The 56797-nt window shown below is 65.8% G+C and carries 57 protein-coding genes, 1 tRNA gene and 4 pseudogenes (1 of these 62 cut by a window edge); 28 read left to right on the top strand and 34 right to left on the bottom strand.

Features of this window, described 5'->3' with window-relative positions; genetic code table 11:
* Together pafA and VJV41_RS20425 are read right to left on the bottom strand one after the other, a co-directional pair.
* Positions 1-966, bottom strand: partial view of a Pup--protein ligase gene (pafA, locus tag VJV41_RS20430; RefSeq protein ID WP_325336841.1) — the 5' portion only. It extends 393 nt beyond the left edge of the window; only the first 966 of its 1359 coding nucleotides appear in the window; its start codon is at positions 964-966; the stop codon falls past the left edge of the window.
* A gap of 176 nt (positions 967-1142) precedes the next feature.
* Positions 1143-1844 (bottom strand): TetR/AcrR family transcriptional regulator, encoded by a 702-nt coding sequence (locus VJV41_RS20425; protein WP_325336840.1) that lies wholly within the window; start codon positions 1842-1844, stop codon positions 1143-1145.
* 86 nt (positions 1845-1930) lie between these two features.
* Here VJV41_RS20425 and VJV41_RS20420 point away from each other — a divergent pair, with 86 nt between their 5' ends.
* From VJV41_RS20420 to VJV41_RS20405, 4 genes are read left to right on the top strand one after another with little or no spacing between them, the layout of a single operon-like run.
* Positions 1931-2410, top strand: coding sequence for a hypothetical protein (locus VJV41_RS20420; RefSeq protein ID WP_325336839.1), 480 nt, complete (start codon positions 1931-1933; stop codon positions 2408-2410).
* Positions 2411-2463: 53 nt separating this feature from the next.
* Entirely contained in the window at positions 2464-2739 is a 276-nt protein-coding gene (locus VJV41_RS20415; RefSeq protein ID WP_325336838.1) for a DUF7162 family protein, read from the top strand.
* Positions 2736-4346, top strand: coding sequence for an alpha/beta hydrolase (locus VJV41_RS20410; RefSeq protein WP_325336837.1), 1611 nt, complete (start codon positions 2736-2738; stop codon positions 4344-4346). Before VJV41_RS20415 ends, VJV41_RS20410 begins: the two co-directional genes overlap by 4 nt.
* 20 nt (positions 4347-4366) lie before the next feature.
* Positions 4367-5239, top strand: coding sequence for an alpha/beta hydrolase (locus VJV41_RS20405; RefSeq protein ID WP_325336836.1), 873 nt, complete (start codon positions 4367-4369; stop codon positions 5237-5239).
* Positions 5240-5328: 89 nt separating this feature from the next.
* Here the strand turns inward: VJV41_RS20405 and VJV41_RS20400 are convergent, their stop codons facing one another.
* The 5 genes from VJV41_RS20400 to dop form a co-directional block, all read right to left on the bottom strand.
* Positions 5329-6048, bottom strand: coding sequence for a DUF2071 domain-containing protein (locus VJV41_RS20400; RefSeq protein ID WP_325336835.1), 720 nt, complete (start codon positions 6046-6048; stop codon positions 5329-5331).
* A gap of 9 nt (positions 6049-6057) precedes the next feature.
* Complete coding sequence (gene prcA, locus VJV41_RS20395) at positions 6058-6804, bottom strand: proteasome subunit alpha (RefSeq protein WP_325336834.1); 747 nt, start codon at positions 6802-6804, stop codon at positions 6058-6060.
* Complete coding sequence (prcB, locus tag VJV41_RS20390; protein WP_325336833.1) at positions 6801-7706, bottom strand: proteasome subunit beta; 906 nt, start codon at positions 7704-7706, stop codon at positions 6801-6803. The genes prcA and prcB overlap by 4 nt, the downstream gene beginning before the upstream one ends.
* Entirely contained in the window at positions 7703-7897 is a 195-nt protein-coding gene (locus VJV41_RS20385; protein WP_003887572.1) for a ubiquitin-like protein Pup, read from the bottom strand. Before VJV41_RS20385 ends, prcB begins: the two co-directional genes overlap by 4 nt.
* Positions 7898-8012: 115 nt before the next feature.
* Positions 8013-9509: a pup deamidase/depupylase gene (dop, locus tag VJV41_RS20380; RefSeq protein WP_325336832.1), complete on the bottom strand. Its 1497-nt coding sequence runs from the start codon at positions 9507-9509 to the stop codon at positions 8013-8015.
* A gap of 101 nt (positions 9510-9610) precedes the next feature.
* On the opposite strand from dop, the gene VJV41_RS20375 reads away from it, so the two are divergent.
* The 3 genes from VJV41_RS20375 to VJV41_RS20365 all read left to right on the top strand — a co-directional run bounded on the left by VJV41_RS20375 (position 9611) and on the right by VJV41_RS20365 (position 12663).
* Entirely contained in the window at positions 9611-10753 is a 1143-nt protein-coding gene (locus tag VJV41_RS20375; RefSeq protein ID WP_325336831.1) for a hypothetical protein, read from the top strand.
* Between the two features lie 28 nt (positions 10754-10781).
* Positions 10782-11945, top strand: coding sequence for a hypothetical protein (locus VJV41_RS20370; protein ID WP_325336830.1), 1164 nt, complete (start codon positions 10782-10784; stop codon positions 11943-11945).
* Between the two features lie 91 nt (positions 11946-12036).
* Positions 12037-12663, top strand: a complete 627-nt coding sequence (locus VJV41_RS20365) for a hypothetical protein (protein WP_325336829.1) — start codon at positions 12037-12039, stop codon at positions 12661-12663.
* A 6-nt stretch (positions 12664-12669) separates the two neighbouring features.
* Here the strand turns inward: VJV41_RS20365 and arc are convergent, their stop codons facing one another.
* Complete coding sequence (arc, locus tag VJV41_RS20360) at positions 12670-14502, bottom strand: proteasome ATPase (protein ID WP_325336828.1); 1833 nt, start codon at positions 14500-14502, stop codon at positions 12670-12672.
* A gap of 145 nt (positions 14503-14647) precedes the next feature.
* Here arc and VJV41_RS20355 point away from each other — a divergent pair, with 145 nt between their 5' ends.
* Genes VJV41_RS20355 through VJV41_RS20345 form a run of 3 tightly spaced genes read left to right on the top strand, consistent with a single transcriptional unit; the run spans position 14648 to position 16000 of the window.
* Positions 14648-15139, top strand: a complete 492-nt coding sequence (locus VJV41_RS20355) for a hypothetical protein (protein ID WP_325336827.1) — start codon at positions 14648-14650, stop codon at positions 15137-15139.
* Between the two features lie 8 nt (positions 15140-15147).
* A complete protein-coding gene (locus VJV41_RS20350; protein WP_325336826.1) occupies positions 15148-15693 on the top strand; it encodes a hypothetical protein in 546 nt (181 codons plus the stop codon).
* Positions 15694-15703: 10 nt separating this feature from the next.
* Positions 15704-16000 (top strand): DUF503 domain-containing protein, encoded by a 297-nt coding sequence (locus VJV41_RS20345; protein WP_325336825.1) that lies wholly within the window; start codon positions 15704-15706, stop codon positions 15998-16000.
* Positions 16001-16051: 51 nt separating this feature from the next.
* Here VJV41_RS20345 and VJV41_RS20340 read toward each other — a convergent pair whose 3' ends face one another.
* Positions 16052-16891, bottom strand: coding sequence for a tRNA (adenine-N1)-methyltransferase (locus tag VJV41_RS20340; RefSeq protein ID WP_325336824.1), 840 nt, complete (start codon positions 16889-16891; stop codon positions 16052-16054).
* Between the two features lie 74 nt (positions 16892-16965).
* Between VJV41_RS20340 and VJV41_RS20335 the strand changes: the two genes are divergently transcribed.
* From VJV41_RS20335 to VJV41_RS20315, 5 genes are read left to right on the top strand one after another with little or no spacing between them, the layout of a single operon-like run.
* Positions 16966-17853, top strand: coding sequence for a RecB family exonuclease (locus VJV41_RS20335; protein ID WP_325336823.1), 888 nt, complete (start codon positions 16966-16968; stop codon positions 17851-17853).
* Positions 17850-18647, top strand: coding sequence for a thioesterase family protein (locus tag VJV41_RS20330; protein WP_325336822.1), 798 nt, complete (start codon positions 17850-17852; stop codon positions 18645-18647). The genes VJV41_RS20335 and VJV41_RS20330 overlap by 4 nt, the downstream gene beginning before the upstream one ends.
* A 59-nt stretch (positions 18648-18706) precedes the next feature.
* The gene (locus tag VJV41_RS20325; RefSeq protein ID WP_325336821.1) at positions 18707-19024 is read left to right on the top strand and encodes a metalloregulator ArsR/SmtB family transcription factor; all 318 of its coding nucleotides are present in this window, start codon (positions 18707-18709) and stop codon (positions 19022-19024) included.
* On the top strand, positions 19021-19521 hold the full coding sequence (locus VJV41_RS20320) for an SRPBCC family protein (protein WP_325336820.1): 501 nt from the start codon (positions 19021-19023) through the stop codon (positions 19519-19521). The genes VJV41_RS20325 and VJV41_RS20320 overlap by 4 nt, the downstream gene beginning before the upstream one ends.
* A 1-nt stretch (position 19522) precedes the next feature.
* Positions 19523-20170 carry a flavodoxin family protein gene (locus VJV41_RS20315; protein ID WP_325336819.1) on the top strand — a complete coding sequence of 216 codons (648 nt, stop codon included), beginning with the start codon at positions 19523-19525 and terminating at the stop codon, positions 20168-20170.
* Here the strand turns inward: VJV41_RS20315 and VJV41_RS20310 are convergent.
* The 6 genes from VJV41_RS20310 to VJV41_RS20285 all read right to left on the bottom strand — a co-directional run bounded on the left by VJV41_RS20310 (position 20121) and on the right by VJV41_RS20285 (position 25437).
* A complete protein-coding gene (locus VJV41_RS20310; RefSeq protein ID WP_325336818.1) occupies positions 20121-21491 on the bottom strand; it encodes an FAD-containing oxidoreductase in 1371 nt (456 codons plus the stop codon). The two genes, VJV41_RS20315 and VJV41_RS20310, sit on opposite strands and share 50 nt — an antisense overlap.
* 10 nt (positions 21492-21501) lie before the next feature.
* Positions 21502-21984, bottom strand: coding sequence for a DUF4126 family protein (locus VJV41_RS20305; protein ID WP_325336817.1), 483 nt, complete (start codon positions 21982-21984; stop codon positions 21502-21504).
* 68 nt (positions 21985-22052) lie between these two features.
* Positions 22053-22913 (bottom strand): ATP phosphoribosyltransferase, encoded by an 861-nt coding sequence (gene hisG, locus VJV41_RS20300; RefSeq protein WP_325336816.1) that lies wholly within the window; start codon positions 22911-22913, stop codon positions 22053-22055.
* On the bottom strand, positions 22910-23191 hold the full coding sequence (locus VJV41_RS20295) for a phosphoribosyl-ATP diphosphatase (RefSeq protein WP_325336815.1): 282 nt from the start codon (positions 23189-23191) through the stop codon (positions 22910-22912). The genes hisG and VJV41_RS20295 overlap by 4 nt, the downstream gene beginning before the upstream one ends.
* A gap of 40 nt (positions 23192-23231) precedes the next feature.
* Entirely contained in the window at positions 23232-24695 is a 1464-nt protein-coding gene (locus VJV41_RS20290; RefSeq protein ID WP_325336814.1) for a sugar porter family MFS transporter, read from the bottom strand.
* Positions 24696-24753: 58 nt separating this feature from the next.
* Positions 24754-25437, bottom strand: a complete 684-nt coding sequence (locus VJV41_RS20285; RefSeq protein ID WP_325336813.1) for an HAD family phosphatase — start codon at positions 25435-25437, stop codon at positions 24754-24756.
* A 38-nt stretch (positions 25438-25475) separates the two neighbouring features.
* On the opposite strand from VJV41_RS20285, the gene VJV41_RS20280 reads away from it, so the two are divergent.
* The gene (locus tag VJV41_RS20280) at positions 25476-26279 is read left to right on the top strand and encodes an SDR family oxidoreductase (RefSeq protein ID WP_325336812.1); all 804 of its coding nucleotides are present in this window, start codon (positions 25476-25478) and stop codon (positions 26277-26279) included.
* Position 26280: 1 nt separating this feature from the next.
* On the opposite strand, the gene metH is transcribed toward VJV41_RS20280, so the two are convergent.
* On the bottom strand, positions 26281-29793 hold the full coding sequence (metH, locus tag VJV41_RS20275; RefSeq protein ID WP_414685012.1) for a methionine synthase: 3513 nt from the start codon (positions 29791-29793) through the stop codon (positions 26281-26283).
* Between the two features lie 142 nt (positions 29794-29935).
* Between metH and VJV41_RS20270 the strand changes: the two genes are divergently transcribed.
* Positions 29936-30829, top strand: coding sequence for a PAC2 family protein (locus VJV41_RS20270; RefSeq protein ID WP_325336810.1), 894 nt, complete (start codon positions 29936-29938; stop codon positions 30827-30829).
* Here the strand turns inward: VJV41_RS20270 and VJV41_RS20265 are convergent.
* The 9 genes from VJV41_RS20265 to VJV41_RS20225 form a co-directional block, all read right to left on the bottom strand.
* Positions 30826-32256, bottom strand: coding sequence for a DUF1254 domain-containing protein (locus VJV41_RS20265; RefSeq protein ID WP_325336809.1), 1431 nt, complete (start codon positions 32254-32256; stop codon positions 30826-30828). The two genes, VJV41_RS20270 and VJV41_RS20265, sit on opposite strands and share 4 nt — an antisense overlap.
* Positions 32253-33131 (bottom strand): SDR family oxidoreductase, encoded by an 879-nt coding sequence (locus VJV41_RS20260; protein ID WP_325336808.1) that lies wholly within the window; start codon positions 33129-33131, stop codon positions 32253-32255. The genes VJV41_RS20265 and VJV41_RS20260 overlap by 4 nt, the downstream gene beginning before the upstream one ends.
* Positions 33132-33196: 65 nt before the next feature.
* Entirely contained in the window at positions 33197-34435 is a 1239-nt protein-coding gene (gene mshC / locus VJV41_RS20255; protein WP_325336807.1) for a cysteine--1-D-myo-inosityl 2-amino-2-deoxy-alpha-D-glucopyranoside ligase, read from the bottom strand.
* A gap of 93 nt (positions 34436-34528) precedes the next feature.
* The gene (locus tag VJV41_RS20250; RefSeq protein ID WP_325336806.1) at positions 34529-35299 is read right to left on the bottom strand and encodes a 3'(2'),5'-bisphosphate nucleotidase CysQ; all 771 of its coding nucleotides are present in this window, start codon (positions 35297-35299) and stop codon (positions 34529-34531) included.
* On the bottom strand, positions 35299-36135 hold the full coding sequence (locus VJV41_RS20245) for an SCO1664 family protein (protein ID WP_325336805.1): 837 nt from the start codon (positions 36133-36135) through the stop codon (positions 35299-35301). Before VJV41_RS20245 ends, VJV41_RS20250 begins: the two co-directional genes overlap by 1 nt.
* Positions 36119-36706: a DUF3090 domain-containing protein gene (locus tag VJV41_RS20240; protein WP_325336804.1), complete on the bottom strand. Its 588-nt coding sequence runs from the start codon at positions 36704-36706 to the stop codon at positions 36119-36121. The genes VJV41_RS20245 and VJV41_RS20240 overlap by 17 nt, the downstream gene beginning before the upstream one ends.
* A 56-nt stretch (positions 36707-36762) precedes the next feature.
* The gene (locus VJV41_RS20235; RefSeq protein ID WP_325336803.1) at positions 36763-37479 is read right to left on the bottom strand and encodes a histidine phosphatase family protein; all 717 of its coding nucleotides are present in this window, start codon (positions 37477-37479) and stop codon (positions 36763-36765) included.
* Positions 37476-38306 (bottom strand): undecaprenyl-diphosphate phosphatase, encoded by an 831-nt coding sequence (locus VJV41_RS20230; protein ID WP_325336851.1) that lies wholly within the window; start codon positions 38304-38306, stop codon positions 37476-37478. The genes VJV41_RS20235 and VJV41_RS20230 overlap by 4 nt, the downstream gene beginning before the upstream one ends.
* Positions 38307-38351: 45 nt before the next feature.
* Positions 38352-38663 carry a hypothetical protein gene (locus tag VJV41_RS20225; protein WP_325336802.1) on the bottom strand — a complete coding sequence of 104 codons (312 nt, stop codon included), beginning with the start codon at positions 38661-38663 and terminating at the stop codon, positions 38352-38354.
* A 114-nt stretch (positions 38664-38777) separates the two neighbouring features.
* Between VJV41_RS20225 and VJV41_RS20220 the strand changes: the two genes are divergently transcribed.
* From VJV41_RS20220 to VJV41_RS20210, 3 genes are read left to right on the top strand one after another with little or no spacing between them, the layout of a single operon-like run.
* Complete coding sequence (locus VJV41_RS20220) at positions 38778-39806, top strand: YncE family protein (RefSeq protein WP_414685011.1); 1029 nt, start codon at positions 38778-38780, stop codon at positions 39804-39806.
* On the top strand, positions 39803-40057 hold the full coding sequence (locus VJV41_RS20215; RefSeq protein WP_325336800.1) for a DUF5703 family protein: 255 nt from the start codon (positions 39803-39805) through the stop codon (positions 40055-40057). Before VJV41_RS20220 ends, VJV41_RS20215 begins: the two co-directional genes overlap by 4 nt.
* Complete coding sequence (locus VJV41_RS20210; RefSeq protein ID WP_325336799.1) at positions 40057-41130, top strand: quinone-dependent dihydroorotate dehydrogenase; 1074 nt, start codon at positions 40057-40059, stop codon at positions 41128-41130. Before VJV41_RS20215 ends, VJV41_RS20210 begins: the two co-directional genes overlap by 1 nt.
* A 56-nt stretch (positions 41131-41186) precedes the next feature.
* On the opposite strand, the gene VJV41_RS20205 is transcribed toward VJV41_RS20210, so the two are convergent.
* On the bottom strand, positions 41187-41723 hold the full coding sequence (locus VJV41_RS20205) for a YbhB/YbcL family Raf kinase inhibitor-like protein (RefSeq protein ID WP_325336798.1): 537 nt from the start codon (positions 41721-41723) through the stop codon (positions 41187-41189).
* A gap of 31 nt (positions 41724-41754) precedes the next feature.
* Positions 41755-43098 carry a M20/M25/M40 family metallo-hydrolase gene (locus tag VJV41_RS20200; RefSeq protein ID WP_325336797.1) on the bottom strand — a complete coding sequence of 448 codons (1344 nt, stop codon included), beginning with the start codon at positions 43096-43098 and terminating at the stop codon, positions 41755-41757.
* 72 nt (positions 43099-43170) lie between these two features.
* On the opposite strand from VJV41_RS20200, the gene VJV41_RS20195 reads away from it, so the two are divergent.
* The 3 genes from VJV41_RS20195 (at position 43171) to VJV41_RS20185 (ending at position 44610) form a co-directional block, all read left to right on the top strand.
* Positions 43171-43259 (top strand) — tRNA-Leu (locus VJV41_RS20195).
* A gap of 38 nt (positions 43260-43297) precedes the next feature.
* On the top strand, positions 43298-43615 hold the full coding sequence (locus VJV41_RS20190; protein ID WP_325336796.1) for a MauE/DoxX family redox-associated membrane protein: 318 nt from the start codon (positions 43298-43300) through the stop codon (positions 43613-43615).
* A gap of 29 nt (positions 43616-43644) precedes the next feature.
* Complete coding sequence (locus VJV41_RS20185) at positions 43645-44610, top strand: TlpA disulfide reductase family protein (protein ID WP_325336795.1); 966 nt, start codon at positions 43645-43647, stop codon at positions 44608-44610.
* A 6-nt stretch (positions 44611-44616) separates the two neighbouring features.
* On the opposite strand, the gene VJV41_RS20180 is transcribed toward VJV41_RS20185, so the two are convergent.
* Together VJV41_RS20180 and VJV41_RS20175 are read right to left on the bottom strand one after the other, a co-directional pair.
* A complete protein-coding gene (locus VJV41_RS20180) occupies positions 44617-48639 on the bottom strand; it encodes a bifunctional nitrate reductase/sulfite reductase flavoprotein subunit alpha (protein ID WP_325336794.1) in 4023 nt (1340 codons plus the stop codon).
* Between the two features lie 110 nt (positions 48640-48749).
* The gene (locus tag VJV41_RS20175) at positions 48750-50189 is read right to left on the bottom strand and encodes a nitrate/nitrite transporter (protein WP_325336793.1); all 1440 of its coding nucleotides are present in this window, start codon (positions 50187-50189) and stop codon (positions 48750-48752) included.
* Positions 50190-50374: 185 nt separating this feature from the next.
* On the opposite strand from VJV41_RS20175, the gene VJV41_RS20170 reads away from it, so the two are divergent.
* The 3 genes from VJV41_RS20170 to VJV41_RS20160 are packed head-to-tail and all read left to right on the top strand — an operon-like array spanning position 50375 to position 53504.
* Positions 50375-50728 (top strand): molybdopterin oxidoreductase, encoded by a 354-nt coding sequence (locus VJV41_RS20170; protein WP_325336792.1) that lies wholly within the window; start codon positions 50375-50377, stop codon positions 50726-50728.
* The gene (gene nirB, locus VJV41_RS20165) at positions 50728-53202 is read left to right on the top strand and encodes a nitrite reductase large subunit NirB (protein ID WP_325336791.1); all 2475 of its coding nucleotides are present in this window, start codon (positions 50728-50730) and stop codon (positions 53200-53202) included. The genes VJV41_RS20170 and nirB overlap by 1 nt, the downstream gene beginning before the upstream one ends.
* On the top strand, positions 53199-53504 hold the full coding sequence (locus tag VJV41_RS20160) for a Rieske (2Fe-2S) protein (RefSeq protein WP_325336790.1): 306 nt from the start codon (positions 53199-53201) through the stop codon (positions 53502-53504). The genes nirB and VJV41_RS20160 overlap by 4 nt, the downstream gene beginning before the upstream one ends.
* Here VJV41_RS20160 and cax read toward each other — a convergent pair.
* The 3 genes and pseudogenes from cax to VJV41_RS20145 form a co-directional block, all read right to left on the bottom strand.
* Positions 53492-54628, bottom strand: a complete 1137-nt coding sequence (cax, locus tag VJV41_RS20155; protein WP_325336789.1) for a calcium/proton exchanger — start codon at positions 54626-54628, stop codon at positions 53492-53494. The genes VJV41_RS20160 and cax overlap by 13 nt on opposite strands.
* A gap of 9 nt (positions 54629-54637) precedes the next feature.
* A pseudogene (locus VJV41_RS20150) lies at positions 54638-54739 on the bottom strand (universal stress protein); the annotation flags it as partial.
* 35 nt (positions 54740-54774) lie between these two features.
* Positions 54775-55074, bottom strand: a pseudogene (locus tag VJV41_RS20145) (tripartite tricarboxylate transporter permease); the annotation flags it as partial.
* Between VJV41_RS20145 and VJV41_RS20140 the strand changes: the two are divergent.
* Together VJV41_RS20140 and VJV41_RS20135 are read left to right on the top strand one after the other, a co-directional pair.
* Positions 55075-55298 (top strand): annotated as a pseudogene (locus VJV41_RS20140) (ATPase); the annotation flags it as partial.
* Entirely contained in the window at positions 55284-55805 is a 522-nt protein-coding gene (locus tag VJV41_RS20135; protein WP_414685010.1) for a response regulator, read from the top strand. The pseudogene VJV41_RS20140 and the gene VJV41_RS20135, both read left to right, overlap by 15 nt.
* On the opposite strand, the gene VJV41_RS20130 is transcribed toward VJV41_RS20135, so the two are convergent.
* Both VJV41_RS20130 and VJV41_RS20125 read right to left on the bottom strand, forming a co-directional pair.
* On the bottom strand, positions 55802-56161 hold the full coding sequence (locus VJV41_RS20130; RefSeq protein WP_325336788.1) for a hypothetical protein: 360 nt from the start codon (positions 56159-56161) through the stop codon (positions 55802-55804). The two genes, VJV41_RS20135 and VJV41_RS20130, sit on opposite strands and share 4 nt — an antisense overlap.
* Positions 56162-56330: 169 nt before the next feature.
* A pseudogene (locus VJV41_RS20125) lies at positions 56331-56797 on the bottom strand (HNH endonuclease); the annotation flags it as partial.

Raw genomic sequence — 56797 nt, 5'->3', positions numbered from 1 at the left:
GTCGACCTTGGCGAAGTCCTGGCTCTCGACCGCGTCCAGCTGGCGGCCCCACAGGTCGACGACCTGCTCGATCTGCGAGTTCGGCTCCCGGGTCTGCAGATACTCGACCGCGCGGCTGAAGTACTCGCGCTGAATGTCCAGCGCGCTCGCCTGCCTGCCACCGGCCAACCGCACCGGGCGCCTTCCGGTCAGGTCGTGGCTGACCTCGCGGATCGCGCGGATCGGGTTATCCAGAGAAAAGTCGCGGAACGCGACACCGGCCTCGATCATCTCCAGCACCAGCGACGCGGTGCCGACCTTGAGCATCGTCGTGGATTCGCACATGTTCGAGTCGCCGACGATCACGTGCAGCCGACGGTACTTCTCGGCGTCCGCGTGCGGCTCGTCGCGGGTGTTGATGATCGGACGGCTTCGCGTGGTGGCGCTCGACACGCCCTCCCAGATGTGCTCGGCGCGCTGCGAAAGGCAGAACGTCGCGGCCTTCGGCGTCTGCAGCACCTTGCCCGCGCCGCAGATGAGCTGGCGGGTGACCAGGAACGGCAACAGCACATCGGAGATCCGGGAGAACTCGCCGGCCCGCACGATCAGGTAGTTCTCGTGGCACCCGTAGGAGTTGCCCGCCGAGTCGGTGTTGTTCTTGAACAGGTAGATGTCGCCGCCGATGCCTTCGTCGGCCAGCCGCTGCTCGGCGTCGATCAGAAGATCCTCGAGCACCCGCTCGCCGGCGCGGTCATGGGTGACCAGCTGGGTGAGGTTGTCGCATTCGGCGGTGGCGTACTCGGGGTGGCTACCCACGTCGAGATACAACCGCGCGCCGTTGCGCAAGAAAACATTCGAACTGCGGCCCCACGACACCACGCGCCGGAACAAGTAGCGGGCAACTTCGTCGGGGCTCAGCCGACGATGGCCGTGGAACGTGCAGGTGACACCGAATTCCGTCTCGATGCCCATGATTCGTCGCTGCACGTCATCGAGACTACTGGTTGCTGCCCGACCACGGCGGGCAAGCCGCGCCGAAGGCCGCGGTCAACTGTGGAGGGAGCGTCCGGCAAGCTCGGCAGGTGAGCGCCGAGACAGGGCGATCGCCGACGATCTGGGATTGGCGTTCGTCGTCGCTGCGGTTGTTGCAGGCGTGTTCTGGGCTATGCGCGGCGGTTTGCAATCCCCTGCGGTGCAAGCTGTTCAGCCCACGATGCGAGTGAGCCCGTCGGTGCCCCCAAGGTGCGTTCGAACGCCTGGAAGTACGCGGCGAGGACGCCTTGGATGTTCGGCCCGCTTATGTCCGCGCCGACCGCCCCGTCCGCTTCGATTGCGTCGATGAAAGCGTCGGCCAGGTGCAGGCCCATTCCGGTGATGATCACCGCCGCCTCGTGCGGATAGTCGGTGTCGAAAACGCCTTCATCGCAACCCTGGCGGATGATCGCCTCGAGCATTGGCGCCGTGGTCCGTATCGACTCCTGGGACAGCTTCTGCCGCAGCAGAGCGTTGTTATCGTCGCGTCGCATCCGCATGACCGCAGACACCGCGGTGACGTTCTCGGTTTTCCAGGCGTGTTCCGTCCGGAAGTACGCGTGCATCTTCTCGATTGCGCCGAGGTTCGGGTCACCGACGACGCCTTGTAACTCTCGCACCGCACGCTCTCCGATCGCCTCGACGACGCCCTCCAACAAGGCGTACTTGGACCGGAAGTAGTGGTACAGCGCGCCTTTGGACATTCCCGTCTTCGCCAGGACGTCCTCGATCGTCATCCGTTCGTAGCCCTTGTGGTGCATGAGCTCCAGCACCGCGTCGAGAATTTCGCGCCGTCGCGCGGTGTACTCGTCTGGCTTGACGTGACGCGCCAAGGTCTCGATCCTCCTTCCGTTGACGTCGGTCTGTGGTCAAGCCTATTGTATTAATAGACCGTCCGTCGGTTTATTAAAGGAGACAGATGCCTGAGTCCACGCCAGAGTCGATCTACCGGACCAGGGCATTCGCACGGGTGATCGGCCCGTTCGTCGCGCTGGCCACACTGATCATCACGATCCGCCTTCCCGGCCTCACCGGTCTGCTCGACGACTTGTTCGGCAACTCCGTGCTGCCCTGGATCCTCGGCGCGATGATGCTTCTCGCAGGGCTGATCATCATCGCGTTCCATCAGTACTGGCGCAGTGTGAGCGCGGTTCTGATCTCGTTCTTCGGGTGGTTCGTCGCATTGCGCGGTCTAGCGATGATGGCCTTCCCGACCGCGATAGAAGCCGGTGCCGGGCAGACCATCGCAAGTCCCGGCCTGGTCCTCGCCGCTCGAATCTTCTTCGGGTTGCTGACGGCGATGGGCCTGTGGCTGACTTACGTCGGATGGTTCGCGCCGTCGACGAAACCGGTTGCCGATCCGGAGCATCTGGCCGGTAGGCCTTCCAGCGCTGCCTAGTACGCCTGTGGATAACTTCAGCGGCGGAAGCGGCAAATCTGCCAGCATGAGGCATGGGGGGACGAACCAAAGTCGATCTGACACAGCTGCGAAGTGTCGCCAACCGCGTGACGCAGGCCGCGGATGCCATCGCCGATATGCGTTGGCCCGCAATGGATCCCGACGAACTGCAGGGTTCGGCGGTCGGAAATATCGCCGCCCCTGACCTTGTCGCCGCCAGGCTCGCCGATGTGGTCGCCAATATGCGGGGATGGGCAGTGGCCGCGCACATGTCGGCCGATGCCATGGAGCGGGCCGATCGTCGCAACGGCCAACGATTCGGACGGTGAGACCGAGCATCTCGCAAGCCGAGGCCTGGTGCCCGCCGGCGCTGGCCCGATTGGCCGACGGCTGGGACGAAGGTGCGCGCCGATTGTCGGCCTATGTCGATGCCGTCATCGACGACATCCGTCGCAGCCGTGCCTACTGGACCGGTGCCGCCGCCGATGGCGCGCGAGGTGACGCGGCATTCATCGCGGCAGCCGGTGATTCTGCGGCGCGGGCGTTGGTCACGGCATCGGTCACCGCGCGCGACGGCGCCGAGCAGATCGCGGCGGCACGCGCCGACGTGCAGGCGCGCACCGCCAAGGCGCACGACGAAGGGTTCGCGGTCGGCGACGACGGGACGGTGTCGGTGCGAGCCGGTCCGGCGCCCCTGCTGGTCGCACTGTCAGGCGGCGACACCAGGGTGGCCCACGACATGCTCGGGCTACGAGCCTCGGAGTTGACGGAGCAGGTCGTCGCCGCACTGGACCGGCTGGACGCCGCCGATGCCGATGCCGCGCATGACATCAGGGAGGCGCTTGCGTCAACGCCGCTCCCCCGGCCCGCCGCGACGCTTCCGGCCGGCGCGTGGCCCGTGCGAGCCGGTGACGTCGTGTCAGGTTGGCCGGCGATGAGCCAGGACCGAATCTCCGATCAGTTTGCCGCGATGACCGTCGAGCAGCGCGAGCGACTCGTCACCGAATTCGCGCGGCAGGTCGGCAACACCGACGGCGTCCCGTGGGATATGCGCGTCGCGGCGAATCGCCTCAACATCGCGCAGGCGATCGTCGACGAGCCCGATGACAGCCCGGAGTCGTTGCAGCGCAAAGCGTTCTACCGCAGCCTGCTCAGTGAGGTCGACGATCCGGCCGGTACGGGCCGTCGCATCGACCGGCAGATCCTGGCGTTCGACCCCGACCGCGGCTCACTGGTGGAACTCAACGGAAGCCTGGCTACCGCGCAGAGTGTCGCCGTCCTGGTTCCTGGGCTGAACACCACAATCGAAGGGTCGGCCGCAGATACGCAGACCGCCAGGCGGTTCGTCTCGGCGATGCACGGGGACGTTGCCGTCATCACGTATCTGGGCGGCCCCTTCCCGCATGGGAGCAACGTGGCCACGGCGCTCGTCGATGCCGCCGATCCGCGATACGCGCTGGACATGGCACCGCCGCTGGTGGCCTTTTCCGAAGACGTCGACCGCACCGTCGATGCGATCGGGCGACCAGTGCCCGTGACATACATCGGCCATTCGTACGGCGCGTCCATCGTCGGCACCGCGGAGGCGCTGGGTCTCACCTCGGATCGGACTGTGTTTGTCGCGGCGGCCGGTGCGGGTGTGGGCGTCGATGATCCCGGTGATTGGCACAACCGCAACCCAGACGTGCTGCGTTTCTCGATGACGGCGCCGGGCGACCTCATCGAGGCGGTGCAAGGCATTCCCGGCGGGCCGCACGGTGCCGATCCCGACCACATGACCGGTGTAATCCGTTTGACCACAGGCCATTACGACGACGGTCGATTGATGGCCGGCCCAAAGGCCCACACAGACGTCTTGAATCGGCCGTCTGACGCGTGGCGAAACATCCTGGCGGTCATCACCGGTGATCGCGAAACCCTGCACAAAGCAGGCTGACTGATGGCAAGAATGGGCGGATGTGGTCGCGCAGCGCCCCGGTGGACGGGTTCCGGCTGGCCTTTGACCGATTCGGGCGCACCGGCGCTCCACCGGTCGTGTTGCTGCATGGATGGCCAGGCAACCGCCATGACTTCCGACAGGTCGTTCCTGTGCTCGGTGATGTCGCAGACATCGTCGTCCCCGACCTTCGAGGCTTCGGCGGCTCGGACAAGCACGATGTCGCGGTGCGCCACTTCTACAGCGCGACCGCACAAGCCAGCAGCGTTGTCGGTCTGATCAAGGAACTCGGTCTGACCGATGTCGTGCTGGCCGGCTACGACGTGGGCAGCCGCGTCGCGCAGAGTGTGGCCCGAATGCATCCCGATCTCGTTTCGGCGCTTGTGCTGTCTCCACCATTGCCCGGCGCCGGTGACCGCGTCTTGACCGCCAAGGCGCAGGGCGAGTTCTGGTATCAGGCCTTCCACCAGCTGCCGCTGGCCGCACAGTTGATCGACGGCAATCCCGACGCCGTCCGTGACTATCTGCGGCATTTCTGGAAGCACTGGTCGGGGCCGAATTTCGTTCTCTCCGAAGATGATCTGGACCGCCTGACATCCGACTACGCGTTACCGGGCGCATTCACCGCGTCGATAGCGTGGTACCGCGCGGGCGCCGGGATGATCGCGCAATCGCTCACCGAGCTGCCACCCGAGCGCGCCATCAAGATTCACGTGCCGACGGATGTGCTTTGGCCGGCGCATGATCCGATGTACCCGACTGCGTGGTCGGACCGGTTGGCGCACTACTTCACCGATGTGCGCCTCCACATGGCCGACGATGCCGGGCATTTCACACCACTGGAGTGCCCAGAACAGTTCGCCGAGCTCATATTGGTTCAACAGCCGACATAGTTCACCGAGACATTCACCGCGAGCCTTCCTTCTACTTCGAGCTCATGTCGCGTCCCGCGGCGCGCATGGTGGCACGGTCGTCAACGCGTTCACGGCCTGACCGCACGCGGCGTCGTCGACCGCACCGGCAGTCCGAACCGCGCGGCCACACCCTCGCTGAAGATCACATGGTCCGGCGGCCGCTTGCCGAGATCCCCGAGGCCAACCGACGCGAACAGACCGCCGTCGTCGATGGCGATCAGCTCGGCCCGGCGCAGCGCCCAAACAGGGTGCTCGTTGGGCAGATACCAGGTGCGGCCGCCGCGCGCGACGTGCAATCCCCACCGGGCAGTCAGGAAATGCTCCAGCGGTCCGGCCACCAAGCCATCGCCGATCCGCACCTCGACACTGCTCGACGCGGACGCTCCGGGCCAGCGCAGCGTCGAGGTGTAGGCGCGACGGTCCGCGTGCTCGCGATAATCCATGCGGGCCCACCGATAGGGCACACCGAAGATCCATCTACCGCCTGCGACCACGTCGGGCCGGTTGGTGTCGAGGGACAGGAAGACCACGCCGCGTCGACCCGTTCGGTCAACCGAATACAGCCGAACGTTGGTCTCCAGGAATCTGCCGAAGAACCCCATCTGAAACGGCACCATACCGACGTAACTGGTGCCCTCGAAGGTGTCGGGCTCGGTGCCCACCGGATAGAGGTGGGCGATGCTTTCCGGGTCTACGGCCCAATGCAAGAACGACAGGTTCACCCAGCGCTGCCGCAGGATGCGCGGCCAGGGCACAATCGGCGCCTCGGCCGTTACGAGCTCGGCCATGATCGAAATCTAGTCGCCGTCGGACTTCTTGTCTTTCGAATCCGAATCATCAACGGGCAGAAGAGCTTCCAGCGCCAAGCCGGTGATCCGCCGAAACGCCCGTCGTGGCCGGTTCGCGTCGAGGATAGCGACCTCAAGCGTCGACGGCCCGAGGGCACGCGGTTCCGAACCGCCGTTGGCACTGCCCGCCCTCAGCGCGTCGACCGCGATCTTGACCGCGTCCGACAGGCTGGCGTTCTCGGTGTACGACTCGTTCATCGCCGCGGTGATCGGGTCGGTGGTGCCACCCATCACCACGAAGTGCGGTTCGTCGTTGATCGACCCGTCGTATGTAATGCGGTACAGCTCAGGTGCTTTGGATTCACCGTAGTGCGCCACCTCGGCGACACACAGCTCGACCTCGTAGGGCTTGGCCTGTTCGGTGAAGATCGTGCCGAGCGTCTGCGCATACACATTGGCCAGCTGCCGGCCGGTCACGTCACGACGGTCGTAGGCGTAGCCGCGGGTATCGGCGAACTGGATGCCGCCGCGGCGCAGGTTGTCGAACTCGTTGAACCGGCCGACGGCGGCGAAGCCGACCCGGTCATAGAGCTCGCTGACCTTCTGCAGCGACCGCGACGGGTTCTCGGCGACGAACAGCACACCGCCGGAATAGGCCAGCGCCACCACGCTTCGTCCGCGGGCGATGCCTTTGCGCGCAAGCTCGGACCGCTCGCGCATCGCCTGCTCGGGCGAGATGAAATATGGAAAACTCACGAATCTCCCCGCGCGTCATGCGATTGAGCAGCACTCTCGGGACCGAAGGTGTCACTGCGCGAACGGCTTTCGATGACTTCGCGCGCCAGTTCGGCTATCCGGCTCTCCGCGACCTCCTCGGCCCCCTCTGCACGGAGGATCACCGCCGTCGGATAGATACCGCGCACCAAGTCCGGTCCGCCCGTCGCCGAGTCGTCATCTGCCGCGTCGTACAAGGCTTCCACCGCGACCCTCAACGCCGAATCCCCGTCGGTCACCCGTGAATAGAGCTTCTTCATCGACGACTTCGCGAAGATCGATCCCGATCCCACCGACTGGTAGCCCTCTTCCTCGAGGTTCCACCCGCCGGCCGCGTCGAACGACACGATCCGCCCGGCCGCATCAGGATTCGGGTCGTCGAGGTCATAGGCGGCCAGCAGCGGCAGCGCGACGAAGCCCTGCAGGGCGGCACCCAGATTGCCGCGCACCATGGTCGCCAACCGGTTGACCTTGCCGCGGAACGTGAGCGGCACGCCTTCGGTCTTCTCGTAGTGCTCGAGTTCGACCGCATACAGCCGGGCGAACTCCACCGCGATGGCGGCGGTGCCCGCAATGCCTGTCGCCGTGTAGTCGTCGGTGATGTACACCTTTTGCACGTCGCGGCCGGCGATCATATTGCCCTGGGTCGAGCGACGGTCACCCGCCATCACCACGCCGCCGGGGTACTTCAGCGCGACGATCGTGGTGCCGTGCGGCAGCGCATCACTCGGGCCAACGTGCGTAGCACCGGACCTATTCACGGGTAGGAGTTCAGGCGCCTGGCGGCGCAGCAGTTCAGAAAAGGACGACAGGTCCACAGGGACGGAAGGTGCTCCAGGTAGCGGTGACGGGAAGGCCAGCTGTTCGCGGTGCGGCCAGGTCACTGGCCACCCTTCTGGACGTATGCACGCACGAAGTCCTCGGCGTTCTCCTCGAGAACGTCGTCGATCTCGTCCAGCAGGTCGTCAGTCTCCTCGGCCAGCTTCTCGCGACGCTCTTGCCCGGCGGCAGTGCTGCCGGTGAGGTCGTCGTCCTCGCCGCCGCCACCGCCACGCTTGGTCTGCTCCTGAGCCATCGCTGCCTCCTGATAGTCATCGGCGGGCTCACAGCTGCCCGCCGGTTACTCCACACTACCGGGCGACGCCCGAATTGCCTGGGATAGCGCGCTACTGGGAGGTGGACGGGAAGGTTCAAGTTGTGAGCTGTTCTACCAGTTCGACGGCGCTGTTCACCGAGTCCAGCAGGGCCCCGACGTGGGCCTTACTGCCCCGCAGCGGCTCCAGGGTTGGAATCCGGACGAGCGAATCACCGCCCAGATCGAAGATCACCGAGTCCCAGCTGGCCGCGGCGATGTCGGCGCCGAAGCGGCGCAGGCACTCGCCGCGGAAATAGGCCCTGGTGTCCGTCGGCGGGTTGTCCACGGCGTCGATCACCTGCTGCTCGGTGACCAACCGCTTCATCGAGCCACGTGCGACCAGCCGGTTGTAGAGGCCCTTGTCCAGCCGCACATCGGAGTACTGCAGGTCGACCAGGTGCAGCCGCGGCGCCGACCAGCTCAGGTTCTCCCGATTCCGGAATCCCTCCAGCAGCCGTAGCTTGGCCGGCCAGTCCAGAAGTTCCGCGCACTCCATCGGATCGCGCTCAAGCAGATCGAGCACGTTGGCCCACGTCTGCACGATGTCGGCGGCGCGTGGGTCGGGGTCGCGGCTGTCCACCAGCTTGGCCACCCGATCCAGGTAGATCCGTTGCAGCGCAAGGCCGGTCAGCTCCCGGCCGTCGGCAAGCGCGACGGTCGCGCGCAGCGACGGGTCGCGGCTGATCACATGCACCGCGTGCACGGGACGGGCCAGTGCGAGATCGGTGAGGTCCATGCCCTCTTCGATCAGATCCAGCACCAGCGACGTGGCGCCGAGCTTGAGGTAGGTCGACGTCTCTGCGAGGTTCGCGTCGCCGATGATGACGTGCAGCCGCCGGTACTTGTCGGCGTCGGCGTGCGGCTCGTCGCGCGTGTTGATGATGCCGCGCTTGAGCGTCGTCTCCAGCCCGACCTCGACCTCGATGTAGTCGGAGCGCTGCGAAAGCTGAAACCCCGGCTCGTCGCCGGACGGCCCGATGCCGACCCGTCCCGACCCGGTGATCACCTGCCGTGACACCAGGAACGGTGTCAGCCCCTGGATCACCGCGGAAAACGGCGTCTGGCGGCTCATCAGATAGTTCTCATGAGAACCGTAGGAGGCGCCCTTACCGTCCACGTTGTTTTTGTAAAGCTGCAGCTTGGCGGCACCGGGAACGCTGGCCACATGGCGCGCGGCGGCCTCCATCACCCGCTCCCCGGCCTTGTCCCAGATCACCGCGTCCAGCGGGTCCGTGCACTCGGGTGCCGAATACTCCGGATGGGCGTGGTCGACGTAAAGGCGCGCGCCGTTGGTCAGGATCATGTTGGCCGCCCCGACCTCATCGGCGTCGACCACCGGCGGCGGGCCCGCGGACCGGCTCAGGTCGAACCCGCGGGCGTCGCGCAGCGGCGACTCGACCTCGTAGTCCCACCGGGTGCGCTTGGCGCGCTGGATCCCGGCGGCGGCCGCGTACGCCAGCACCGCCTGCGTGGAGGTCAGGATCGGATTCGCGGTCGGATCGGACGGCGATGAAATGCCGTACTCGACCTCGGTTCCGATAATCCGTTGCATGTCGCCCAGCGTAAGGGACGCTGCGCAGTAGCCTGCGACCGTGCCATCTCCGCGCGACGAAGGCGACGCGGCCGCGACATGTGCGGCTGCCGGGGCTCTCCATGATTGACGTGACTCAGCGGCGGGCCGCCGACGCCTGGTTCCTCGACCGCGGTCTGCCCGCGGTGCTGAGGCCGGGAGCGCTGGTTCGGCGGCTGTGGCCGCGTTCGGCGCCGGCGCTGGCGACGTTCGCCGTATTCATGGCCAACTCCGCGCTCGTCGTCCAGATCACCGGCAAGCACACGATCGACATCGAGGGTCAGCCGACCCGGGCCGAATGGTTCGTGCTCGCGCTGCTGGTCTTCGTGCTGCCCGTCGCGGCGACCGTGGGCTGGCTGGTGTCACGCATTCGCACGCTGCGCGGGCGCACCATCGCCGCGACCGTCGCGGTGACAATCGCGATCGCAGGCGGCGTACTCGGCGGCCCAAGCCCAAGGCTTCTGGCCGACCTCGTCATTGAGGCGATCGTGCTCGCCGCCATCCTGGCGCTGACCGCATGTGGCGCAGGTTCGATCCTCGGCTGGGCCATCCAGATGACGATGTCCAACCTTGCCGCCGCAGGATCATTGGTCGTGCGCGCCCTGCCGGTGCTGCTGCTGACCTTTCTGGTCTTCTTCAATTCGCCGGTATGGCTCATGGCGGCGACGATCTCGCGCCGTCGGCTGTGGGTGGCACTGTTGTTTCTGATCGTGATCGCGGCGGCGTTCGTGGTATCGATCACCGCCGAACGCGTCAGGGCCATCATGGCCACCGCCCAGCCGGCCGACGACCGCTCCGCGCAGCTGGCCGGCACGCCGTTCGAGACGATGCCGGATCCGGCCGAGGCCCGGCCGTTGAGACGGGCCGAGCGGCTCAACGTCATGTTCGTCGTCGCCGCATCGCAAATCAGCCAGATCTTGATCATCGCCGCGATGACCGCGCTGCTCTTCCTGATACTCGGCCTGATCCTGTTGTCCCCCGAAGTCCTTGCGGCATGGACACGCAACGGCCGCAGCGACGGCACGGTGCTCGGAATGACGATCCCGGTACCGGATTCGCTGATTCAGATGACGTTCTTCCTCGGCGCTCTGACGTTCATGTATATGAGCGCGCGTACCGCCAGCGACACCGAGTATCGGACCCGCTTTTTCGACCCGCTTTTCGATGACCTTCGGCTGACGTTGGTCGCCCGCAACCGATACCGCGCGGCCGTATCGGCGCGCTGACCCCCGGCGACCGCTGCAATCGCGCACAATGTTGCCCGTGTCCGACATGCGGGGTGTGCACGAATGGTTCCTGCATCGCGGGCTGCCGCTGGTGCTGACCCGCCGCGTTCGCTCCCGCGCGCTGATCGAACGGTCGGCACCGATGGTCAGCGGCATCGGCGCCACCATCGCATTGACGATGACGCTGGCCGAACTCACCGACGGCGACCCGGACTTCGGCTACGCGATCCGGCTTGGCGTGCTGACGCTGTTACTCGTCGCGGCTCCGTTCGCGCTGTATCTGTTGCATCAGGTCGGCACCACGCTCAGTGAGGCGGGCCGACGCTCGGCGGCTCTTCTGGTGATGGCGCTGTTCGTCCTCGGACTTCCGTTCGCCGGAAGCGGTTTCTCGGGACTGGCCGCCGCCGAAGTGATCGGGTTCGCGATCGTCGCGGTTGTCGCCATCTGGTTGACGTATGTGGGCATCGGTTCGATTGCCTTGTGGGCGTTTCGCTTTGCCTGGGTTCAGCTGGGTGCACTCGGCACGTTGATGAGCAGGGCGCTGCCGCTGCTGATGCTGACCGTGCTGGTGTATTTCACCGGCGAGCTGTGGCAGCTGTCAGCCCGAATGTCGCGCCAACGACTGTGGCAGACAATCGGATTCCTCGCCGTGGTGGCGATCGTCTTCATGGTCACCACGATTCGCGACGAGGTTCGCGCACTGCGCGAAGACCGCGCCGAGCGAACCGATGCGGCAATGCTGCTGACGGGAACGCCGCTGGCGATCGGTGAAGGGCATCAACCGGTTCGCACCCCGTTGTCGCTGGCCGAGCAGATCAACGTCGTCGCGGTGATGGTGGTGGCCCAGGCCATCCAGGTGGTGTTGTTCACCGCGGGCCTGTTCGCATTCTTCCTGGCGCTGGGTATCGTATCCGTTCCCGACGACGTGGCGGTGCTGTGGTCGTCGGAGCAGAGCTGCGCAATCGGTGAACCGCCTTGCCCCGGAACGTGGTTCGGCATCCACGTCCCGGTTCCGCAGACGATCGTGCATATGTCGCTGTTGGTCGCAGTGCTGTCGGGTCTGTATTTCACTGTGAGCACGAGCGTCGACCCGCTGTATCGTCAGCGATTCTTCGATCCGCTGATCGCGGACGTGGCCGTCAGTCTGGCCGGCCGTGACGCATATCTGGAATTGGAGAACGAGCGGGCGTAACTACCGCGAGCGTGCGTGTCTGTACCGCGACACGCCGGTAATTGTGGACATTTCGCGCACGCTCGTGGCGCGTGAGAGTTACGTTGCGGGCATGGCCGCCGACGACGTCAGGATGATCGACAACGTATTCGGGAAACGCTACGGCGAGGTGCTCCTTGTCCACGTCACCGAATCCGGACCCGAAGCAACCGTCTACAACACCTTCCCGCTCAATGACTGCCCCGCAGAGTTGTGGGACAAGCTCGATGCGCAGGCCATCGCCGCCGAAAACGGCGCCGCAGCCGCACTACTCAACGGCCCTCGTTACTGGCTGATGAGCAGCATCGGAAAACTGGGCGCAGAAGCTCAGGAGCGCAAAAGCTTCGGCGCTATCGAGATGATCCGTCAGGCTACGGTGAAACTCGCGTCGATGAATCCGGCGCCGTACAACGTCAATCGGGTAGACCGCAAGGCAATCTTCGTCTTCGATGCGGGCCGCGAGATCTACGAACTCATCGATCCCGACGGTCGGCGCTGGGTCATGCAGACGTGGAGCCAGACAGTAGATCACACGCTCGCCCTCGAGGATCTGCCTACCCTCGCGAGCCGACTGTCGCTGCCCGCGGGGTGGCGTTACGAACCGAGGACGCCGTCGACGCCGCTGCGCGTTGACACGACGAACGCGGAAGCGTGCGTGACCCAGGACGACTTGGCCAACAGCTACTCGCTGCAGACGTAGACCGCCTTACAGGTACTGACCGAGGTTCGACTCGGTGTCGATCGCCCGCGACGCGCTCGAGGACTTGCCGGTGACCAGCGTGCGGATGTACACGATCCGCTCGCCCTTCTTACCCGAAATCCGCGCCCAGTCATCGGGATTGGTGGTGTTGGGCAGATCCTCGTTCTCGGCGAACTCGTCGACGATCGAGTCGAGCAGGTGCTGGATGCGCAGACCGGGCTGACCGGTCTCCAGCACCGACTTGATCGCGTTCTTCTTCGCCCTGTCGACGACGTTCTGGATCATCGCGCCGGAGTTGAAGTCCTTGAAGTACATGACTTCCTTGTCCCCGTTGGCGTAGGTGACCTCGAGGAACCGGTTGTCGTCGATCTCGGCGTACATCCGGTCGACGACCTTCTCCCTCATCGCTGAGAGGCAGGCCACCCGGTCTCCGCCGAACTCGGCCAGATCGTCGGCGTGTACCGGCAGCTGCTCGGTGAGGTACTTCGAGAAGATGTCCTGTGCCGCTTCGGCATCCGGTCGCTCGATCTTGATCTTGACGTCCAAACGGCCGGGCCGCAGGATCGCAGGGTCGATCATGTCCTCGCGGTTGGAAGCGCCGATCACGATGACGTTCTCCAGGCCCTCGACGCCGTCGATCTCCGAAAGCAGCTGCGGGACAACGGTTGTCTCCACATCGGACGACACACCGGTGCCGCGGGTGCGGAAGATCGAGTCCATCTCGTCGAAGAACACGATCACCGGCGTGCCTTCCGACGCCTTCTCACGGGCACGCTGGAAGATCAGCCGGATGTGGCGCTCGGTCTCGCCGACGAACTTGTTGAGCAGCTCCGGGCCTTTGATGTTGAGGAAGTAGCTCTTCGCCTCGCGGGCGTCGTCGCCACGAACCTCGGCCATCTTCTTGGCCAGCGAGTTGGCCACCGCCTTGGCGATCAGCGTCTTGCCGCAGCCGGGCGGACCGTACAGCAGCACGCCCTTCGGTGGGCGCAGCGAGTACTCCCGGTAGAGCTCCTTGTGCAGGAACGGCAACTCGACGGCGTCGCGGATCTGCTCGATCTGCCGGCCGAGGCCGCCGATGTCGTTGTAGCTGACGTCGGGCACCTCTTCGAGGACCAGGTCCTCGACCTCGGCTTTGGGGATCCGCTCGAACGCGTATCCGGCCTTGGTGTCCACCAGCAGCGAGTCGCCGGGGCGCAGCTTGCGGGGGCGCAGATCGTCGTCGCGTTCGTCGTCGTAGCCGTCGGGCAGGTGTTCGGTGGCCACCAGCGGCTCGGCCAGCCAGACGATGCGCTCCTCGTCGGCGTGGCCGACCACGAGCGCGCGGTGACCGTCGGCGAGGATCTCGCGCAGTGTGCTGATCTCACCGACGGCTTCGAAGTTGCCGGCCTCGACGACGGTCAACGCCTCGTTCAGCCGGACGGTCTGCCCTTGCTTCAGGATCTTGGTGTCGATGTTGGGCGAGCACGTCAGCCGCATCTTGCGGCCGGAGGTGAACACGTCGACGGTGTCGTCTTCCTGCACACCGAGCAGGACCCCGTAACCGCTGGGCGGCTGGCCCAGCCGGTCGACCTCTTCGCGCAGCGCGAGCAATTGCTGACGGGCCTCTTTGAGGGTTTCCATCAGCTTGGCGTTACGGGCCGCGAGTGAGTCAATCCGCGCCTCCAACTGGTGCACGTCGCGGGCGCTGCGCAGGCCACTTTGCGGGCCCACCGCGTTCTCCAGCTGCTCGCGAAGGATCGCGGCCTCGCGGCGCAGCTCCTCCAACTCGGCGGCATCCTCGCTGGACATGCCTGACTCTCGGGAGGTTCCGAAACCGTCCGAACGCTCTGACTCACTCATGTTGCGCTCCCTCCCGCACCGAATATTGGTGCAGTAACAACTTCAACGCTACCGGCGATTCAGACTTTGTGTGCGGTGTAGCAATTCGACACACCAGCAACACTGTTAACCTCTCTGATGAGTTCGGCCGATCGAAAGGACAGCCGTGACCCTGAAAGCCCTCGTTACCGGCGTTGCAGCCATCGCCCTCGCTGGCGGTGCCGCGGCGGGTGTGACTTCGATTGCATCTCCCGGTGTGCCGTCGGCTCCGGCAGTGCAACCGGTCGTGTGGGACGTCCCGCTGCCGCAAGCGCCGGCGCCGGATTTGCAGGCTCCACTCGCGCAGACACTGCAGGCCCTCGCAGGCGGCGGCTCGTTCGCCGGTAAAGCGGCCTACATCCAAGGAGGCATGGGCCGGTTCGAAACCATCGCCGCCGACAGGGCCTACAACAAGGCCGCGGCGGAGGGCAAGTTCCCGCTGACCTTCATCGTCGCCAACGTCGATCAAGAGGGCGGCGTGGCGACCGCCGATGTCACCGCAACGTCTGCGCAGGGCGTCAGCGCTACGCAGAACATCCAGTTCGTGGCCGGGCCCAGCCCGACGGGCTGGCAGATCGCGAAGGCATCCGCCCTCAACTTGCTCTCGGCGGCGGGCTGATCAACCGAGTGCATCGCACCTGTGCCATAGTCCTGGGCGCCGTCGCAATTGCGGCGGCGCTCGGGCTTAGCGGGTGTGGTGATGACAAGGCCGGCCAGCCCGCGGCGTCGGTCGAGACGCCGCGGCCGATCACCAAACCTCCGGCCGTGCCGGCCCCGCCACCGCCGTCCACCGCTCCACTGCCTCCTCCGTCGGCGCTGACGGATGTGATGGCGCGGCTGACCGACCCCAACGTCGGTGGGACCGACAAACTCGGCCTCGTCGAGTACGCCACGGCTGACGACGCCGCCGCGCTGGACCGCTTTACCAAGGCGTTGAAGGACGGCGGCTTCATGCCGCTGTCCTTCGAAGCCAACGACATGACCTGGGCCCAGGCCCATGAGGGAAATGTCGTGGCCAACATCGTCATCAAGACGGCCAGTCGTCAAGGCGGAGGGGACTTCACGTTCCCGATGGAGTTCAGCCCGATGCATGGCACATGGCAGCTGACCCGCCAAACCGCCGACATACTGCTCAAACTGGGCCAGGAGCAGACCGCGACCCCAACCCGCTGAGTGCTCGTTGATGTGGATCGGCTGGCTTGAATTCGACCTGCTGCTCGGGGATGTGCGCTCGCTCAAACAGAAGCGCTCCACGATCCGTCCCGTCATCGCCGAGCTGCAGCGCAGATTCGCCGTGTCTGCGGCCGAAACCGGCTCTTTGGACCTGCACCGGCGCGCCAGCATCGGCGTGGCCGTTGTGTCGGCAGACCGCGCACACGTCGTCGACGTGCTCGACGCGGCCGAACGGTTGGTGGCCGCGCGCCCGGAGATGGACTTGCTTTCCGCGCGTCGCGGCTTGCGGCGTGATACCGACGACTAGATCGATGGTCGAACTCCTCAACGCGGGTCCCGCCGCTTGATCGTCGTCCGACTAAACGCTGCCGCCAAGCTGACGCTTACGCCGCAGCGGCATCGGCGCGACCGCACCCGGCGCCAATTTGCGCACGCTGATCAGAAACGCCGTGTGCCCGCGCATCGTGTGTTGCGGACGCACCGCGAGACCGACGACGTGCCAACCGCGTTGCATGCTTTCCCACGCACGCGGCTCGGTCCAGCACTGCTGCTCGCGCAGCGCCTCCACCGTCCGTGAGAGCTGGGTGACGGTCGCGACGTAGATCATCAGCACCCCGCCGGCCACCAACGCGCCTGCGACCGCGTCGAGGACTTCCCACGGGGACAGCATGTCGAGCACCACGCGGTCGACTTCCGGGCCTGAATAGTCGGCGACGTCGGCGATCACCAGCTCCCAGTTTTCCGGGCGCTCACCGAAGAACGTCGTGACGTTCCGCTCGGCGTGAACGGCATGGTCGTCGCGCACGTCATACGAGGTCACCCGGCCGTCGGGTCCGACGGCCCGCAGAAGTGAACACGTCAGCGCTCCGGAGCCCGCCCCCGCCTCCAGCACGCGAGCGCCGGGGAAGATGTCGCCCTCGTGCACGATCTGGGCGGCGTCCTTGGGGTAGACCACCTGGGCGCCGCGCGGCATCGACATCACGTAATCGACGAGCAGCGGCCGCAGCACGAGGAACTGGTCGCCGCTGGTCGACTTGACGACGCTGCCCTCCGGCAGCCCGATGACGTTGTCGAGCGCGACGATGCCTCGATGGGTGTGGAACTCGCCGCCGGGCGTCAGGATCATCGTGTAGTGCCGGCCCTTCGCGTCGGTGAGCTGTACGCGATCACCGACTTCGAACGGACCGGTCCTTGGCACAGCTTTCAGCCTGCCAGTAGACGCGCCGCTACAGGTGCTCGGGGTTGTCGGATGGTGGTCATACGCTGGGTTTCATGAGCGACGAACCGGCGGCGGAAGTCCGGCGTCCGGCGCTGTCTCCGTCGCGGGCCAGCGACTTCAAGCAGTGCCCGCTGCTGTACCGGTTCCGCGCGATCGACCGGCTGCCCGAGCCTGCGTCCACCGCGCAGGTGCGCGGTTCGGTCGTACACGCCGCGCTCGAGCAGCTCTACGCGCTGCCGGCCGCCGAACGCGGCCAGGACACGGCGATGACGCTCGTGGACCCGGCGTGGGACCGTGTGGTCGCCGGGCAGCCTGAGGTGGCCGCCGAAATCGAGCCGGTAGTGCGGGCCGAGCTGCTCGCCGAGGCAAGGGCGCTGCTGTCGGGCTACTACCGGCTCGAGGACCCGACGCGGTTCGATCCCGAGAGCTGCGAGCAACGCGTGGAAGTCGAGCTCTCCGACGGCACGCTGCTGCGCGGCTTCGTGGACCGCATCGACGTCGCGCCCACCGGTGAGTTACGCGTGGTCGACTACAAGACCGGTAAGGCGCCACCGGAGGCGCGCGCGCTGGCCGAGTTCAAGGCCATGTTCCAGATGAAGTTCTATGCGGTGGCGCTGCTGCGCTCGCGCGGTGTGCTGCCGGCCCGGCTGCGGCTGCTGTATCTCTCCGACGGTCAGGTGCTTGACTACTCCCCCGATCTCGACGAGCTGCTGCGCTTCGAGAAGACGTTGATGGCGATCTGGCGAGCAATCCAATCTGCCGGCGCCACAGGCGATTTCAGACCTCGACCGTCGCGGCTGTGTGACTGGTGCGCACACCACGCCCATTGCCCGGTGTTCGGCGGCACCCCGCCGCCGTATCCGGGTTGGCCGGAGAACCTCGACGAGGGCTCCGACTCCGAAGACGACGTCGTGCTGCAGACGTCGGAGCCGGCTGCGTGATCAGATGCCACTACCATCGGCTCCCCGCCGATGGCGAGTTTCAAGTATTCGAGTCCACCGACGGCACGCGCAGCAACTGGGATCCCGAAATCCAGCATGGCTCACCGCCGCTCGCGCTGATGACCAAGCTCATCGAGGAACTCGCCGCCGATACCGGGTTGCGCATCGGCCGGGTGACGCTGGACATCCTCGGCGCGATCCCCGTGACACGGCTGCGGGTGCGGGCATGGGTGGAGCGTCCGGGTGCACGCATCTCGATGATGGCCGCCGAGATGCTGGCGCCGCGTCCGGACGGTGCCGAACGCGCAGTCGCCCGTGTCACGGCGTGGCTGCTGGCCACCAGCGACACCGCCGACGCGGCGACCGACCGCTTTCCGCCGATTGTCGAGGGCGAATCGATCCCGGTTCCGCACAGCTGGGAGGGCGCGAAGGGCTACCTGGAGACGGTGAGCTGGCGGCGCCAACCAACCGCGGAGGGCGAGTCGAACGTGGTCTGGCTCAGCCCCCTTGTCCCTCTGGTCGATTCGGAACAGACAACCGAGCTGCAGCGGCTGGTCATGGTGGTCGACTGTGCGAACGGTGCGGGCGCCGCGCTGGACCCCGAGGAGTTCGTCTTCATGAACACCGACACCGCAGTGCACCTCCACCGGCTGCCCGTCGGAAACGACTTCGGGCTGCGCGCCCGCGGTTCGATCGGTCCCGACGGCATCGGCGTGACAAGCGCGGAAATCTTTGACCGCCAGGGGTTTATCGGCACGGTAGCGCAAACACTGCTGGTTCAGCGCCGGCCGTAATCGCCCGCAAGGAGCTCTATGCACTTGCATCTATATAGATGCCGTGCGATATTGGACGAGTGGATGTCTTCGAAGCGGTCGCCGAGCCCAGTCGGCGCGCGCTGCTCGACGCACTCATGGACGGTGAACGCACCGCTGGTGAACTGGTCGCGACGCTGCCGGGGCTGACCCAGCCGACGGTGTCACGGCACCTGCGCGTCCTGCGCGAGGTCGGGCTCGTCGAAGTTCGGCCCGACGCCCAGCGCCGCATCTACGCGTTGCGGGCCGACGGGCTGGTCGCGATCGACGAGTGGATCGACCGTTACCGCCGCTACTGGGCCGATCACCTCGACGCCCTCGAGCGGCACCTGGAAAACAAGCGCAAGGAGTCGCGATGACTGAACGCAATGGGCGGCTCACCGTAGACGGTGACCGCGCGGTGCTCAATTTCGAACGGCGCCTGCCCTTTCCGATCGAAATGGTCTGGTCGGCGATCACCGATTCGGACGAACGTGCGCAGTGGTTCGGCGAGACGACGATCGACTCGCGCGAGGGCGGGATGATCGACATGGTCGCGACCGGTCCGCCACTGCCGCCTGAACGCAAGCGGATGACCGGGCGAATCCTCGTGTGGGACCCGCCAAATGTCCTCGAACACGAATGGAAGCAGCCGATCGTCGAAGACGGAGTGGTGCGCTACGAACTGACCGCGGACGGGGACGGGACCCTGCTTCGCTTCACTCATCGAGGGCTTGGCGTGCGCAATGCGAGCGGGTTCTTCGGTGGCACGCACGCCTACCTGGATCGCCTCGAGGCTTACCTCGCCGGCGACGTGCTGCCGGACTGGACGACACGTCGCCTTGAAGTCAATAAAACACTGCGGGAGTCGAGTTAATATGAAACACAACGGTTCTCACATCGCAGCACCCACCCTGGCGATCGCCTACCACTCCGGTTTCGGGCACACCGCCGTGCTCGCCAATGCTGTGGCTTCGGGCGCCCGCGAGACAGGCGCCGATGTCAGTGTGATCGCCGTCGACGAGATGACCGAAGCGGATTGGGACCTTCTCGACGACGCCGACGGAATCGTGTTCGGCTGTGCGACGTACATGGGCAACGTCTCGGCGGGCTTTCAAACATTCGCGGAACAGACCGGGCGGCGGTGCCTCAACGGAACGTGGCGGGACAAGATCGCGGCGGGATTCACCAATTCCGGCGCCAAGAGCGGCGACAAGGTGAACACGCTGGTCTCACTTGCCGTATTCGCGGCCCAGCACCACATGCATTGGGTGAACCTGGGTTTGGGCGCAGGCTGGAACAGCGCGACGGGCAGTGAGAACGACCTCAACCGTCTGGGTTTCTGGCTGGGTGCTGGTGCGCAGACCGATGTCGACGCCAACCCCGATCAAGTGCACCCGTCGGATGCGCAGACCTGTCGCCACCTCGGGCAGCGGGTCGCGCTGGTGACACGGCAGTTCAACGTCGGGAAGTCGGCTACTCCAGTGGTTTCATCTCCTGCAGCAGGGTCGGCACCAACTCGCTGACCGTCGGGTGGATGTGCATCGTGCGCGATATCGCGGTGTACGGCTTCTTGGCCGTCATGATGTCGAGGATCGCGTGTACGACCTCGTCACCACCGACACCGAGGATCGCGGCGCCGAGGATCTCCTGAGTCTCGGCGTCGACCACAACCTTCATGAAGCCCTGGGTCTCGCCCTTCTCGACGGCCCGTCCGACCCGCGACATGGGACGCTTGCCCACCAACGCTTTTCGGCCCGATTTGCGGACCTGGTCGACGGTCATCCCGGCTCGACCCAGCGGCGGGTCGACGTAGAGCGCGTAGGTCAAGACGCGGTCGCTGACGCGCCGCGGGTCGTTATCCAGTAAGTTGCCCGCGACGATCTCGAAGTCGTTGTACGACGTGTGGGTGAACGCCCCGCGTCCGTTGCAGTCGCCCATCGCCCAGATGTGTTCGACGTTGGTGCGCAGCTGATCATCCACGACGATGTAGCCGCGAACGTCGGTTTCCACCCCCGCCTTGTCCAGCCCGAGGTCGTCGGTGTTGGGCTGACGCCCCACCGCGACCAGCAGGTGTGATCCGGTGATGGGGTCCGCACCGTCCCGCGGAGTCACCTCGAACCCGTTGTTTCGCTTGGCGAATCGAATTGCCGTCGCGTCGACGACTACATCGATACCCTCTGCTTCGAGGATGTCTTTGATGGCGGTGGAGACGTCCGCGTCCTCCCGTGACGTCAGCCGCGGGCCTTTCTCGATCACGGTGACCCTGGCGCCGAACCGGCGGTACATCTGCGCGAACTCCAGCGCTATATAGCTGCCGCCGATGATCACGAGATGTTCTGGGATGGTGTCCAGTTCGAGAATGCCAACGTTGGTCATGTAGTCGATATCTGAGAGCCCCGGCATGTCGGGCGCGACCGCCCGGCCACCGACGTTGAGGAAGATCCTCTCCGCTTCGAGCACTCGCCCGTCGACGCTGATCGTGTGCGGGTTTTCAAATCGGGCGTGGCCACGAATGAACGTACAGCCGTTCATTCCCTCGAGCCACGATTCGAGGCCATGCCGATCGTCGAGCATGACTTTGTCTTTGCGCGCCTTGACCTTCGCCATGTCGACGGTGACTTTGCCTGTGCCAATCCCGTATTCGGCTCCGCGGCGCGCCAGCTGTGCGGCGTGTGCACTGGCCACCAGCGTCTTGGTGGGGATGCAGCCGGTGTTCACACAGGTGCCGCCGACGAGTTTGCGTTCGATCACCGCGACCGTTTGGCCGGCGTCGGTCAGCCTGCCCGCCAGCGGTGGACCCGCCTGACCCGCACCGACGATGATCGCATCGAATTTCTCTGTCACGACGGAAGTCTCAGACGAGGCTGACGAGGTAGGCGACCAGGAACCCACCGCCGACGGCCACCACGTCCTCGACGAGCGCGATCGGCCGATCGCGTCCGCCGTTGGCGGCGACAAGCCGTTGACGGGCCTCAGCGCCACCCAACGTGCCAAGCACCGCACCGACAATGCCCGCGCCAAGGCCGATGAACGTGTGATGCGTGGCGCTGCCGGCGACCGCACCTGCGAACGCGCCCATGATGAGTCGCGTGATGAACTGGGGCGGCGTCTTACGGCTGGGGGTCTTGGGTAATTGGTCGGTGATCAGCTCCACCAGCAGGAAGATCGTCAGGACGGTGACGGTAATCGGATGTGCCACCCATTCCGACCACTTGCCGTCGACGTCGATCCAGCCGAGAAACGCGCCCCACGCGACGACCGCCGGGGCGGTCAGCGCCCGCAGACCGGCTATCACACCGATCAGCAGGGCCAACACGATAACCAGAACCTGCGTCATGACAACCTCCCGACCGGTGAAACCGACACCGGGACGCTAACACGCAGGACGACCGATGACCGGCCGAATCAGAAGCGGCAGAACCGGATGTCGGAGGCCAGAATTGCCTTCGCTCCAATGGACGCGAGTTCGTCCATGATGGCGTTGACGTCTCGACGCGGAACCAGCGCGCGCACGGCAACCCACGCCGGATCGGCGAGCGGCGCAATGGTGGGTGACTCCAGGCCCGGCGTGACGGCGGTGGCGTCGTCGAGCACGCTGCGCGGGCAGTCGTAGTCCAGCATCAGGTACTGCTGCCCGAACACCACGCCCTGTACCCGCCCCGCGAGCTGGTCGCGCGCGGCTGCGTTTTCACCGCCGGCGTTGTCTTGTTCGATGAGGACGGCCTCCGAATCGCACAGCGATTCCCCGAACGCCACCAGGTCGTGCAGCCCGAGTGTGCGGCCCGAGCCGACCACATCGGCAATCGCGTCGGCAACGCCGAGTTGCACCGAAATCTCGACGGCGCCGTCGAGCCGGATCACCGTCGCGTCAATCCCCCTCGCCGCCAAGTCTTTTCGTACAACATGGGGAAACGCTGTGGCGATCCGCTTTCCCGCAAGATCCTCGACGCGCCACTGGCGCCCGGCCGGTGCGGCGTAGCGGAACGTTGACGAGCCGAATCCGAGCGCGAGCCGCTCGCGCACAGGCGCATCGGACTCCAGGGCGAGGTCCCGGCCGGTGATGCCCAGGTCCAGCTGGCCCGAGCCGACATAGATGGCAATGTCCTTGGGCCGCAGAAAGAAGAACTCGACGTTGTTGACCGGATCGACGACGGTCAGGTCCTTGGCATCGGTGCGCCGCCGGTAACCGGCCTCGGACAGGATCTCAGCGGCCGGCTCCGAGAGCGTGCCCTTGTTGGGCACCGCGACCCGCAACGTGCCGTTCATAGCTTGGCGTACACGTCGTCGAGGGTCAGCCCGCGGGAGATCATCAGCACCTGCGTCCAGTACAGCAACTGGCTGATCTCCTCGGCCAGCGCCTCGTCGCCCTCGTGCTCGGCAGCCAGCCACACCTCGCCGGCCTCCTCGAGAATCTTCTTGCCGAGCCCGTGTACACCGCCGTCGAGCGCGGCAACGGTGCCACTACCGGCTGGCCGCGTGCGCGCGCGCTCGCTGAGTTCGGCGAACAGAGCATCGAAGGTCTTCACGGCACGCGATTGTTCCACGTGTGGTTAGCCGCGGTCACGCGGGTTTAGCAGAACAGCGTCACGTCTCCGCTGGGTGTGCCTCGTGGTGATACGCCTCGCGGTGCATGTCCTCGAGGTGTTTGCCCTTGGTTTCCTCCACCCACCGCCACACGAACACCCCGGAGAGAATCGCGCAGATCGCATAGAACCCGTAGGCAATCCCCAGAACGTCGCGCAGCGACGGGAACGTCACGGTGATCAGCCAGTTCGCCGCCCACTGCGCGGCGGCCGCCAGTCCCAGCGCCGCCGCCCGGATGCGGTTGGGGAACATCTCACCGAGCAGCACCCACACCACGGGCCCCCACGACATGCCGAACGCCACCACGAACAGATTGGCTGCGACCAGCGCCACTGGTCCGGCGACATCGCCCAGATGTGGCTTGCCGTCCACCAGCGGGGCGGTGCCGAAGACGACCGCCATGGTCCCCAGCGTGACCGCCATGCCTGTCGATCCGATCAACAGCAGCGGCTTGCGCCCGATTTTGTCGATCAGTGCGATCGCGATCAGCGTGGTCAGGATGTTGGTGATCGACGTGATCACGGTGATCGTGAACGACGAACTCTCCTTGAAGCCGACGGCCTCCCACAGCACGTTGGAGTAGTAGAAGATCACGTTGATGCCGACGAACTGCTGGAAAACCGACAGCCCGACGCCCACCCACACGATGCCGTACAGGCCCCCGGTCGGCTTGCGCAGATCCCGCCACGACGGCGGCTTCTCCGCTTTCAGCGACTCCTGGATTCGCGTGATGGTCAGCTCGAGGTTCTTCTCGCCCAGCAGCATGGTCAGCACGCGGCGGGCTTCGGGAATCCGGTATGTCGCAACGAGATAGCGCGGTGACTCGGGGATCGTGTAGGCCAGCCCGCCGTACACGACGGCCGGCACCGCCATCACCAGGAACATCCAGCGCCACGCCTCGAGTCCGAACCACAGCTCCTCACGTGACCCGCCGGCGATCTGCGCGAGCCCATAGTCGATCGCCAGCGACAGGAAGATGCCTGTGACGATCGCGAGTTGTTGCAGCGACCCGAGCCGTCCGCGGATGCGCGGCGGCGACGTCTCGGCGATATAGGCGGGGGCGATGACCGACGCGACGCCAACCCCGAACCCACCGACGATGCGGAACACGACGACCAGCCACACGCTGTTCGCCAGGCCGGTGCCGATGGCGCTGATGAAGAACAGCAGCGCGGCGATACGCATCACCTGCAGCCGGCCGATCTTGTCGGCCAGTCGGCCCGCCGTCATGGCCCCTGCCGCCGCGCCCAGCAGCGCGGACGCGACCGCGAGACCCAGCGCGTAATTGCTGACTTGGAAGTGGTCCTGCAGCGCGGAAACCGCCCCGTTGATGACCGCGCTGTCGTAGCCGAACAACAGCCCGCCCAGCGCGGCGACGGATGCGATCAGAACTACGCGGCCGCTGTGCTCGGACTCCTCGTAGTCCAAACCTGATGTGCTATCACCGACGGGCCCGTGGGTCATGTGACGACCTTTCGCAGCGTTGTGTGATCAGGATCACATTCAATCACTTGCGAAAGCGTCAGGCGGACCGTTCGTCGAATTGCGAAGTGAGTTCCGCGTGCAGCTGCCGAAGATCGGCCGCGGCCACCTCCGCGAGGGACGTGATGTGACGTCTGCGCGGGCCGTGCGGCACCGCTACATCGTTGGGTACCACCACTACCGGACATCCCGCGCCTTCTGCGGCGGCGGTGCCGGTGACTGAATCCTCAATGGCAAGACATGCCGACGGCTGCAGTTCCAGCAACGCCGCGGCGAGCAAATAGGGATCGGGTGCGGGTTTTCCGTGCGGAACCTCGTCACCACAAACGGTAGCCGAAAAGTAATGGGCTCCAATACTATTCAATGCTCGGTCGGTGAGCGCCCGCTGGGTATTGGTAACCAGTGCCATCGGAGTGCCCTCAGCGGCAAGCGCTTCCAACAACTCCTGTGCGCCGTCACACCACGGCAAGCCACCGTCGAACAGGTCCGCGGTGTATTCGTGCAGCCAGCGATCGGATTCGGCCATCGCAGCCGGATCGAGCTCAAGGCCGAGGTCGGTGTAGACGATGCGAATGGTGTTCTCCGCCGCGCTGCCGACCATCGACGCCCTGACTTCTGGGGTCAACTTGCCGCCGAGTTCTGCGTAGAGAGCAGCCAGCGAGATGTCCCAGAGCTTTTCGGAGTCGACCAGGGTGCCGTCCATATCCCACAGCACCGCTTGCATGGGCCGATTATGTCAGGGGCCGCCGTAGGGTGGAAATCATGACGATTCTCGTGACCGGCGCCACAGGAAACATCGGCCGTCGCATAGTCGACCATCTGATCGACCTGGGCGCCAACGACATCCGTGCGCTGACCAACGATCCGGCGAAGGCAGACCTACCCGACGGGGTGCGGGCGATCACCGGTTATCTCGGCAACCCCGAATCGCTGCCGGCGGCGCTGCAGGGCGTCGACCGGATGTACCTGGCGCCGCTGCCCAAGACGCTCGACGTCACGCTTGAGCTCGTGAAGAAGGCCGGCGTGGAGTACGTCGTCGCGTTGTCGGGCGCCGCGCACTGGCAGGAGCATGCGGAGAAGGTGACCGCCTCGGGAATCGTCAATACCCAACTCGGCCCAGGCGAGTTTCTGGAGAACTTCGCGATCTGGTCCGAGCAGATCAAGACGACCCGCACGGTCCGCGAGCCGTATCCGTCGGCGGTCGAGGCGCCGATCTCGATGGACGACATCGCTCGGGTCGCCGCGGCGTTGCTGGTCAAGCCCGAGCAGGCGCACTACGGACAGATGTATCCGATCACCGGGCCGCAAGCGCTGAACCGGGCCGAGATCGCCGAGCAGATCGGCGTGGGAATCGACGCCCCGGTGACCTATGAGCAATGCGAGAGGGCCGAGGCCGAGCAACGCTTTGACACGGCACTGGGTGGCCGGGCCGGCTGGTATCTAGACACCATCGAGCAAGCCCTCGAACATCCGCAGGAAGCCAACGACCTGGTCGCCGAACTGACCGGCACCCAGGCCAGCTCGGTTGCCCAGTGGGCCACCGCGAACGCAGGGTTGTTCCGCTGACTCAGGTGTTGAAGTACTTGGCCTCGGGATGGTGCAGCACGAACGCATCCGTGGACTGCTCCGGGTGAAGCTGCAGTTCCTCGGACAGCGTCACACCGATCCGGCTGGGCTCCAGCAGCTCCATCATCTTCGCGCGGTCGTCGAGGTTCGGGCATGCGCCGTACCCGAAGGAGAACCGGGCGCCGCGATAGCCGAGCTTGAAGTAGTCCTCGACATTGTCGGGGTCCTCCGCAGCCATTGCGTGGTCACTGAACTTCAGTTCCTCGCGGATCCGCTTGTGCCAGTACTCGGCGAGCGCCTCGGTCAGCTGTACACCGATGCCGTGCACCTCGAGGTAGTCGCGATAGGAGTCCGACGCGAACAGCTCGTTGGCGAAGTCGGCGATCGGCTGCCCCATGGTCACCAACTGGAACGGCAACACATCAACTTGATCAGCCCTGGTCGCGATTTCACGAGACCGGATGAAGTCGGCGATGCACAGGAACCGGTCACGTTGCTGGCGCGGGAAGGTGAACCGGAACCGTTCTACTGCATCGGGTTTCGGCTCGGCGAGCACGATGACGTCGTCACCCTCTGACACCGCAGGGAAGTAGCCGTACACCACCGCGGCGTGGGCGAGGATGCCGTCAGTGGACAAGCGATCCAGCCAGTACCGCAGTCGTGGGCGACCTTCGGTTTCGACGAGTTCCTCGTACGACGGGCCCTCGCCGCCGCGCACGCCGCGCAGCCCCCACTGGCCGAGGAACAGCGCGCGCTCGTCGAGTGTCTTGCTGTAGTCGGCCACCGCCACACCCTTGACGATGCGGGTGCCCCAAAACGGCGGGACCGGCACCTCGACGTCGGTGGCGACATCGGAACGCTCCGGCACCTCGACGGGCGCTTCCTTCGCTTTGCGTTCGGCGGCAATACGTTTCGACCGCTCGTGGCGGGCCTTGCGCTCGGCCTCCTTCTCGCGCGCCGCGATCGCCTCGGGGCTGTCGGTGTCCGGCGTCTCGCCACGCTTGACACTCATGATCGTGTCCATCAGCTTGAGGCCCTCGAAAGCGTCACGCGCGTAATGCACTTCGCCTTCGTAGACCTCGGCGAGATCGTTCTCGACGTAGCTGCGGGTCAACGCCGCACCGCCGAGCAGCACCGGGAACCGGTCGGCAACCCCCCTCGTGTTCATCTCCTGGAGGTTTTCCTTCATCACCACCGTGGACTTCACCAGCAGACCGGACATGCCGACCACGTCGGCGCTCTTGTCCTGGGCCACCTCGAGAATCGTATTGATGGGCTGCTTGATGCCGATGTTGACGACCTCATAGCCGTTGTTGCTCAAGATGATGTCGACGAGGTTCTTGCCGATATCGTGCACATCGCCCTTGACGGTGGCCAGCACGATGCGGCCCTTGCCGCTGTCGTCGTCGGCCTTCTCCATGTGCGGCTCCAGGTGCGCCACCGCCGCCTTCATCACCTCTGCGGACTGCAGCACGAACGGCAACTGCATCTGGCCGGAGCCGAACAGCTCACCGACGGTCTTCATGCCGGCCAGCAGATCGTCGTTGATGATGCTCAGCGGCGGTTTCTGGGTCATCGCCTCGTCGAGGTCGGCCTCCAAGCCGTTGCGCTCGCCGTCGACGATGCGCTGCGCCAACCGCTGCAGCAGCGGCAGCTTGGCAAGTTCGGCGGCACGGGACTCCTTCGACGACGCCGCCGACACGCCCTCGAACATCGCCATGAGCTCGGTGAGCGGGTCATAGTCCTCGCGGCGCCGGTCGTACACCAGATCCAGCGCCACCTCGCGCTGCTTGGAGTCGATGCGGTTCATCGGCAGGATCTTCGACGCATGCACGATCGCCGAATCCAGCCCGGCCTCCTGGCATTCGTGAAGGAAGACCGAGTTGAGCACCTGGCGCGCGGCCGGGTTGAGGCCGAACGAGATGTTCGAAAGCCCCAGTGTCGTTTGGACATCCGGGTGCTTTTGCTTCAGAAGCCGGATGGCGTCGATGGTTTCGATTCCGTCCTTGCGGGACTCTTCCTGACCGGTGCAGATGGTGAACGTCAGGGTGTCGATCAGGATCGACGACTCGTCCACACCCCAATTCCCGGTGATATCGGCGATGAGCCGCTCGGCGATCTCGACCTTCTTCTCAGCGGTGCGGGCCTGACCTTCCTCGTCGATGGTCAGCGCGACCACCGCGGCGCCGTGCTCGGCGACCAGCTCCATCGTCTTGTGGAAGCGCGACTCAGGGCCGTCGCCGTCCTCGTAGTTCACCGAGTTGACCGCGCACCGACCGCCCAGATGCTCCAGACCCGCCCGCAGCACGGGGGTTTCGGTGGAGTCGAGCATGATCGGCAGGGTCGACGCGGTCGCCAGCCGACTGGCCAGCGCGTTCATGTCGGCGACACCGTCGCGGCCGACGTAGTCGACGCACAGGTCTAGCAGGTGTGCGCCGTCACGGGTCTGGTCCTTGGCGATGTCGAGGCATTTCTGCCAGTCCTCGGCGATCATCGCCTCGCGGAACGCCTTGGAACCGTTGGCGTTTGTCCGCTCACCGATCATCAGCACCGACGCGTCCTGCGCGAACGGCGTCGATGAGTACAGCGAGGCCAACGCAGGTTCGTAGGTGATGGGGCGCTCCGCGCGCTGCACATTCGGGATCGCCTGGGCGACCTGGCGGATGTGTTCGGCGGTGGTACCGCAGCAGCCCCCAACCAGTGAAAGGCCGTATTCGGCAACGAAGCCCGACAGCGCCTCGGCGAGTTCGTCTGGACGCAGCGGATATTCGGCACCGTTGGCGCCCAGTACGGGCAGCCCGGCGTTCGGCATCACCGACACGGGAACACGCGCGTGCTGCGACAGGTAGCGCAAGTGTTCGCTCATCTCGGCGGGGCCGGTCGCGCAGTTGAGCCCGATCATGTCTACGCCAAGCGGTTCGACGGCCGTCAGCGCCGCACCGATCTCGCTGCCCAACAGCATCGCGCCGGTGGTTTCCACGGTGACGTGGGCGATGATCGGGATGTGGCGGCCGAACTGGCCCATCGCGCGGCGCGAGCCCAGGACCGCGGCCTTCAGCTGTAGCAAATCCTGGCAGGTCTCCACAAGGATCGCGTCGGCGCCTCCCTCGAGCATGCCGAGCGCGGCCTCGGAGTAGGCGTCGCGGATCACTGCGTACTCGGTATGCCCCAGGGTCGGCAGCTTGGTGCCCGGGCCCATCGAGCCCAGCACGTACCGCCTGCGATCCGGGGTGCTCATCTCGTCGGCGACGCGTCGCGCGATCGCGGTGCCCCGTTGCGACAGGTCCCTGATCCGGTCGGCGATGTCGTAATCACCGAGGTTGGACAGGTTGCAGCCGAACGTATTGGTCTCGACCGCGTCGGCACCGGCCTCGAAATAGTTGCGGTGGATGGTCTCGATCACATCCGGCCGGGTGTCGTTGAGGATCTCGTTGCAGCCCTCGAGGTTGTTGAAGTCGTCGAGCGTCAGATCGGCTGCCTGCAGCTGGGTGCCCATGGCGCCGTCGCCCACCATGACCCGCGTCGACAATGTGTCGAGCAAATCGGTGTCGTAGACGCGAGCGTTCACAGCAGTCACATCGACAGAGTAGTAGGTCCCCGCAAATCGGCCGGTGTGCCGATGGCACTCCTCGCCGCCACGCAGGCCTTACGCTGGGATGGTGACCTCGTCGGATGCGAGCGGCTTCAAACCGCCCGACCTGCCCCAACTCAACGACACGATCGTCGTCGCGGCCTTCGAAGGCTGGAACGACGCCGGTGACGCGGCCAGCGACGCGCTGGAGCACCTGGACGCCATCTGGGAAGCCGAAACGATCGTGGAGATCGACGACGAGGCCTACTACGACTATCAGGTGAACCGGCCGGTGATCCGGCAGGTCGACGGCGTCACCCGCGAATTGGTATGGCCGTCGATGCGGATCTCGCATTGCCGCCCGCCGGGTTCGAATCGCGACATCGTGCTGATGCACGGCGTGGAGCCCAACATGCGCTGGCGCACGTTCTGCGCCGAGCTGCTCGCGATCGCCGACAAACTGAACGTGCAAACCGTCGTGATCCTGGGCGCGCTGCTGGCCGACACGCCGCACACCCGCCCGGTTCCTGTGTCGGGGGCCGCCTACTCCCCCGATTCGGCAAAGGCGTTCGGGCTGGAGGAAACCCGCTACGAGGGGCCGACCGGCATCGCCGGCGTGTTCCAGGACGCCTGCGTGCAGGCGGGCATTCCCGCGGTCACGTTCTGGGCGGCGGTTCCGCACTACGTGTCACAGCCGCCGAATCCCAAGGCCACCGTGGCGCTGTTGCGCCGGGTCGAGGACGTGCTCGACATCGAGGTGCCTCTAGATGATCTGCCGACCCAGGCTGAAGAATGGGAGCAGGCGGTGTCCGAGATGACCGCCGAGGACGACGAGATCGCCGAATACGTCCAGTCGCTCGAGGAGCGCGGTGACGCCGAGGTCGACATGAACGAGGCGCTCGGCAAGATCGACGGCGACGCGCTGGCCGCCGAATTCGAGCGCTATCTGCGCCGCCGAGGTCCAGGCTTCCGCAGTTAGGTCTTCACCGGCTTCGGGGCTTGCCATTGACCGTTCAGCGCGTCCGGTTTAGGCCAATACAGCCGCAGCACCAGCCGGAACGGCCCACTGGGCGCGGGCAACCAGTTGGATTCCTTGTCCATTCCCGGCGAGGAGTTCTGGATGTAGAGCGTGTATCCGCCGTCCGGGTCCTTCACCAGGCTGTCCAGCATCGGCGAGTTGATCAAGTAGCGGTTCATGGAGTTGTCGACCAGCAGGCTCTGCGGCAGCTCGTACATCGTCAGCGACCAGAACGCGTTCACCGGCGGAAGCTGTCCGGGCGCGAAGCGGTAGGTGTAGTTGTTGGCTCCGGTCAGTGGCGCTCCGGCTGCGTCGGTGTCGAACACCGGGTAGAGCGCTTCCTCCTTGGTGTTGCCGTAGATGCCGACGACGGCTCCCGCCATGCGATATAGGTAGTTGTCCTTGAGCATCTCGCGCGTGCCGAAGAAATCGCCGGAGCTCAGCTGGCCGGCGTTGACCTTGTCCTGAATGCCCTTGAATTCCGCCCACGCGTCGGCGATTCCGCCTTCGATCGCCGACCGCATCTCGGGGCTTAGCTTGTCGGAATCAAACGAGCCATCCGGCCCAATACCGATGGTGGCGAAGCGATCTCGCAACGCCTTCTCGGACGGCAGCGTGGGCGCGAACCGCAGCACAAAGTTGAGGATGTCGAAGAACTGCGGCGACGTCTTCTCCTGCTCCGCCGTGAGCGGCGGCACGAAGTCGATCGGCGGGGCGGGGGCCGGCGGGGGTTGCTTGAGGAACGCCGACAGCGGCTGGACCTGATAACCCGCCTGGACCTTCTCCACGCTGTCGCGATCGGATGGGCCGAGCAGCTGGGTGCGGTACACGACCAGCGCCAGTTCGGTGTCGGAGCGGATGACCTCGTTGATGCCCGGCGGTTTCTCGCCTTTCCAGCCGGGTCCCGCCAGCAGGTACTTTCCGCCACTGTTGCCGGTGGTGCGGCTGCCGACGTAGGCGAAGTTGTAGGTGTATCCGTCGACGAACTGCAGCGAGTAGTAGCGGTTCTGCTCGATCGGCGGCACCGTCAGCACGAGAGGCTCGGCACGCAGGTCGGCGCCGAGCACTGAATACGGGGTATCCGAGTTGGGAGTCTGGATCGTCGTATCGGCTGGCGTGTAAACCCGTGCGCTGCTGTGGATCTCATTCCAGGCCCCCTTGTATTCGGGGTCCTGCTTGTTGACGAAGTACCCGTACTGGACACGGTAGCTGTCAACCATCGGAAAGCCGTAGATGTAGGCCTCCTTGGCGATGGCGCGGGCCTGCTCCGGCGTGACTGCGGCCGGGCTCGGTGGTGGCGCTGGCTTCGCCGTCTCCTCCGATCCCTTCGTGCTGCACCCGACAAGCATCGCGAGAAGCGTCAGGACGACGCCGATTCGGCCGATCACTGCTTGTGGATGGCCTCGGTGCGGGCACTGTGCGAACGCCCAAGCGCCGCCACTTCCGCGTCCATCCTCGCCAGCAGATCAGGGACGAACTTGAGCGTCTGGGCCTCGCCGAGTGCCGTCGACAGCAGTGGACGCAGCCAGCGAAGTAACCCGACCCAGGCGGGACAGTTGATCTGGCGCTTGCGGCCTTCAATGCCGCCAACGAATGCGGCGCCGCATGCCTCGACCGAGGTGGTCTTGCCCAGAGGTCCGGGCAACAAGCTGAGCATCTCGGTGAATGTCGACAGATCATTCTTGCTCTCCCGCACCAGCGGGGTGTCGATCCAGGACATGTGTGCCGAGCCGACGGCGACGCCCAGGTGGGCAACCTCCAGCCGCAGCGCGTTCGCGAAGTGCTCGACCCCCGCCTTTGCGGCGTTATAGGGCGCCATGCCCGGGGCGGCGGCGTAGGCCGCCAGCGACGAAACGATCAGCACGTACCCGCGGCGGTCGATGACCGACGGCAGCGCAGCGCGCACCGTGTGGAACACACCGACGACGTCGACGTCGATCACCCGCTTGAACGCTTCGGGATCTACTTGCAGCACCGACCCGTAGCTGGCGATTCCGGCGTTGGCCATCACGATGTCGATGCCGCCGAACCGCTCGATGCCCTGATGGACGGCGGCCTGCATGGCCGACAGGTCACGTACGTCGGCGACGACGGTCAGCACGCCATCCTCGCCGAGCGCGGCGGCGACCTCCTTGAGCTTTCCCTCGTCCAGGTCGGTCAGCACCAGCTTCGCGCCCCTGGCGTGAAGCCGACGGGCCACCTCAGCGCCGACACCGTTGGCGCCGCCGGTGATCAGCGCGACTTTTCCGTTCACAGAACCCATGGCCGAAACGTACTCCACCGCGCGGGCACGGTGCACCGTTTGACGGTCGGTCGCCCGCGCAATCGCTACAGCTGCACGCCGAGCAGCGCATCGACAGCCGTTGCCACCGTGCGCGGCGCCTCGGTGTCGTGGCCGCCGTATTCGAGTGCGTCTGTCGTCCACCCATCCAGTGCCGCAAGCGCTTTCGGTGTGTCGAGGTCGTCGGCCAGATACTGGCGCACCCGTGCCACGACGTCGGCGGCGTCCGGTGCGGCAGCTAAAGACGCGGCCTGGCGCCAACGGCGCAGCCGGGCGTTGGCCTCCTCGAGCACAGCGTCGCTCCACGAGCGGTCCGCGCGATAGTGACCGGCGAGCAGGCCCAGGCGGATCGCCGCCGGTTCGACGCCGTCGGCGCGCAGCCCAGACACCAGCACGAGGTTCCCGCGGCTCTTGGACATCTTGTGCCCGTCCCAGCCGATCATTCCCGCGTGCACGTAGTGGCGAGCGAATCTGCGCTCCCCTGTTACTGATTCGGCGTGGGCGGCGGAAAACTCATGGTGCGGGAAGATCAGGTCGCTGCCGCCGCCCTGGATGTCCAGGCCGGTGCCGATGCGGGACAGGGCGATCGCCGAACACTCCACATGCCATCCCGGCCTGCCGGGGCCGAACGGCGACGGCCAACTGGGCTCGCCGGGCCGTTCCGCGCGCCACATCAGCGCGTCGAGTTCGTCGCTCTTGCCCGGGCGGTCGGGGTCGCCGCCGCGTTCGGTGAAAAGCCGCATCATGGTGTCGCGGTCGTAGCCGGATTCGTAGCCGAACTGGCGGGTCGCGTCGGCATGGAAGTACACGTCGGGGTAGTCGGTGTCGTCGACGACGTAGGCCGCCCCCGAGGCCAGCATCTTCTCGACGAGCTCGACGACCTCCGCGATGGCCTCGGTGGCCGCGACGTAGTCGTGTGGGGGCAGCACCCGCAGCGCCGCCATGTCCTTCCGGAACAGCTCGGTCTCCCGGTCGGCAAGCTCACGCCAGTCGATGCCGTCGCGCTGTGCCCGCTCGAACAGCGGGTCGTCGACGTCGGTGATGTTCTGCACGTAATGCACCGTGTGCCCGGAATCCAGCCACACCCGGTACACCAGGTCAAAGGCGAGATACGTCGCCGCATGTCCAAGGTGGGTGGCGTCGTACGGGGTGATGCCGCAGACGTACATGGTGGCCGTCTCGCCGGCGCTGACCGGACGGACTTGCCGGTCTGCGCTGTCGTAGAGCCGCAACTGCGGGCCTCGTCCTTCCAGCGCCGGGACGTTCGGCGCCGGCCACGATTGCATAGCGTCGACTCTAAGGTGTTCGGTCAGGGCGGCCTCCCGATGGTGTGGTGCTTACCGGTGAGCTACAACGCAGAAGACGATTCCATTCCCGAGCTAGCGGTCCCGATAGGCCGACCAGATGCCGTCGAGCAGCACATCGGCCAGCTCCGCGCGGCACATGAGGAAGTCGGGGAGGTACGGATCGTGCCGGTTGTAGATCATCGGGGAGCCGTCCAGCCGCGACGCATGCATGCCGGCGGCCTGCACCACTCCGGCCGGGGCGGCCGAATCCCACTCCCACTGGCCGCCCGCGTGGACATAGGCGTCGACGTCACCGCGGACGACCGCCATCGCCTTGGCGCCGGCCGAACCGATGCTCACCAGCTGGATGTCCAGCTTGTCCCGTAGCCGCCACAGCACGGCGGGCGGCCGGTTGGCGCTTGCGGTGATGCGGATGGGCCCGGCGGTGCGTGGCGGCGGCGCGGTGACGGTGTCGGTGCGGTAGACCTCGCCGCGGGCAGGCAGCGCGACGGCGGCGTCCGTGATCGCGCCGTGAGGCCGCCCGTTGCGCTGCCACAGCGCGATGTGCACGGCCCAGTCGGTTCGGCCGGGCGAGGAGAACTCGCGCGTGCCGTCAACGGGGTCGACGATCCATACCCGGTCGGCGTGAACCCGGGAGACGTCGTCGACGGCTTCCTCGGACAGCACCGCATCGTCGGGGCGCTCTTGCCGGAGCCGATCGAGGATCAAGATGTTGGCCCGCTTGTCACCGGCGTCACCGAGGTCGTAGGGGTCACCGAAGCCGACCTCCTCACGGACCGCCAGCAGGAGTTCACCGGCTTCGACGGCCACCTCGGCGGCCAGCGCCGCATCGGTCAGGCTCATCAGAACGCCGGCCAGGGAATCGGCCGGCGGCGGTCCGGTGTCGGCATCACCGGGTTATCCAGCAGCGCAACGGTTCTGGTGTGCAGCGCGTCGACTTCGCGGCGGGTGATGTGCTCACACAACTGATCTCCGAGTTGACCACGCACCTGATTGCGCAGACAGGCGACCGCTTCCAGCGTCTCGTCGTCGACGGGCTTACCGGCCCAGCCCCAGAGCACTGTGCGTAGCTTGTCCTCGGTATGCAGGCTCACCCCGTGGTCGACGCCGTACACATGCCCGTCGGTTCCGCACAGGATGTGGCCGCCCTTGCGGTCGGCGTTGTTGATCAGCACGTCGAAGACGGCCATGCGGCGCAACCGAATGTCGTCGGCGTGCACCAGGGTGACCTCGTCGCCGGCGTAGTCGTAGGCATGCAGCACCGGAAGGAAGCCCGGCGGAATGTGCCCTGCGGGCAGCAGGTCGATGAGGTCCGGCCCCGACGCGGGTTCATCACCGACCTCGTCGCCGGGCTGGTCCACCCACAACTGCAGCATGCCACTGCCGGCCGGGCCGTCGCGAATGATGGTGTAGGGCACGATGTTCCAGCCCAGTGCATTCGAAATCAGGTAGGCGCCCAGTTCCCGGCCCGCCAATGTTCCGTCGGGGAAATCCCACAGCGGAGCCTCACCCGCGATCGGCTTGTAGACGCAATGTGCTTGGCGCTCACCGAGATGCGCCTCGCACAGAAAGGTGGCGTTGCTTGCGGAGCGGATTCGCCCGATGACGGTCAGCTCGCCGCGTAGGCACACCTCATTGACGTCATTCGGGCCTGGGCCGCCGTTAGGTGTCGGCGTCATCGTCGGACCCGGCAAGGGCACCGCGCCGATAGCCGTTGGTGCGCACACAGATATGGCCTTCGGGGTCGAGCGGCTCATCGCACAACGGGCAGGGCGGGCGGCCTGCCGAAATGACTCGGTTGGAGCGCGTCGCGAACTCGCGCGCCGACTCCGGCGTCAGGAACACCCGCACCGCGTCGGGACCTTCCTCGGCGTCGTCGAGCACCACCGATGCGTCGAATTCGGTTTCGGACACAGCGAGCAGTTCGACGACGACCGTCTGCGCCTCCGAATCCCAGCCCAGACCCATGGTGCCGACCCGGAATTCCGCGTCCACGGGTGTCACCAACGGGCTGAGGTCTTCGATGTCGCCCGTCTCCGGCGGGATGGGTGTGCCAAAGCGGCGGTTGATTTCCAGCAGCAGCGCGGCGATCCGCTCGGCGAGCACCGCGACCTGCTGCTTCTCCAACACCACCGATACGACGCGCTTGTCGTGAACGGCCTGAAGGTAGAACGTGCGGTTGCCCGGCTGCCCCACGGTGCCGGCCACGAAGCGGTCGGGTGTGCGGAAGACGTGAATTGCGCGGGCCATGGCACCTTCCAAAATACCGGCATACCCACGTCAGCCGTAATTGTGAGGGCAGCCTGTCAGTCGGTCGAGCCGCCGATGACGGCGTCCTCGGGCGGCACCTCACCGTCTCGGCCGTCGGCTTGCGCGTCGCCCGTATGGGGCTTGGCCAGCAGACCGGCAGTGAGCTGATCGCCAGTGTGGTTGACGTGGATAACAAACGGGCGTAGCGGGGTGTAACGGATGACACTCATCGAGGCGGGGTCGGCGGTGATGCGCTGAAAAGTATCCAGATGTGTGCCGAGCGCGTCGGCCAGCACCGCCTTGATCACATCGCCGTGCGTACAGGCAATCCACAGCGCGTCGCCCTCGTGCAGCTCGGCCAGCCGGCGGTCGTGCTCGCGCACCGCCGCGACCGCGCGTGCCTGAACATGAGCCAGGCCTTCGCCGCCGGGGAACACCGCCGCGCTGGGCTGCTGCTGAACGACGGCCCACAGCGGCTCCTTGACCAGATCGCCGATCTTGCGGCCGGTCCAGCTGCCGTAGTCGACCTCGGAGATGCGTTCGTCGACGATCGGGTCAAGCCCGAGTGCGGCGGCCAGTGGTTCGACGGTGCGCTGGCAGCGCAACAGCGGTGAGCGCACGATCGCACGAATGGGCAGCGCGCCGATCCGGTCGAGGAGCGTCTGCGCCTGCTCGCGGCCTTTGTCATCGAGGTCGACGCCGTCGCTGCGGCCGGCCAGCGTGTGCGCGGTGTTCGACGTCGACCGGCCGTGCCGCAGCAGAATCACGGTCACGTCGCCGTCACCACCCCGGTGCCCAGCAGTGCCAGCACCACCACGCCGAGCACGACGCGATAGCCGACGAACCAGTACATGCTGTGGCGGACCAGGAACTGCAGGAACCACGCCACCGCAAGGAATCCGATGACGAACGCGATGATCGTGGCCACCAGAAGCTGAGGGCCGCTTGCGCTCATGCCCTCGCCGACCGGATGGAACGCATCGGGCAGCGAGAACAGACCGGATGCGAACACCGCGGGGATGGCGAGCAGAAAACCGAACCGCGCGGACAGTTCGCGATCCAGGCCGAGGAACAACCCGGCGCTGATCGTCGCGCCGGACCGCGACACGCCGGGCACCAAGGCCAGGCATTGCGCCAAGCCGACGGTGATGCTGTCTTTCCAGGTGAGGTCTTCGGCGTGGCGCTTCTGGCTCCCGTAGTACTCGGCGGCGGCGATGACGGCGGAGAAGACGATCAGCGCCGTCGCGATCAGCCAGAGATTGCGTGCGCCCGTACGGATTTCGTCCTTGAACGCCAACCCGAGCACGCCGATGGGAATGGTGCCGATGATGACGTACCAGCCCATCCAGTAGTCGAGGCTGCGGTGCGCGGCGACGAACAAGCCGTTGAACCACGCCTTGAGGATGCGGCCGATGTCACGGGCGAAGTACAGCAGAACGGCGAGTTCGGTGCCCAGCTGCGTGACGGCCGTGAACGACGCTCCCGCGTCGTCGTCGAAGAGGACCCGCGACGCGATCGCCAGGTGCCCCGATGACGAGACAGGCAGGAATTCCGTCAGTCCCTGCAATACCGAGAGAACAAGAACCTGCACCCACGACATTGCTGGCACGTCCGTCACGACGACGACCGTACCGTGGGGCTCCTGTTAGCGCGCTGGGCGTGGCACCGGTTGGGCGGCCGCCACCGCATCGCGGACCGCGGCGGACACGCTGCGCTCGTCGTTGAGGTCGGTGTCGATCAGCTTGCGGGTGGCGACGGCGACCACGTCTTCTTCTTGCGGGACCGGCCCGGACAGCCGCGGGCGATAGATCTCGACGACCAGCGTCTGCTTTTCGACGTGGAACGAAAAGCTACGCCCGTCGCCGACTTGGCCAAACCCGCTGGCGTGCATACCAGTCGTGATGTCCTCGATAGCAAACTGCCGACTACCCAGATCGCGGTCTGCGGCGACAGTCATGACCGAACCATACCGCCGGTGATGCCACCGAGCGGGGCGGACGCGGCCAAGTCGCGGCGTTGCCTACACTTGCTTTTCGATCTAGATCCAATTCGCACCTACGAGAGCTACCCCTTGTTGGCCCGGCTTAACAACCTTGCTCAGCTAATTCGCGTCGGCGCTGTTGCGCTGGCAATCGTGGGCTGCGCGGGCTGCTCGGCGAAGTCGAGCGATTCACCACCGCCGACGATCGTCCCCGCCGAGGCGGCCGCGTCTCCCCCAACGGCCGGCGCACCCGCCGGTGTGGTGCACCCGCTGCCAGGCCACGCGCAGGCCGCGGCGTTTGATGCAGCCACGAAATCGCTGGTGGTGTTCAGCCCGGGCCCGGGTGGCCAGTCGGTGGTCACGCTGCTCTCGGCGTCGGGCGCCACGCGGTCGCTCCCGCTGCCCGGCGCCGCTACGGGCCTGGCCGGCGACAATCACGGCCGTATGTACCTGTCGACCCGCGGTGGCTATTTCCGGCTCGACGTCGCCGCCGCGACGGCCACGATGGTGGGCGTCGAAGGCCAGCAGGTGACGGACTTCACCGCGATCGCTTGTCGGGCCGATGGCCGGCTCGTTCTCGGCAGCGCCGACGGAGCCGTGTTCACATTGAGTTCCGACACAGGCGTCGGCGCGCAGCTGAAGATCTTTGCGCGCGTCGATGCGATTGTCACACAAGGGAATACAGCTGTCGTGCTGGACCGTGGCCAGACGTCGGTGACCACCATCTCGGCGAACGGCAACGATGCCGACCATGCGCTGCGCGCCGGTGAGGGCGCCACGACGATTGCCGCGGATTCCGCGGGACGGGTGCTGGTCGCCGACACCCGCGGCGACGAACTGCTGGTGTTCGGCACCGACCCGCTGATCCTGAGGCAGCGCTACCCGGTGCGCGACGCCCCCTACGGACTCGCCGGCTCGTCGAGCCTTGCCTGGGTGTCGCAGACAGCCACCAACACCGTGATTGGTTACGATCTGGCAACCGGCATACCAACGGAGAAGGTGCGTTATCGAACCGTGCAGCAGCCGAACTCCCTGGCCTTCGACGAAGCATCTGGCACCCTGTATGTGGTGTCTGGCTCGGGAGCGGGTGTGCAGGTGATCGCGGGAGTGCCGCGATGACGACGATGCACCGCGGTCGCATGCCGGAAGGCTGGGACACCGATCTGTCAGACGAATACGAATGGATACCGCTGCGGCTGCCGCCGGATCTGACCAGGATCAGCGCGTCGACGCGGCTGTCCATCGAGGCCGAGTACCGCGGCTGGGAGCTCACCCGGGTCCGGCTGTACACCGACGGCAGCCGTCGAGTGTTGCTGCGTCGCAAGAAGGCTGCCGCCGACCGGGGCGTGCCGGACCAGCCTGCCTTGTGATGTACCGCGCGCTGCGGCGGGCGCTGTTTCTCGTCGCGCCCGAACGCATTCATACCTGGGTGTTCGCTTTCTTGCGGGCTGTGACCGCGATGCTTGCGCTGCGACGGTTGCTCACCCGATGGCTGGCGCCGCGAGACCCGGCGCTGGCGATCACGGTCTTCGGCGTGCGCTTTCCAGGTCCGGTGGGCCTGGCCGCGGGCTTTGACAAGGACGGCCGCGGACTTCATACCTGGGGCGCGCTTGGCTTCGGGTACGCCGAGGTGGGGACCGTCACCGCACAGGCACAGCCCGGCAATCCGCAGCCGAGGATGTTCCGGCTGCCCGATGACCGCGCTCTGCTCAACCGCATGGGGTTCAACAACCACGGCGCGGGCGAACTGGCGGTGCACCTGGCCCGGTGCAAGCCCGACGTCCCGATCGGGGTCAACATCGGCAAGACCAAGGTCACGCCGCCGGACCAAGCCGTCGCCGACTACGCCGAGAGCGCCCGCCTGGTGGGTCCGCTCGCGGCGTTTCTGGTGGTCAACGTCAGCTCCCCGAACACGCCCGGACTGCGTGACCTTCAGGCCGTCTCGTCGTTGCGGCCGATTCTGGCAGCGGTGAAGGCGCAGACTTCGACGCCCGTGCTGGTGAAGATCGCACCGGACCTATCGGATGCCGACGTCGACGAAATCGCCGATCTTGCAGTCGAATTGGGGTTGGCTGGCATCGTCGCCACCAACACCACCGTGTCGCGTTCGGGTCTCGCAACGCCCGGCGTCGACGCGCTGGGCGCAGGCGGAATTTCCGGCCCGCCCGTCGCGCAGCGGTCGGCCGAGGTGTTGCGCCGGCTCTATCAGCGGGTCGGCGACCGGCTCGTGCTGATCAGCGTCGGCGGCATCGAGACCGCAGACGACGCGTGGGACCGCATCACATCGGGCGCGTCACTGCTGCAGGGTTACACCGGTTTCGTGTACGGAGGCGGTTTGTGGGCCAAGCACATACACGACGGCATCACACGAAAGCTGCACGAGGGCGGATTCGCGTCGCTGGCCGAAGCGGTGGGTTCAGCCATTCAGCGCGAGCAGACGTAAAACTGCCCACTTTTCGCGGTTTGAGGGCAGTTTCGCGTCTGCTCGCGCGGGAGAAGCTACTTCTGCTCGTAGGTGCCGTGGATGACGGCGCGCGCTATCGCATTCATGAACAGGTTGAACCCGAGATAGGCCGGGCTGGCGTCGCCGTCGATTTCGAGCTTCTCGACCTTGACCGCGTGCACGGCGATGAAGTACCGGTGCACGCCGTGGCCGGGCGGCGGCGCGGCGCCGATGTAGCGCTTCAGGCCGGCGTCGTTGGCCAAAGTGATTGCATCGCCGGGGAATCCCTTGCTGCTGCCGTCGCCGACACCGGCGGGCAGATCGGTGACGGTCGCGGGCAGGTTGGCTACCGCCCAATGCCAGAACCCAGATGCGGTCGGCGCGTCAGGGTCGTACACCGTGACGGCGAAGCTGCGGGTCTCCTCGGGGAATCCCGACCAGGACAGCTGCGGCGAGACGTCGGCACCGCCCGCGCCCATGATGCCGCTGACTTGATCGTTGGCCAGCGGCTGGCCGTCGGTGACCGACTCCGAGGTCAGGGTGAACGTCGGCAGCTTCGGCAGAAACTCGTAGGGGTCGTAGTCAAATGCCATGACACATCCTTTTGTTGTCGGTTCAACGGGTCTAGCAGTGCATCAGGAAATGCTCGAGAACCTGGGTGCCGAACTTCAGTGCGTCTACGGGTACCCGCTCGTCGACGCCGTGGAACAACGCGGTGAAGTCCAGATCCGGTGGGAGTTGCAGCGGCGCGAAGCCGAAGCAGCGAATCCCCAAGCGGGCGAACGCTTTTGCATCGGTACCACCGGAAAGCATGTAGGGCACGATGCGGGCGTCGGGGTCGACGGACAGAATCGCGTTGTTCATCGCGTCGACCAGGTCGCCGTCGAACGTCGTCTCGTACGACGGCAGCTCGGTGATCCACTCTCGCATGACGTCGGGCCCTAGTAGTTCGTCGACCTCACGCTCGAACGCGGCCTGGCGCCCCGGCAGGATGCGGCAGTCGACGACGGCTTCGGCGGTCGCGGGGATGACGTTGGCCTTGTAGCCGGCCTTGAGCATCGTCGGGTTGGCGGTGTCGCGCAGCGTCGCACCGACCACCCGGGCGATCGGCCCGAGCTTGGCGATCGTTCCGGCCAGGTCGGGTGAATTCACGTCGAACGAATAGCCGGTCTCCTCGGTGATCGCCTCGAGGAACTGGCCGACGGCGTCGGTCATCACCAACGGGAACTCGTGGCGTCCCAGCCGGGCGGTCGCCTCGGCGACGGCGGTGACCGCGTTGTGGTCGTGGATCATCGACCCGTGCCCGGCGTGGCTGCGGACGGACAGCTTCATCCACATCATCGACTTCTCGGCGGTTTCGACGAGGTAGAGCCGCCGCTCGCCGCCGTCCTTGCGCGGCACGGTCAGCGAGAAGCCGCCGACCTCCCCGATCGCCTCGGTGACGCCGTCGAACAGGTCTGGGCGGTTGTCGACCAGCCATTGCGATCCATACTTACCGCCGGCCTCCTCGTCGGCGACGAAAGCGAAGACCAGATCCCGCGGTGGCACGATGCCCGCGCGTTTGAAATGGCGGGCGATCGCGATGAGCATGCCGCACATGTCCTTCATGTCGACGGCGCCGCGACCCCACACATAACCGTCCTCGACCGCGCCCGAGAACGGGTGCACGCTCCAGTCCGACGCCTCGGCGGGCACCACGTCGAGGTGCCCATGCAACAGCAGGGCACCGCGCTCGCGGTCGGCGCCCTCCAGCCGGGCGAACACGTTGCCCCGGCCGGGCGCTCCGGCCTCTACGTATTCGCATGTGTAGCCCACTTCTTCCAACTGCTCAGCGACCCAGCGGGCGCATTCGGCCTCCCCCTTGGTGGTGGCGGGCTCGCCGGTGTTGGACGTATCGAACCGAATGAGCGCGCTGACGAGGTCAACCACTTCCGCTTCGGCGTTGGGGGGAGGCGTCACAGTCACCATTCGTACCATTGAGAGGGCAGTTCGGTTTGGGTCCGGGCGGGCCGATCCGATAGCCTAAGCTGCCCAGAACGGGTCCGAGTGGCGGAATGGCAGACGCGCTAGCTTGAGGTGCTAGTGCCCTATTAACGGGCGTGGGGGTTCAAGTCCCCCCTCGGACACCAAAATCCCCGGTAAAGTGCCGCCCCGGGAAGGGGCGCCCATGACGCTGCCGATTGCGACGGCCGTGCTGGTTCTGATCCTCGTTGTTGCGGGAGTTGGAAAGCTCTCCGATCCAGCGGGTTCGCGCCAATCGATGGCAGATTTCGGTCTTCCCCCGAACGTCGCGCCCGCCGTCGCCCTCTGTGAACTCGCCGCCGCAGCCGCTCTTCTGATCCCGGGCCTGGCTCGCGTCGGTGCTTTCGGGGCGCTCGTGCTGTTCACCGCGTTCACCGGTGTCATCGCGGTGAACGTCGCTCGCGGACGCACACCCGAATGCCACTGCTTCGGACGTCTCTCGAGCGGGCCGGTTGGCTGGTAGACGGACGGACGCAACCGATCGATTCGCTGTTGACGCGGGGCGGCCCGGTGCTGCTGGTTTTCAGCCATCCGGGATGCGCTGCGTGCCACGCTCTGCTGCCCGAGGTCGGCCGCTGGCAGGCCCACTTCGCCAGCCGGATCACCATCGCCGTTATCATGCGGGGTGTACGCGGAAGCTACCGTCCCGCAACAGATCCCAGCGTGTACCGCGCACTCGGCATGGATCCGTTCCTGGTAGACACCGACGGAGCCGTAGCTCGCGCATACGGGATCACCGCGACACCGAGCGCGGTGCTGATCGACGAGCACGGTCGGATCGTGTCCACGGCGCGCGGACCCGGCGAGATAGTGAATCTCGTTGCGGAGACGCTAGAACCGGACAGCGTGACGCGCGTCTCGCGGCGCCGGCTCATCGCACGCGCCGGTATCGGAGCCGCGTCGCTCGGGGTCCTGCCACTGCTGGCGGCGGCGTGTGGAAGTGGAAAGAGCAGCCCGAATCGCCCGAAGACGCTGTCGATCGACGGCGCATACCTGTGCGATCAGCGCTTCGCGTTGTGTACCGACGCCCCGTGCGTGCCGTCGAAAACCGATCCGGGCGTGGTGATCTGCAACTGCGTCATCGAGGACAGCGGGTACTCGGTCGGCTTCAAGTCGTGCGACGAGCGCGCACCAAGCGGCGACAAGCTGCACTCGAACTTCTCGACCGCGCTGGTGACCAGCACGAGCCGCAGCCTGACGTGCCCGGCGCAGTATCAGTGGGCGAACTGCCTCGACGTGCCCTGCACCGTCGACCCCAAGGATCCGACGCGCGTCAACTGCGACTGCTTGCTTGTGAAGACGGGGCCGTCGGTGACCTTCGGCGGCAATTGCGACGCGGCCACTTGCAGTTCGGTCATCTGGTCTGCGGCCACACCAGACCTGCCGGGATCGACGCAGCTCGAGAAGGGGATGAAGCAGCTGGGCATTCCGCTCGAGCTGCCCAAGCCCTGCACGTAGGCACCCTTAGTACACGTCGCGCACGTAGCGCTTCTCCGCCACCAGCTCACGCTTGTAGTCGTGCGCCTTTTCGTGCGACATGCCGCCGTGCCTCTCGATGATGGTGGTCAGTGTGGCGTCGACGTCCTTGGCCATCCGGCTGGCGTCGCCACACACGTAGAAGTGGGCACCCTCGTCGAGCCACCGCCACACGTCGGCGCCGTAGTCGAGCATCTTGTGCTGGACGTAGACCCGGTCGGCCTGGTCGCGGGAGAACGCGAGATCCAGCCGGTTGAGGAAGCCGTCGCGGGCCATATCCTCCAAATCGTCGCGGTAGTAGAAGTTTTCGCTGCGATGCCGATCACCGAAGAACAGCCAGTTGCGGCCGGTGTGCCCGAGCGCGCGACGCTCCTGCAGGAACCCGCGGAACGGCGCGATGCCGGTGCCGGGGCCGACCATGATCATCGGTGTTTCACTGTCTTCGGGTGGACGGAAGTGCGGGGAGCGCTGCAGGAACACCGCTGCAGCAGCGGCCCGGTCGGCCAGGAACGTCGAGCAGACGCCGCCGCGCTGACCTCCGTCGGCGCCGCGGTAGCGCACCACCGAGACGGTCAACTGGACTTCATTCGGGCTGACCAGCGGGCTCGAGGAGATCGAATAGTTTCGCGGCGTCAGCCGGACGAGCACCTCCTGCCACTGTTCAGGCTCGGCATGCACGGCGAACTCCTGCACGACGTCGAGCCCGTTGCGTCCGACCAGCCACTTGTCGAGCTTGTCCTTGGAAGCGCGCAACGTCTTGGCTGCCGCCTTGTCGCCGGACGACTCCGCAACGAACCGCAGCAGGTTCGGCGTGATCCGGCAGATGTCGTAGGACTGGATCAACGCGTCGCGCAGGCTCTGCTCATTGCCGTCGACCGCGACGGACATGTCGCCTCGCAGCCCGGTGGCGGCCAGCCACGCGTCCACAACCGCCGGGTTGTTCGTGCAGTAGACGCCAAGCGAGTCCCCGGCCGCATAGGTGACTTCGTCGTATTCGGATATGTCGAAACCGAACTGGCGCACCTCTTTTCGTGCGGTCGGCGCTGTCAGCACGACGTTGCGGGCCAGCGGCGCCAGGATCGGTTTGGCCCGGGTGAACGGCTCGGCGACGCCGGTGCGCCGGGTGATCGTCGAGACGCCACCGTTGTGACCGTTCGACGGCGACGGCTCGACCGGTGCGCCCAGCAGCGCGGTGACCTGCTCGGCCCAGCGATCCATCGGCTCATCGTCGTACGCCTCGCAGTCCGTGCGGTCGAGAATTCGCGTGGCGCCCAGCGCCGCCAGTCGGCTGTCGATCGCCTTGGCGTGACCGCAGAAGTTGTCATAGGAGCGGTCACCGATGCCCAGCACCGCGAAACGGATGCCGTCCAATGTGGGTGCGTCGGGCGAATGGAGGCGGTCCCAGAACCCCGCACCGTTGTCCGGCGGTCCCCCGTCGCCGAATGTGCTGGTGACGACCAGCACTTCGCGGGCGCTGGCGAGTTCGGTAAGCGCCAGTTCGTCCATGTTGACCAGCTGTGAACCGCCGAGCCGGTCAGCGAGCCGGGCAGCGAATTCCTCGGCGTTGCCCGTTTGGGATGCCCACAGCACCAGCGGGCCGTCCTTGGCCGACTGATTCGTCGGTTCCGCCGTGACGCGCGAGTACCGGCCGGCCAGCAGCCCGTTGATCCACAACCGCACATCGCCGGCGACCGGAGCGGAGGCCGGTAGCACAGGCACACCACTGACACCTTCGGCAAGGCCGCTGAAAAAGGCCGCCAGATATATCTTTTCGTGGCTGGTCATCGTCGGCCTGTTGTGACCGAGTCCCAATTCGACGGGCACATCGACGGATTTGACCGGCCGCAGGCTGACCGCGCATACCTTGAACTCCGGTTGCAGCGAGTCGGGGTCGACGGCGTCGTTGGTCAGCGCGTTGATGGTCAGGTATTCACCGTGTTCGTCGTTCCAGTGAAATGGCACAAAGCAATTGCCTGGCCGCACCCGGTCGGTCACCACGGCGGGGAGCACAGCGCGACCCCGCCGCGAGGTCAGCTCGACGGGTTGTCCGTCGACGATGTCCATCGCGACTGCGTCGACCGGGTGGATCTCGGCGAACGGACCGCTGTTGAGCTTGTTGAGTTTGTCGACCTTGCCGGTCTTGGTCATGGTGTGCCACTGATGCTGCAGCCGGCCGGTGTTGAGCACCAACGGGAAGTCGTCGTCAGGCATTTCGCGCGCGTCCATGTGCGGACGGGCGAAGAAGGCCGCGCGCCGCGACGGAGTCGGGAACGCCAGCCGCGGGCGGTGGCCGTTCGCATCGACGAACAAGTCCTGACTGAGGCCGTCGTTGATGTAGCGGATCGGGTGGCGGTCGTCGGCCCCACCTGGCGAGGCGGACGGCGGGCAGGGCCATTGCAACGACGTCTCGCGCAGCCGAGCATAGCTGGCACCCCGCAGGTCATAGCCGGTCTTGGGGTTGGTGAACCCGCGGATCTCGTCGAAGATCTCCTCGCTGGATTCGTAGCGGAAGTGGTCTTCGAAGCCCATCTCCGCGGCGACCTGACAGATCAGCTGCCAGTCCGGGCGGGCCTGCCCGGCCGGCGGGATCGACTGTTGCAGCAGGGTCAGGTTCCGCTCCGAATTGACCATGACGGCGTCCGATTCGGCCCACAGTGCGGCGGGGAGCACGATGTCGGCATACCGATTCGTGGCCGTATCGCGGTACGCGTCCTGCGTGATGACGAGCTCGGCGGCTTCCAGCCCGGTGATCACCGTTCGCCGGTTCGCCACGGTGGCAACGGGATTGGTGCAGATGATCCAGCACGCTTTGATGTCACCGTCGGCGAGCTGTTCGAACATGTCGATGGTGCCCGGCCCGACCTCGGAGCGGAGGGTTCCGCCCGGCAAGCCCCACTGCTGCTCGACGAACGTGCGGTCCTCGGCGGAGAGCACCGAACGCTGGCCGGGCAAACCGGGTCCCATGTAACCCATTTCGCGCCCGCCCATCGCGTTGGGCTGGCCCGTCAGCGACATCGGTCCGCTGCCGGGCCGGCAGATCGCGCCGGTGGCCAGGTGCAGGTTGCAGATCGCGTTGGTGTTCCAGGTGCCGTGGGTGCTCTGGTTCAGCCCCATCGTCCAACAGCTCATCCACTCCCCTGCGTCCGCGATCATCTCTGCGGCGGTGCGGATGTCGGACTCGGGAATGCCGGTGATCTCGGCGACGCGGTCAGGTGGATAGTCGGCGAGGAACGCGGGCATGTCATCCCAGCCGTCGGTATGTTCGGCGATGAATTCGTGGTCGATGTCGCCGTTTTGGACGAGCAGGTGCAGCAGACCGTTCAGCAGCGCCAGGTCGGTGCCGGGTTTGATCTGTAAGAAGAGGTCGGCCTTCTCCGCGGTGGTGGTCCGGCGCGGGTCGACGACGATCAGCTTCGCGCCGGCCTTGAGCCGGTCGGCCATCCGCAGATACAGAATCGGATGACAGTCGGCCATATTCGAGCCGATGACGAAAAACAGGTCGGTGCAGTCGAAGTCGGTGTAGGACCCTGGCGGGCCGTCGGCGCCGAGGGATTGCTTGAAGCCGGTTCCTGCGCTGGCCATGCACAGTCGCGAATTGGATTCGATGTGCACGGTGCGCAGGAATCCCTTGGCCAGCTTGTTGGCCAAATACTGTGCCTCGATGGACATCTGGCCCGACACGTACAGCGCGACGGCGTCGGGTCCATGCTCGTCGAGGATCGCGCGCAGCCGCCGGCCGGCCTCCGCGACGGCGTCGTCGACGGGAGTGGGAACGAGTTCATCGTTTCGCGAAGGGCGCAGCAGCGCGGACTTCAACCGGCCGTCGTCGGCGGCCATCAACTCGGCGTGCGTGGCGCCCTTGGTGCACAGCCGCCCGAAGTTGGTGGGGTGCAGCTTGTCGCCGCTGACGCGGGCAATGACGGGCCTGCCGGTACTGGGATCGGTGGTCGTTTGGACCTCGATACCGCAGCCGACGCCGCAGTACGAGCACGCCGTCCGGGTCACCGCCATGGGCTTATGGTGCGTCGGCAATGTTTCAGGCTGTTTTCCGACGACGTTATCGCAGTGAAAATTGATGCTCACCGCGCACCGAAGTGCGCGGTGAGCATCGTTTCTGCAGGTCAGGAAGCAGGGACCGGCGCGGGTGCCCGGCCGATTTCCTCCCCGGCACCCGCCCTGGCGGTCTGGATTCGCAAGAACACGACCCAGGTCACTATGGCGCAGATCACATAGAAGGCCATGAACACCCAGAAGGCGTTCGTCGCGGACTTCGCCGGGCTGACGTACGAGGCGCGCAGCACCACGTTGATGAACACGCCGCCCAGCGCGCCGATCGCGCCGGCGAATCCGATCAGCGCGCCGGACATACTGCGCGACCACGCCGCCTTCTCGTCGCGGCTCCACTCGTCACGACCCTGAGCCTTGGCCTCGAAGATCGACGGGATCATCTTGTACGTCGACCCGTTGCCGATGCCCGACAAGATGAACAGGAGGATGAAGCCGACAACGTACGCGATCATCTGATTGCCCGTGGCAGCGCCCTTCATCCCGTCGTCAAGGACTCCGGTGGCCACCAGCACACCCGCCGCGAAGATCATCGCGATGAACGTGTACAGCGTCACCTTGCCGCCGCCGATGCGGTCTGACAGCTTGCCGCCGAACGGCCGCGAGATCGAGCCGAGAAGCGGTCCGACGAAGGCGATTTGGGCCGCGTGCAGTGAGGCTTGGGCGGCGTTGTCGCCGCCGGCCAGGAAGTTGATCTGCAGCACCTGGCCGAACGCGAACGAAAAGCCGATGAACGACCCGAACGTGCCGATGTAGAGGAAGCTCATCACCCAGGAGTGCTTGTAACGCAGCGCTTCGGCCATCGCACCGAGATTTGACCGCTGATTGCCCAGGTTGTCCATGAACAGCGCGGCTCCGAGCGCAGCCAGCCCGATCAGGACAAGGTAGATGGCACAGACGATTTGGGATGCGGTGTTGCTGATTGCAGCGATCACCAGCAGGCCGACCAACTGAACGGCCGGGACACCGATGTTGCCGCCGCCGGCGTTGAGCCCGAGCGCCCACCCCTTGAGCCGTTGCGGGTAGAAGGCGTTGATGTTCGTCATCGACGAGGCGAAGTTACCGCCGCCGAAACCGGCGAACGCCGCCACGACCATGAACGTCGTGTACGAAGTGTGGGGGTGTTTCATCGCCCACAGCGTCAGCACCGTCGGGATCAGCAACAACAAGGCGCTGACGATCGTCCAGTTGCGCCCGCCGAACTTGGCGGGGGCGATCGTGTACGGAATGCGCATCACCGCGCCGACCAGTGTCGGCACCGCGACGAGATAGAACTTGCCCGCCGCGTCGATGTGATACGTCGCCTGAGGCATGAACAGCACCATCACCGACCAGATCGACCACACCGAGAACCCCACGTGCTCGGCGAAGATCGACCAGATCAGGTTGCGTTTCGCTATATCTTTTCCGGGCGTGTTACCGCCGGTGCCTTCCCAGGCGCCGACGTCTTCGGCGTCCCAGTGCTCGATGTTGCGGTTACGGGTCAGAAGTTTCACAAGGGCCTCCCAGCAGCAGTTGAAAATAGTTGTAGGCCCGAGCCATTCCGCCTCGGTTGCACCGCCGTATCGGAATTGTCAACAGCCGCTCACATTGCTGAAACACCCCGGGGTGCGCAATGGGATTCATGGGCGACTCATCAACGAAACCGCCGCGAAACATATGCGCCGTAGCTTCGGTGAGGGTGAGCGACGGCAGCACCCCACGTTTCCTGCAAGGTCCCTTCGAGTTCGAAGGCAACGGTCTGAACAAGCCGTCGCCGATCGACGACTCGTTGCGCTACGTCGTCCCGGCGGGCGCGGTCACCCAGCCGGTGTACTTCCGCGGCGGCAACTCGAGCAAGCAGATGATCACCGTGGTGCTGTTCCGCGACGGTAAACCGATGCGCTACTTCCCCATCGCCGCCAAGGGCGCCACCCATGTGGCGTTGCGAGTGGTGGAGGATCTACTCGCCGATACCGTGCTGGAGCTGTACGTCGCAGCACCTGACGGTTGCCGCGGCACCGTGATCGTCGACCTCGGGCTTGTGGAGGTCTGATGAAGCTGGTCGTCGTCGGCAACGGCATGGCCGGGGTGCGCGCGATCGAGGAGATCCTGCTGCGCGGCGGCGGCGAACTGTTCGACATCACCGTGTTCGGTGACGAACCGTATGGCAACTACAACCGCATCCTGTTGTCGAATGTGTTGGCGGGCAGTCAAAATATTGAAGCTGATGCCTCCGAAATATTTCTCAATGGGCTGGACTGGTATGCCGACAACGGCATTGAACTGCGCGCGGGCGTCCGGGTGGTACGCATCGATCGGTTCGCGCGGCTGGTACACGCCGACGACGGATCGACCGTGCGCTACGACCATCTGATCCTGGCGACGGGCAGCCGGTCCTTCTTCCCACCGATGACGGGGCTGTGGGCCGACGACAAGACTCTGACCGACGGCGTGTTCGGGTTTCGCACCCTCGACGACTGCGTCGGCATGATCAGCCAGGCCGCTCACCGCACCAAGGCGGTGGTGCTCGGCGGCGGCCTACTGGGGCTCGAGGCCGCTCGTGGGCTGCAGAACCGCGGTTTGACTGTCGACGTCGTACACGCGGGCGCCACACTGATGAACGCGCAGCTTGACGACACCGCCGGCGCGATCCTGCGAAAGTCGGTGCAGAACATCGGCATTACGGTGCATCTGGAAAGGCGCACCACCGAAGTGCGGACCGATCCCGACGGCAAGCTTGCCGGCATCGTGTTCTCCGACGGCAGCTCGATCGATTGCGACATGTTGGTGATCGCGGCGGGTATCCGGCCCAATGTCGGTCTGGCGCAACGGGCGGGCCTGACCGTCGAGCGGGCAATCGTCGTCGACGACCATATGCGGTCGATCGACGACGACAACATCTACGTCGTCGGCGAGTGCGCACAGCACCGCGGCCAGGTGTACGGACTGGTGGCGCCGCTGTGGGAACAGGCGACAGTGCTGGCCGACCACGTCACCGGAACCAACCGCACCGCGGCCTACCACGGGTCGCGCACCGCCACCAAGCTCAAGGTGGCCGGAGTCGACGTCGCCGCAATGGGATTGAAGGCACCAGAACTTCCCGACGACGAATTCGTTCAGTACTCCGAGCCCAGGCACGGCGTCTACAAGACCATCGTCATCCGCGACGGCAAGCTCGTCGGCGCGACGCTGCTCGGCGACGTCAGCAAGGTCTCATTCCTCACCCAGGCGTTCGACAGCGGGCTACCGCTGCCCGATGAACGAGTGTCGCTGATGTTCGATATCGGCACGCCCGAGGTCGCAGTCGGGGTCGCCGAACTGTCCGACGACGCCCAGGTGTGCAATTGCAACGGCGTCAACAAGGGCACGCTGGTGAGCTGCGTGCAGGGCGGTGAAACATCGCTGACCGGCGTGATGGCCAAGACCAAGGCCGGCAAGGGCTGTGGGTCGTGTAAGGAGCTGGTCGGCCAGATCGTCGAGTGGGCCGCAGGCGGTGCCGTGACCGAGGATCCGTCGGCGTCGTGGTATGTGCCCGGAATCCCCTACGACAAACCGACTTTGATGCGCCACATCCGTGAGCTCGAGCTGCATTCGGTGTCGTCGGTGTTCGCCGCGCTGGCGCCAGATGGGCGGGAGGACGCGAACTCGAAGATGGCACTGGCGTCGCTGTTGGAGACGATGTGGGCCGACGAGTTCGTCGACGAACGCGACGCACGGTTCATCAACGACCGTGTGCACGCCAACATCCAGCGCGACGGGACGTTTTCGGTCGTGCCACAGATGAAGGGCGGCGTCACCGATTCGTGGCAGCTGCGCCGAATCGCCGATGTGGCCGACAAGTACGCGATCCCGATGATCAAACTGACGGGCGGCCAACGCATCGACCTACTCGGCGTGCGCAAGGAAGACCTGCCTGCGGTGTGGGCCGACCTGGACATGCCCTCGGGTTATGCGTATGGCAAGAGCTTCCGGACCGTCAAAACCTGTGTCGGCAGTGACTTTTGCCGGTATGGTCTCGGCGACTCCACGGCGCTGGGCATCGCCATCGAGGAGCGCTATCAAGGGTTGGCCAGCCCGGCGAAGATGAAGCTCGCCGTCACGGGTTGTCCCCGCAATTGCGCCGAAGCGCTGTGCAAAGACCTCGGCGTCGTCGCGGTCGGCGACGGCCGATGGGAGATCTACGTCGGCGGCGCGGCGGGCGCGCATATCCGCAAGGGTGACCTGCTGGCCACGGTCGACGATCCGCAAGCCGTCATCACGCTGACCGGCCGGTTCCTGCAGTACTACCGAGAGAACGCCAACTGGCTGGAACGCACCTATGCGTTCGTTCCGCGGCTCGGCATCGAGCGGATCCGCGCGATCGTGGTCGATGATGCGGAGGGCATCGCCGGGCAGCTGGATGCGAACATACAGAAGTCCGTCGACGCCTACCGGGATCCGTGGCAGGACGGCCGAAACCCGGTGTCGGAAGGACAGTTCCGGACCTCATTGCCACTGCTGCCGCTCCCCCAGGTACCGGTGCGATGACAGACGTCGTGGTCGGTTCGGTCGACGAGATTCCCGTCGGCGAGGCCCGCACGTTCGCGGTCGACGGTGAGCAGATCGCGGTATTCCGGCTGCGCGACGGCTCGCTGCGCGCCATCGACGCCGTCTGCCCACATATGGGCGGCCCGCTGGCCGACGGGTTGGCCGACGAACGGGTAGTGGTCTGCCCGTTGCACGGCCACACCTTCGACCTGTGCACCGGTGCTGAGGCCGGCGACGCATCTTCAGTGCGCAGCTATTCGGTGTCAGCCGACGACGGCGCTATTCGCATTCAGACGAAGTAGAACGTCAGCCCGAGAACCGTGTAGATCGCGAGCAGTTGCACGCCTTCGTACCACGTGGACTCGCCGCGCTGGGTGACCTCGTTGGCGATGATGACCGCCAGGAAGATCGCACCGATCTCGAACCCGTTGAACACCAATGCCATTGGGAATGGTCCGATAACGAACGATGCCAGCACAAGTACCGGGGCGACGAATAGCGCGATCTGTGCGGCCGAACCCACCGCGATGTTGATGGAGATGTCGATTTTGTCGCGAGCGGCGAAATAGACCGCGACCCAGTGCTCGGCGGCGTTGCCGACAATCGCCACGACGATGACGCCGACGAAGAACGGGGACAGCCCGATCGATGCCGACGCCTCGGTGATGGAGTGGACCAGGATCTCCGACATCCAGCCCACCGCGGCGCCGGCCACGGCCAGCATGAGCACGCTCTTGCGCACGGACCACGGCTCCCCGCCGTGTTCTGGTTCGTCGTGGGAGGGGTTGAACAGGTGTGGGTGCGTCTTCAGCGAGAACCACAGCCCGGCCGCGTATGAGAGCAGCAGCACCACGGCGACGCCGACCGACAGTGCCTGCAGGTCGCCGGAGAACTCCACCGCACGGGCCGTCGGGTGGGGCAGCCCGCCGCCGGCCACCAGCTGGAATATCGCAGGCATCACCAGTGCCACCGTCGCCAGCAGCAGCATGAGTGACTGCGCGGTGGCCGCCCGCAGCTCGAAGCGCTGACATGTCCGTTTGGCCCCGCCCGCCAGCATCGACATCCCGAGGACCAGCAGGATGTTGCCAAGGATGGATCCGACGAGCGACGCCTTGACGACTTCCTGCAGCCCCGCGCCAAGTGCGAACAGCGCGATGATCAGTTCCGGGGCGTTGCCGAACGTGACATTGAGCAGGCCACCGATCCCCGGGCCCGACCGGGCTGCCAGCTCCTCGGTCGCCCGGCCCATCAGCGCCGCCGTCGGGATCACTCCCAGCGCCGAAGCGAAGAACACCGGCACCGCGCCGGCGTGCATCAGCTCCAAGACGACCGCGACTGGGATCAACGGCACCAGCAGGTACGGCCAGCCCTCGCCCGTCAGCAGAAACGGCCTACCCCGTTGGGCGGGCGGGGCATCTGAACTCATGCGGTCTTCTTACAGCGCGGCGGGCTTGACCGCCAACACCGGCTTCGGGCATTCCAGCAGCAGCTTGCCGACGGGGCTGCGATGGCGGATGCCGATCACCAGCAGCTCCGCCGCGCCGAAGCGGCCTGCGGAATAGCCGATGACGATCATGCCTGCGCCGCCTTCTCCTTCTGGTCCTTGTCGTCTTCGACGACGAGGAGCGCTTCTTCTGTGCGGTGCATCAGCCTGAGCACGAGTGGCGTCAGCAGTAGCACCACCATCAACACGTAGACCACGATCGCGACGGCTTCGGTGAACAGGCTCGTCCAGTCACCGCCGCCGAGCTGCAGGGCTTGGCGTAGCTGGCGCTCGATACGGGGACCGAGGATGACGCCGATGATCAACGGCAGCACCGGCAACCCGAACCGTCGCATCATCAAACCGAGCAACCCAAACACCAGCAGCAGCTGATTGCGAAGACGTCGTTGGCCGCCGAGAGCGGTGTTGCGTTGGACATCGCGTCGGACTCGCATTTGGCGACGCTGGAACCCGCGCAGGTAACGGTCGGAATCGATGACCGCGACGGTTTGGTGATCTCGATGGCCGACTCGGGTCCTGGTGTGCCCGAACATCTTCGGGAGGAGATCTTCCGCGTGGCGTCACATCGAAGCCGGATGTGCCCGGCGGGCGGCGCGCTCTTCGTGGTGCGATTGCCCGTAGCGGCGCCCAGGGTGTCGGGGCCGAAGCGCTGTCGGCGGCACGTGAACTCCGGCCGCATTTGATTCTGCTCGACGTGTATTTGCCCGATATGACGGGCCTGGAAGTGTTGCAGCGATTGCGATCCGAGGGTGATCGCGTCGGCGTCATCATGATCACCGCCGCCCGCGAACTGGACACGGTGAGCGGCGCGCTGGACGCCGGCGCGGACCAGTCGCTGATCGACACGCTGTTCGGATGGCCCGGCTCGACAGCAGACGAAGCGCTACCAAAAGGGCTCGGCGCTGAGACTGGTCGCTTGGTGCTCGACGCCGTGCGCAAAGCCGGCGAGGTGTCGGCAGCGGAATGCGCTGACTTGGTCGGTATTTCGCGGGTCAGCGCACGCCGCTACCTCGAGCACTACCTCAGCGCCGGCGCTTTGGAGCTGCGGCTGCATTACGGCGTCGGCCGGCCGGAGCGGCGCTATCGTTCGGCGCGCTAGATGTCCGCCTGGAACCAAAGCACGATGTCGGAGAGCTCGGTGAAGCGCCAGGAGCCACCGGTTTCGAATTGGAAGAGATTCTCACCCGGGTGGACGATATTGGCGCCGACAACCTCCTGGATGGTGCGCATCGGCGGGTCTTGTGCGCCGCTGGCGTGCCAGGTCCACACCACCTCGCCGTTGATGAGGATGTCCAGCTCCATGTCATCGGACGTGTCAACTTTGAACATGAAGTTGAGAACGCAGCGCGACCCCTTGTTGATGTTGGCGGGAACGCTGAACTTGATCGGATTGGTGCTGCCGTCATCGATCTTCCAGGCATCCCGAATGATTACGTAGTCGGCGACTCTCGCCATGGCCCCTCCTTGTGGTGCGGGTTTGATTGGTACACCGACAGTTTGGGTCCGGCGCGCACTCCCTGAATGGAGTAGTGGACTACTCCATTTCTTCCGCATCAGGTACCTGCCCAAGTGGTGACAAAGGATCACCGAATGCGAAATTGTCCAGCTCGAGAGCCGCGATCGGTTACGCGGCGTGTAGGTCGGCGAGTTCAATGCCGATGCGGATCTCGACTTCGCTGACCGTGATGAGTGGTGCCCCGGGCAGCGGTGGCGCCGTTGAGCGATACGTCGCGCCGGTGGGTGTGACGAATTCGGCGGTGTGCACACCGTTTTGATCACCAGCAGTCACCCGCCAGCCCGGTGACTCCTTGACGTAGTCGCACCGCTCACACTCCCCCAACCCATTGACGGCGCAGGTCGGCCCACCGCGAATGCGCGGTGTGGCGTGATCACGATGCCGAATCGGCGCATCACAATACGGAGTGCGACAGGTTCGGTGACGCACGCCGATGAACGCGGCCAACCCCTTGGGAAAGCACCGCGGCCGCGACTCCATCCCCACCAACGCACCACTATTCGGATGTCGATAGAGCCGCCGCAGCGTCGCGGCCACCCGCTCATCCACCACCGCATCTTTGACCAGACGCTGCG

It is taken from the genome of Mycobacterium sp., from assembly GCF_035274705.1.
Taxonomy (GTDB): Bacteria; Actinomycetota; Actinomycetes; order Mycobacteriales; family Mycobacteriaceae; genus Mycobacterium.
The sequence above is the reverse complement of the archived record's forward strand: the minus strand, read 5'-3'. Positions and strand labels throughout refer to the sequence as shown.

Coding starts and splice junctions, on each gene's coding strand:
- VJV41_RS20420 (WP_325336839.1), top strand. CDS start 1,931: ATGCCTGAGTCCACGCCAGAGTCGATCTACCGGACCAGGGCATTCGCA.
- VJV41_RS20415 (WP_325336838.1), top strand. CDS start 2,464: ATGGGGGGACGAACCAAAGTCGATCTGACACAGCTGCGAAGTGTCGCC.
- VJV41_RS20405 (WP_325336836.1), top strand. CDS start 4,367: ATGTGGTCGCGCAGCGCCCCGGTGGACGGGTTCCGGCTGGCCTTTGAC.
- VJV41_RS20400 (WP_325336835.1), bottom strand. CDS start 6,048: ATGGCCGAGCTCGTAACGGCCGAGGCGCCGATTGTGCCCTGGCCGCGC.
- VJV41_RS20385 (WP_003887572.1), bottom strand. CDS start 7,897: ATGGCTCAGGAGCAGACCAAGCGTGGCGGTGGCGGCGGCGAGGACGAC.
- dop (WP_325336832.1), bottom strand. CDS start 9,509: ATGCAACGGATTATCGGAACCGAGGTCGAGTACGGCATTTCATCGCCG.
- VJV41_RS20375 (WP_325336831.1), top strand. CDS start 9,611: ATGATTGACGTGACTCAGCGGCGGGCCGCCGACGCCTGGTTCCTCGAC.
- VJV41_RS20370 (WP_325336830.1), top strand. CDS start 10,782: ATGTTGCCCGTGTCCGACATGCGGGGTGTGCACGAATGGTTCCTGCAT.
- VJV41_RS20365 (WP_325336829.1), top strand. CDS start 12,037: ATGGCCGCCGACGACGTCAGGATGATCGACAACGTATTCGGGAAACGC.
- arc (WP_325336828.1), bottom strand. CDS start 14,502: ATGAGTGAGTCAGAGCGTTCGGACGGTTTCGGAACCTCCCGAGAGTCA.
- VJV41_RS20345 (WP_325336825.1), top strand. CDS start 15,704: ATGTGGATCGGCTGGCTTGAATTCGACCTGCTGCTCGGGGATGTGCGC.
- VJV41_RS20335 (WP_325336823.1), top strand. CDS start 16,966: ATGAGCGACGAACCGGCGGCGGAAGTCCGGCGTCCGGCGCTGTCTCCG.
- VJV41_RS20320 (WP_325336820.1), top strand. CDS start 19,021: ATGACTGAACGCAATGGGCGGCTCACCGTAGACGGTGACCGCGCGGTG.
- VJV41_RS20315 (WP_325336819.1), top strand. CDS start 19,523: ATGAAACACAACGGTTCTCACATCGCAGCACCCACCCTGGCGATCGCC.
- VJV41_RS20305 (WP_325336817.1), bottom strand. CDS start 21,984: ATGACGCAGGTTCTGGTTATCGTGTTGGCCCTGCTGATCGGTGTGATA.
- hisG (WP_325336816.1), bottom strand. CDS start 22,913: ATGAACGGCACGTTGCGGGTCGCGGTGCCCAACAAGGGCACGCTCTCG.
- VJV41_RS20290 (WP_325336814.1), bottom strand. CDS start 24,695: ATGACCCACGGGCCCGTCGGTGATAGCACATCAGGTTTGGACTACGAG.
- VJV41_RS20285 (WP_325336813.1), bottom strand. CDS start 25,437: ATGCAAGCGGTGCTGTGGGATATGGACGGCACCCTGGTCGACTCCGAA.
- VJV41_RS20280 (WP_325336812.1), top strand. CDS start 25,476: ATGACGATTCTCGTGACCGGCGCCACAGGAAACATCGGCCGTCGCATA.
- metH (WP_414685012.1), bottom strand. CDS start 29,793: ATGGTGGGCGACGGCGCCATGGGCACCCAGCTGCAGGCAGCCGATCTG.
- VJV41_RS20270 (WP_325336810.1), top strand. CDS start 29,936: ATGGTGACCTCGTCGGATGCGAGCGGCTTCAAACCGCCCGACCTGCCC.
- VJV41_RS20260 (WP_325336808.1), bottom strand. CDS start 33,131: ATGGGTTCTGTGAACGGAAAAGTCGCGCTGATCACCGGCGGCGCCAAC.
- mshC (WP_325336807.1), bottom strand. CDS start 34,435: ATGCAATCGTGGCCGGCGCCGAACGTCCCGGCGCTGGAAGGACGAGGC.
- VJV41_RS20250 (WP_325336806.1), bottom strand. CDS start 35,299: ATGAGCCTGACCGATGCGGCGCTGGCCGCCGAGGTGGCCGTCGAAGCC.
- VJV41_RS20245 (WP_325336805.1), bottom strand. CDS start 36,135: ATGACGCCGACACCTAACGGCGGCCCAGGCCCGAATGACGTCAATGAG.
- VJV41_RS20240 (WP_325336804.1), bottom strand. CDS start 36,706: ATGGCCCGCGCAATTCACGTCTTCCGCACACCCGACCGCTTCGTGGCC.
- VJV41_RS20230 (WP_325336851.1), bottom strand. CDS start 38,306: ATGTCGTGGGTGCAGGTTCTTGTTCTCTCGGTATTGCAGGGACTGACG.
- VJV41_RS20225 (WP_325336802.1), bottom strand. CDS start 38,663: ATGACTGTCGCCGCAGACCGCGATCTGGGTAGTCGGCAGTTTGCTATC.
- VJV41_RS20215 (WP_325336800.1), top strand. CDS start 39,803: ATGACGACGATGCACCGCGGTCGCATGCCGGAAGGCTGGGACACCGAT.
- VJV41_RS20210 (WP_325336799.1), top strand. CDS start 40,057: ATGTACCGCGCGCTGCGGCGGGCGCTGTTTCTCGTCGCGCCCGAACGC.
- VJV41_RS20205 (WP_325336798.1), bottom strand. CDS start 41,723: ATGGCATTTGACTACGACCCCTACGAGTTTCTGCCGAAGCTGCCGACG.
- VJV41_RS20200 (WP_325336797.1), bottom strand. CDS start 43,098: ATGGTGACTGTGACGCCTCCCCCCAACGCCGAAGCGGAAGTGGTTGAC.
- VJV41_RS20190 (WP_325336796.1), top strand. CDS start 43,298: ATGACGCTGCCGATTGCGACGGCCGTGCTGGTTCTGATCCTCGTTGTT.
- VJV41_RS20180 (WP_325336794.1), bottom strand. CDS start 48,639: ATGGCGGTGACCCGGACGGCGTGCTCGTACTGCGGCGTCGGCTGCGGT.
- nirB (WP_325336791.1), top strand. CDS start 50,728: ATGAAGCTGGTCGTCGTCGGCAACGGCATGGCCGGGGTGCGCGCGATC.
- VJV41_RS20160 (WP_325336790.1), top strand. CDS start 53,199: ATGACAGACGTCGTGGTCGGTTCGGTCGACGAGATTCCCGTCGGCGAG.
- cax (WP_325336789.1), bottom strand. CDS start 54,628: ATGAGTTCAGATGCCCCGCCCGCCCAACGGGGTAGGCCGTTTCTGCTG.
- VJV41_RS20130 (WP_325336788.1), bottom strand. CDS start 56,161: ATGGCGAGAGTCGCCGACTACGTAATCATTCGGGATGCCTGGAAGATC.